We start from the raw sequence: 57,671 nt of genomic DNA on the forward strand, positions 1-57,671 counted from the left end.
GACCAGCCGGGCCTCGGCTTCATGGAGGGCGACACCCCGTCGGGCTTCGACGTCGACGTCGCCACCTACGTCGCCGAGAAGCTGGGCTACTCCGCGGACCAGATCGAGTGGAAGGAGGCGCCGTCCGCCCAGCGCGAGACGCTGCTCTCCACCAACCAGGTCGACATGATCTTCGCGACCTACTCGATCACCGACGAGCGCCGCGAGTCCGTCTCCTTCGCCGGACCGTACTTCGTCGCCGGCCAGGATCTGCTGGTCGCGGCCGACAACACCGACATCACCGGTCCGGAGGACCTCGAGGGCAAGAACCTCTGCTCCGTGACGGGCTCCACCTCGGCACAGCGCATCAAGGACGACTACGCCGCCGGCGTGAACCTCCTCGAGCAGCCCGGCTACGCCGAGTGCGTGACGGCCCTCGTCGCGGGCTCGGTCGACGCCGTGACCACCGACGACATCATCCTGGCCGCCCTCGGTGCCCAGCCCGCCAACCAGGGCAAGGTGAAGGTCGTCGGCAACCCGTTCTCCGAGGAGAAGTACGGCGTCGGGCTGCCCCCGGAGTCCGACCAGTGCGAGACCGTCAACGAGGCGCTGCAGGCGATGATCGACGACGGCTCCTGGGAGGCCTCCATCCAGAAGCACACGGAGGGCACGGGCTACACGCCGAGCGCCGACAACCCGCCGACGTTCGACCCCTGCCAGTGACCCGCTGAACCGCTGACCGGACCCGGGTCCGCGACCGTCGAGGTCGCGGGCCCGGCCCCGGTCCCCGGGCGCCGCGCATCGCGGACGCCCACCCGTGGAAGGAGGAGCCGATCCGTGGAGGACTACCTCACGATCGTGCGTGAGTACGACGTGCTCGGAGCGTTCTGGGTGAACATCCAGCTCGCGTTCTGGGCGGCGATCCTGTCGCTGGTGCTGGGCTCGGCCCTGGCCCTGTTCCGGATCTCGCCCGTCCCGACGCTGCGCTGGCTGGCGACGGCCTACGTCACCGTGTTCCGCAACACGCCACTGACGATCATCATGGTCTTCATCACCCTGGGCGTGTGGGGCCAGCTGGGCGTCACGCTCTCGACGGACTTCGCCACGAACTTCTTCCGGCTCGCGGTCGTGGCCCTGTCCGTCTACCACGCCGCGTTCGTGTGCGAGGCGATCCGCTCGGGCGTCAACACCGTCCCCCTGGGCCAGGCCGAGGCGGCGCGCGCGATCGGGCTGCCGTTCCTGGCCAGCGCGCGGCTCGTGATCCTCCCCCAGGCCTTCCGCGGCTCGATCGCCCCGCTCGGCAACGTGATGATCGCGCTGATCAAGAACACGACCGTCGCGGCCGCTGCCAGCGTGGCCACCGAGACCTCCTCGGTGATGAAGACGATGATCGAGTTCCACTCCAGCCACATCTTCGCGATCTTCTTCACCTTCGCGATCGGGTACGTCATCCTCGTGACACCCGTCGGCCTGCTGACCACCGCCCTCTCCCGACGACTGGCGGTGCGCCGATGACCCCGCAGCAGACCGTTCTCTTCGACGCCTCCGGGCCGCGCGCCCGCCGTCTGACCCTGATCGGCAGCCTGGTGGGTGCCGTCGTGGCGCTCGGCGTGGTCTTCCTGCTGCTGCGCGCCGTGCAGGCCAAGGGCCAGCTCGACCCCACGCTCTGGCTCCACGCCGTGGACGCGAACGCGTGGACCAACTACTACCTGATCGGTCTGCAGCGGACCCTCGAGGCGGCCGGGCTGTCGATCGTGGGAGCCCTCGCGTTCGGCCTGGTCTTCGGCCTGGGCCGGCTGGCGCAGAGCCGCCTGGTCCGGTGGTTGGCGGGTGCCGTCGTGGAGTTCTTCCGCGCCGTGCCCGTGCTGCTGATGATGATCTTCTTCTGGCTGCTGCTGGCCACCGCGGACGTCGACAACTCGTCGTTCTGGGGGGTCGTCCTCGGTCTGGTCCTCTACAACGGGTCGGTCGTGGCGGAGCTCGTCCGGTCGGGCGTGCACGGCCTGCCGCAGGGTCAGCGCGAGGGCGCGCTGTCCGTGGGGCTGACGCGCGGCCAGTCGCTGCGCTCGGTCGAGCTCCCGCAGGCACTGGTGGCCATGCTGCCCGCGCTGGTGTCCCAGCTCGTCGTGGTGCTCAAGGACTCGGCGCTGGGCGCGATCATCTCCTACCCCGAGCTGCTGCAGAGCGCGCGACGCCTGGGTGCGGGCCAGGGCAACATGCTCCAGACCCTCGCCGTGGCGGCGGTCATGTTCATCCTCATCAACTGGGCCCTGACCCGGCTCGCCGAGTACCTCAGCCACTCGCTGCGGCGAACCTCGGGTCGCGTGGGCATCGAGGGTGCCGGGCTGGAGACGGGCGCCGGGCTCGGCACCGGGGTCACCGTCGCCGCCGCGGACCTCCCCGTCCCCGGCGACGAGGGCCGGCAGCCCGGTCGGGGCCGCTGACGGCGAGCCGGCCGCGAACCTGACGCACGAGCGTCGGAGCGCTCGGACGCCGGGACGAGCCGAGGACGCGAGCGCGGACGAGGGTGCGGGCGCCGGGCGCCCGCACCCTCACTCGTCGCCGAGGGCGTACGGGAGGTCGCCGAGCTCGTCGTCCGGGCCATCGTCCTCGCCCGCCAGCGCCGAGCGCACAACGTCGAACGCGACGCCCGGGCCGTAGCCCTTGCGGCCGAGCGCGGCGACCGCACGCCGGACGCGCACGTCACGATCGAGACCGCGGGTCCGCCCGACCAGCTTGCGGGCCAACGCGTCGGCGGCTGCGCGCTCGTCGTCGGGCTCGACCTGTTCCAGCGCGTCGGCGGCCGTCTCGTCGTCGATGCCCCGTCGCCGCAGCTCGACGGCGATGGCCCGCCGTGCGAGACCCCGCTCCGCGTGCCGGGTGCGGACCACCATGTCGGCGTACGCGGCGTCGTCGACGAGCCCGACCTCGTCGAACCGGTCCAGCACGGGGGCGACCACGTCGTCGGGGTAGCCCTTGCGCGCGAGCGACCGGGACAGCTCGACCCGGCTCTTCGGCGCGGCCGTGAGGATCCGCAGCACCGCCTCGCGGGCGAGCTCGGTGGCCTCCTCGCGCGTCAGCTCGCCCGCCTCGAGCCGCTCGCCGACGCTCGGGCGGCGGCCGCGGCGCTTCCCCTCGCCGCGACCGCCCGGCTCGTCGGGACCGTCCGGCGTCACGAGGTGCCCGCCGCCATGACCGCGCCCGACGACCCACCCGTCAGAACGGGGCCTTCTTGCCCTTGGCGGCGCCGGCCTTGACCGCGGGAGCAGCGGCGGGCGCCGCGACCTCCGGGGTGGCGGCGGGATCCACGGCGGGAGCGTCCAGCTTGGCGCCGACGCCGAGCTTCTCCTTGATCCGCTTCTCGATCTCGTTCGCCAGGTCCGGGTTGTCGCGCAGGAACGCCCGGGCGTTCTCCTTGCCCTGCCCGAGCTGGTCGCCCTCGTAGGTGAACCACGACCCGGACTTGCGCACGAACCCGTGCTCCACGCCCATGTCGATGAGCCCACCCTCGCGAGAGATGCCCACGCCGTACAGGATGTCGAACTCCGCCTGCTTGAACGGCGGGGCCATCTTGTTCTTGACGACCTTGATCCGGGTCCGGTTGCCGACCGGCTCGGTGCCCTCCTTGAGGGTCTCGATACGGCGGATGTCCATGCGGACCGACGCGTAGAACTTCAGCGCCTTGCCACCGGTGGTCGTCTCCGGGGAGCCGAAGAACACGCCGATCTTCTCGCGCAGCTGGTTGATGAAGATCGCCGTGGTGCCCGAGGCGCTCAGGGCGCCGGTGATCTTGCGCAGCGCCTGCGACATGAGGCGCGCCTGCAGACCCACGTGACTGTCGCCCATCTCGCCCTCGATCTCGGCCTTGGGCACGAGCGCGGCGACGGAGTCGATGACGATGACGTCGAGCGCGCCGGAGCGGATCAGCATGTCCATGATCTCCAGCGCCTGCTCGCCGGTGTCCGGCTGAGAGACCAGGAGCGCGTCCGTGTCGACGCCCAGCTTCTTGGCGTACTCCGGGTCCAGGGCGTGCTCGGCGTCGACGAAGGCGGCGATGCCGCCGTTGCGCTGGGCATTGGCCACGGCGTGGAGCGCGACCGTCGTCTTGCCGGAGGACTCCGGCCCGTAGATCTCGACGACGCGGCCTCGCGGGAGCCCGCCGATGCCGAGCGCGACGTCGAGCGCGATCGACCCGGTCGGGATGACCTCCACGGGCGCGCGGCTCTCGTCTCCGAGGCGCATGATCGAACCCTTGCCGAAGCTGCGGTCGATCTGGGCGAGCGCGGCCTCGAGGGCCTTCTCGCGGTCTGCCGGTGCGGGCATCGTGGTCACCTTTGCGTTGGGGGCGCGGCGGCTGCGCGCCGGCGTTCGTGGCTGTGTGGTCATCTTGTCGCCGACCGTACGCGTCGCCACCGACAACCTCCGGGACAGCCCGGCGGATGGGGACGGCGCCGTGCGGGAACCTGTTGTGCTCCCACTCTAGCCGAACGTGTGTTCGATGCCGACGCCACCCGCCCGCGTGTCGCTCACCCGCCCCGTCACCAGCCCTGCGGCTCCCCTGCCCAGCTCTCCCCCGGCCGGAGCACGACGACGTCCGTGGCCGGCGCCACCCGGGCGGCCGCGGCCGCGAAGGCGTCGCCCGCCCGGTCCATCCACCCGCGCGGCAGGTGGCGGCCGCCCGGCGCGTGCAGCGTGCCCCAGTGCACGGGTATCGCCACCCCGACCCCCGCCTCCGCGCACACCTCGGCCGCCTGCCACGGTCCCAGGTGCCCGCCCGAGAGCCGCGGCCCCCACCCGGACACCGGCACCAGCGCCACGTCGAGACGTCCCCCGGCGAGGTCGCGCACCCTGCCCATGCTGCCGAAGCGCTCGGTGTCGCCCATCGCCCAGACCGTCGGCCCCGCGGCGCCGGCACCAGTTCCGGCACCGCGACCCCTGAGGCGGACCAGGTGCCCCGTCGCGGCGTTCGGGCGGTGCGGCATCGGCCGGTGCCCGTGCACCGCAGGGGCGAGACGCACCTGCACGCCGCCGACGTCGTGCCACGGACCGGAGCGCCACGTCTCCACGCGCCCGGCCACGACCCAGGCACCCTCCAGCGCGACGCCGCGCACGCCCCGGCCCCGCAACCACCGCGCGCTCGACGACGCGGCGAGCACCGGCACGTCCCCCAGGAGCCGCAGCGACCGCAGCTCGGCGTGGTCGTGGTGCAGGTGGGACAGCAGGACCGCGTCGGCGCCTTTCCAGGCAAGCTCGGCCGGCCGCTGCCCACGCCGGCGCAGCAGGCCGGCGTGGCGGTGCAGCAGCGGGTCGGTCACGAGCCGCGTCGTCGCCCCGCCCGGTCCGGCCAGGTCGAGCACCACGGTCGAGTGACCCAGCCACGTGACCCGGAGCCGCCCGCCGGCGTCGACCCGGGCGGGCCGGCCCGCCCGCGCGGCGCTCATCCGTCGGCCGCCCGCAGCCCGAGACCCGTCAGCCAGGCGACGAGCCGGCGGTGCACCGACTCCGCGCCGACCAGCATCCGCGCGCCGTCGACGTCCTCCCGCTCGCCGTCGGGCACCACCAGCCCGGCCGGTCGCAGCAGGACCGCCTCGTTCTGGGCGCCGCCCAGGCCGCCGTGCGAGCCGACGAGCGGTTCGAAGGCGTGCACCCGGCCGATCGTGTCGACCGCCGAGACCAGGACGAGGTCGCCGGCGTCGTCCAGGCCCGCGACACGGCACAGGTCCGCCCGCGCCCGCGAGCCGTAGCCCGCGAGCGGGTCCGTGCCCTCGACGCGGCCGGAGACGAGATGGTGCCGCCCCGCCCGGCCGTGGGCCACGACGTCCTCGCCCTCACGCACGACGACGACGCCCACCGCGGGCAGCTCCAGCAGGCCCGGCACCAGCGCGGGCCACCGGGCGGCCACCTCGGCCCCGTCCAGACGATGCGGCTCACGACAGAACCACACCATGCCGAGGTTCCCTGACCCGATCACCGCCACCTCAGGGGTCTTCGGGTCCCGCGGCTCCGCCCCGGCCCGGCGCCCGTCCGGCTCGCGGTCCGGCCCGACGAGCACCCGGGGCTCGCCGCGACGGTCGCTGCGCACGGCGTTGAGGGCCGCGTTCGCGGGCCACCAGGACTCCGCGTCGCCGACGCTCCCCGCCGTCCGACGGTCGAGGGCCTCTGCGCCGGGCCGAGATCCCGGCCTGCCGACCGGCGACCGGCCCGCCGCCATCAGGCGGCGCACCTCGTCGGGGAACGAGCTCCCCACGACCTGCTCGAACGTGGCGCCGAGCGACTGGCCGTGGTCGGAGACGACCACGAACTCGTAGCGGCGCGGCGCCCCGCGGGCGACCTCCTCCCACAGGCCGAGCACCCGGTCCAGGCCTTCGAGCGCGCGCAGCGACTCGGGACGCAGCGGCCCCGCGTGGTGCGCGATCTCGTCGTAGTCCACGAGGTCGACGCACACCACCGGCGCGCCCCGCACGAGCTGCTCCGCCACGAGTGCGGTGTTGAGGTCGCGCAGCAGCACGTTCGTGACCGCCCGCAGCAGCGGGTACCAGCCGCGCCGCGGGACACGGGGCTGCACGCCCCGCGCCGTCTGCTGCCAGCCCTGGTACAGCTCCTTGACGGCCTCGCCGGCCGTGCCCACCACGGCCCGCACGAGCACGAACGGACTGGCCGCGAACCGGACGAACAGCTGCCCCGGCCCGAGTCCCGACCCTGCGCGGCTCAGCACCAGCAGGCTCGTCGGCGCGTCGCCGGAGAACATCGTGGACACCGCCGCCCCGCCGTCGGCGAGCAGCCCGCGGCCGTCGCTCGCGCGACGCTCGACGGCGGCGCCGTCCGCGGGCCGGTTCGTCACGACCATCCGCCCCTGGGTGCGCGACCACCAGCGGAACGCCGGGACGTGCTCCGTGGTGCCGTGCAGCAGGCCCAGCGTGCTGGCCGGTGTGGTGCACGGCACCCGCGCCCACCACGACTCGAGCCGGTGCGAGCCGGTGGCGAGCCAGCGCTGGACGGTCGGCGCCAGCCCGGCCTCGATCGCGTGGTCGAGGGTCGGCCGGGACACGCCGTCCAGCAGCACCACGAGCAGGCCGGGCGGGTCGGCACCGTCAGCACCGTCAGCACCGTCAGCACCGTCAGCACCGTCAGCACCGTCAGCACCGTCAGCACGGCCTGCGGTCCCGGCCGCCCGCTCCCGGCGTGCCGGGCCCGCCCGGCGCCGCGAGCGCCGGACCAGGTCGCCCACGACGTACGCGTTGTCGTTCGCGCCCATGATCCAGTGACCGACCGCCATCACCACGGCGGCCAGGACGAGGACCAGCACGACGTCCGACCACGACTGGCTCGTGATCCCCGGCAGGAACCGCAGCGCCGCACCGAGCACGAGCACCTGTGCCGCGAGCCCGAGCACCAGGGCGCCCAGGGCGCCGGACGCACGGGCGAGCCGCCGCAGCGGGGCCCGGAGCAGCAGGTCTCCGGCGCCGACGGCGAGCGCCGCGAGCAGGACGACCGCCGGCGAGGTCACCGACACCGCGTCCACGACCCCGATCGCGATCCCCAGCCCTGCCGTCGTCGACAGGAGCGACCACAGCACGCTGCGCACGACGGCGGCCGTCGGCAACGGACGGGCACGGCTCATGGCGCCATGATGCCGCCGCAGCCCGCCCGCGTCCTGGGCAGCCCGCGCAGCGGCCCGGCAGCGGTCCAGGGCAGCCCGAGCGCCGCCGGGCCGAACGCGAGCGCAACCCTGGCGCGGACCGGTCAGCGTGGGGGCGGCGCCTGCCTGCGGTGGTCGCTGCCCCACCGGAGCGCGTCGGGCACGTCGAGCGCGTCGCACAGGGCGTGCCAGACGTCGCGGGGCTCGAGGCCCGCCTCGAGCGCCTCCGCCGGGGTGCGGTTGTCGAGCCGTGGCAGCACCTGCTCGCGGACCAGGGCACGGCCGTAGGCCGGCCCGAACACCTCGTCGACCAGCTCGTCGAACTCCCGGTAGCGCACGGGCCAAGCCTGCCACGAGCCGCCGCCCGGGCGGTTCTCACCACCGAACGTCGGAGCGGCCCCCGCCTGGACGGCGCCTCGCGCTGCGCCGTGTCGGACGCGGCTGCCACGATGGCCGGGTGACCGGGACCTCGCACGACGACCACGAGGCCGACGTGCGCCGTGCCCCCGCCCGACCGGCCGACGCGCTCCGGGCCGAGCCGCACGAGGCCGAGCCGCACGAGGCCGGGACGCACCCGGCCGACGCCCTGGCCCGGTTCGCCCCCGCGACGCGGGCCTGGTTCGCCGGGGCGTTCGAGGCGCCGACGCCCGCGCAGGTGGGCGCGTGGGAGGCGATCGCCTCCGACCGGCACGCCCTGGTGGTCGCCCCCACCGGGTCCGGCAAGACGCTCGCGGCGTTCCTCTGGGCGATCGACCGGCTCACCACCGCGCCCCCGCCCGAGCCCGCGCGCCGGTGCCGCGTGCTGTACGTGTCGCCGCTCAAGGCGCTCGCCGCCGACGTGCAGCGCAACCTGCGCTCGCCCCTCGCCGGGATCCGCCAGGTGGCGGGACGCACGGGGGCCGAGGTCACCGAGATCACGGTCGGCGCCCGCACGGGCGACACCCCGCCGTCGGAGCGCCGCGCCTTCGCCACCCGCCCGCCGGACGTGCTCGTCACGACGCCCGAGTCGCTGTTCCTCGTCCTGACGTCGCAGGCCCGTGCGGGCCTGGCCGGCGTCGAGACGGTGGTCCTCGACGAGATCCACGCGGTGGCGGGCACCAAGCGGGGCGCGCACCTGGCCCTGAGCCTGGAACGCCTGGACGACCTGCTGGAGCGCCCGGCCCAGCGCATCGGCCTGTCGGCCACCGTCCGGCCGGTCGAGGCCGTCGCCACCTTCCTCGGCGGTCACCGCGCGCCCGACGACGGCGGTCGCGAGGTCGTCGTCGTGGCGCCGCCGTCCACCAAGCGCTGGGCGATCGACGTCGTCGTCCCCGTGCCTGACCTCGCGGACCTCGACTCGGCGGGTGGCGTGCCCGACCCGGCAGCGCCTGCGCCGCCGGCGGCCCCGCAGCCGTCGACCGGGACGGGCGACGACGAGGTGGACCTGTCCGGGGCCGCCGCCGGGCCGCTGCGCCGGGCCTCGGTGTGGCCGCACGTCGAGGAGCGCGTGGTGGACCTCGTCGCGGACCACCGCTCGACGCTCGTGTTCACCAACTCCCGCCGCGGCGCCGAGCGGCTCACCGCCCGGATGAACGAGGTATGGGCGCTGCGGTCCGGGGTCGAGCTGCCGGCCGTGGGCACGCAGTGGCCCGCGCAGGCGCAGGGGCAGTCGGGCGCATCGGTCGGCCTCCCCGCGGCCGGCACCGCGGAGCGCGACGGGGACGGCGACGGAGTCCCCGTGCTGGCCCGCGCGCACCACGGGTCGATGAGCCGTGCCGAGCGCACCCGCACGGAGTCGGAGCTCAAGGCCGGGGTCCTGCCGGCGGTCGTCGCGACGTCCTCCCTGGAGCTGGGCATCGACATGGGCGCCGTCGACCTCGTGGTGCAGGTCGGGGCTCCGCCGTCCGTCGCGAGCGGGCTGCAGCGCATCGGGCGGGCCGGGCACCAGGTCGGTGCCGTGTCCCGCGGCGTCGTCTTCCCGACGTTCCGGGGTGACCTCGTGCCCGCGGCCGTCGTGGCGCAGCGGATGCGTGCGGGCGAGATCGAGCACCTGCGGGTGCTCGCCAACCCGCTCGACGTGCTCGCACAGCAGGTGGTGGCGGCGCTGGCCGTGGCGGACCGGGACGCCGACGAGCTCCTGGCCCTGGTGCGCCGTGCGGCCCCCTTCGCCACGCTCGGCGACGCCACCTGGCGCGCCGTGCTCGACATGCTCGCCGGGCGGTACCCCAGCGAGGACTTCGCCGAGCTGCGCGCCCGCATCGTCTGGGACCGGGCCACCGGCAGGCTGTCCGGGCGCCCCGGCGCGCTGCGACTCGCCGCCACCAGCGGCGGCACCATCCCCGACCGGGGCATGTACGGCGTCTTCCTCGCCACCGCCGCCGGCTCCGCGGGCTCGCCCGCCGACGACGACGGCGGCCGCGAGCGCCAGCGCGGCGGCAAGCGCGTGGGCGAGCTCGACGAGGAGATGGTCTACGAGTCGCGCGTCGGCGACACGTTCACCCTGGGTTCCTCCACCTGGCGCATCGAGGAGATCACCCCGGACCGGGTGCTGGTCACGCCCGCGCCCGGCCTGCCCGGCCGTCTGCCGTTCTGGAAGGGCGACTCGCCGGGCCGCCCCGTGGAGCTGGGACGGGCGGTCGGCGAGTTCGTGCGGGTCACCGACGCCCGGCTGGCGGACGACGAGGCGCGCGGTACGTCGTCAGGCCGGGACTCCCTGCGCGCGGCGGGCCTGGACGACTGGGCCGCGGACAACCTGGCGTCATACCTCACCGAGCAGCGTCGTGCGACGGGCCGGCTGCCCGACGACCGCACGGTCGTGGTGGAGCGGTTCCGGGACGAGCTGGGCGACTGGCGGGTCGTCGTGCACTCCCCGTTCGGCGCGCCGGTGCACGCGCCCTGGGCGCTCGTGGTGGCCGCTCGCCTGCGGGAGCGGTACGGCACCGACGTCGCGGCCATGCACTCGGACGACGGGATCGTGCTGCGGCTGCCGGACACGGGGGACTCCGGGTGGGACCTGACCGGGGACCCGGGCGACGGCTGGGGCACGGGCGGCACGGACGCCGCGGCCCACGGCCGGGGCGACGCGGCACCCGGCCTGACGGCCGAGGACCTCCTGATCGACCCGGACGAGGTGCTGGGCGCGGTGCGCGACGAGCTGGGCGGCTCGGTGATGTTCGCGGCGCGGTTCCGCGAGGCCGCGGCGCGCTCCCTGCTGCTCCCCCGCCGCCGCCCGGACCGCCGCCAACCGCTGTGGCAGCAGCGCCAGCGGGCGTCCCAGCTGCTCCAGGTGGCGTCCGCGTTCCCGGACTTCCCGGTGATGCTGGAGGCCGCCCGCGAGTGCCTGCAGGACGACTTCGATGTCGCGGCGCTCGCCGAGCTCATGCGGGACCTGGGCGCCGGGCGGGTCCGGCTCGTCGAGGTGACGACGTCGCAGCCGTCACCCTTCGCGCAGGCACTCCTGTTCGGCTACACGGCCCAGTTCCTGTACGACGGCGACGCGCCCCTGGCCGAGCGGCGGGCCGCGGCGCTCTCGCTCGACCCCGAGCTCCTGGCCGAGCTGCTGGGCGACCAGGGCGCCACGCCCCTGGCGGACCTGCTCGACCCGGGCGAGGTCGAACGCACGGAGGCCGAGCTCCAGGCCTTGGCGCCGGACCGTCAGGCCAAGGGCGCCGAAGGACTGTGGGACGTGCTGCGCCGCTCCGGGCCGCACCCCCGGGGTGGCCTGGTGGCCCGGACCCGCGTGGAGCATCGCGCGGAGGTCGCCGCATGGCTGCGCGACCTGGAGTCCGCCCGGCGCGTGATCCGCGTGCGGCTGGGCGGGCTCGGCGACCAGGAGGCCGAGCAGTGGGCCGTCGCGGAGGATGCCGGCAGGCTGCGGGACGCGCTCGGGGTGGCGCTGCCCGTGGGGGTACCCGAGGAGTTCACCGAGCCCGTCACCGACCCGTGGGGCGACCTGCTGCGCCGGCACGCGCGCACGCACGGCCCTTTCGGGGCGGCCGACGTCGCGCGCCGGTTCGGCGTGGGGGTCGCCGTCGCGGCCCACGCCCTGGCCAGGCTGGAGGCGGGCGGCGTGCTGGTGCGGGGGCGCCTGCGCCCCGAGTCCCTGGGTGGCACGGGCGACGAGTGGTGCGACCCCGGCGTGCTGCGCACGCTGCGGCGGCGCTCGCTCGCCGCGCTGCGCGCCGAGGTCGAGCCCGTCGACCCGCAGACGCTCGGGGTCTTCCTTCCCCGGTGGCACGGCATCACGCCGACCGGCGCCGGGCCCGGTGGTGGCGGGGCGCTGCGCGGCCACGACGGCGTCCTGCGGGTCGTCGAGCAGCTCGCCGGTGCCGCGGTGCCCGCGAGCGCCCTGGAGACGCTCGTGCTGCCGGCGCGCGTCGCCGACTACTCCCCCGCCCTGCTCGACGAGCTGTCGACCGCGGGCGAGGTGCTCTGGTGCGGGCACTCCCGCCTGCCGGGCTCCGGCGGCGGCGACGGCCTCGTCAGCCTGCACCTGGCCGACGACGCGCCGCTCACCCTGCCCGCCCTGGGCCCCCTGGAGGAGGACGGGCCGCTCGACACCGCGCTGCACCGCGTGCTGCTGGACCTGCTCACCGGGTCGGGCGGCTTCTTCCTCCCGCGCCTGGCAGACGTCGCGGAGGTGACGCAGTCCGTGGCGCTCGACGCCCTGTGGGACCTCGTCTGGGCGGGGCTGGTGACGAACGACGGTCTGGGCGTGCTCCGGGAGCGGCTCGGCGGAAGCGGGGGCGCCCACCGTGCGCCCCGCAGCCCGGCCCGCGCCCGGCCCGTGCGGCGCTCCCGGTTCGTCGTCGCCCGTCCGACGACGACGGGCACCGCGGCACCGCGCGGCGGCGGCGGCCGCTGGTCGGCCCTGCCGGCGCGCGAGCAGGACCCGACCGTGCGCATCCACGCCCGCACGCAGGTGCTGCTGGAGCGGCACGGGGTGCTCACCCGTGCCGTCGCGCCGTCGGAGGGGGCCGCCGGCGAGTTCCGCGGAATCTACCGGGTGCTGCGCGAGCAGGAGGAGCGGGGCGCGGTGCGCCGGGGCTACTTCGTGGAGCACCTGGGCGGTTCGCAGTTCGCCCTGCCGGGGGCGGTCGACCAGCTCCGCACCGACGCCCAGGACCGGGCGCGGGCGCTCGAGGCCGTGGCGGCGGACCCGGAGCCCGGCCCCGCGTCGTTCTCCTCGCGCCGCGCGCCGGGACGTCACCACGTCGTCCTGCTCGCGGCGGCCGACCCCGCGAACCCGTACGGGGCGGCGCTGGCCTGGCCCGACCCGCGGCCTCAGGACGACGGGTCCGGGAGCCGCGGCGTGCACCGGCCAGGCCGCAAGGCCGGGGCCGTGGTCGTCCTCGTCGACGGCGACCTCGCCCTCTACGTCGAGCGCGGCGGGCGCACCCTGCTGTCCTTCGCCGTGGACGCCGAGCGGCTCGCCGTCGCCGCGGGGGCGCTCGCCGACGCGGCGTCGGCGGGACGCCTCGGCCGCCTGCTGGTCCAGCGGGTGGACGGCGTGGCCGCGCTCACTGCCGCGCGCGACCGGACGCCTGCTGCTGCGGCGCTGCTGGACGTCGGCTTCGGCGTCACCCCACGCGGCCTGCGCCTCGCGGGGCGCTGACGAGGAGGTCCGGTGCCCGAGGGAGACGTGCTGCGCCTGACCGCCGAGCGGCTCGACGCCGCGCTGCGCGGCTCTCCCCTGCTCGTCGCCGAGCTGCGCTGGCCGAGCGCGGCCGGGGCGCACCTGGTGGGCGCCACCGTGACGTCGTGCGCCGCCTACGGCAAGCACCTGCTCACGCGGTTCGACGACGGTCGGACCCTGCACACCCACCTCCGCATGGAGGGCACCTGGCGGGTGTACCGGTCCGCGCCCGGCGGCTCGTCGTGGCGCGGCCACGACGTGCGCGCCGTGCTGGGCACCGCACGGTGGACCTGCGTCGGGCGCAGCCTCGGCATGCTGGACCTGCTGCCCACGGCCGCGGAGGGCGAGCTCCTGGCGCACCTCGGCCCGGACGTGCTCGACCCCGGGTTCCCGACGTCGGGCATCGGTACGGCCGTGCACCGTCTGCTCGCCCAGGGCGACCGGCCGGTGTGCGAGTCGCTGCTCGACCAACGCCCCGTCGCCGGTCTCGGCACCATCTGGACGGCGGAGTCGCTGTTCGCGGTCCGTCAGTGGCCCTGGACCCCGACGGCCGCGCTCGGCGAGGCCGGGCTGCACCGGCTCCTGGCCACGGCACACCGGCTCATGGACCGCAGCGTCCGGCTCGGGCGCGCCCGCGGCCTCCGGGCGTCCGAGCCCGCCGTCCACGGGCGGGCGCGGCGCCCGTGCCGCCGGTGCCGCACCCCCGTCGCCGTGGGCACCGCCAACGCGCCGCCGTACGACCGGCCGATCTTCTGGTGCCCCTCCTGCCAGCGCGCGCCTGGCTGACGCCCGCCCGGTGGCCGGCGCGGCCCGCGAGCCCCGGTACGACGACGGGGCGCCCCACCCGTGGTGGGACGCCCCGTCGTGAACCTCGTGGCTCGGTCAGCCGACCGGTGCCAGGTCCGGCTGCCGGTCGACGCCGCGGGCGTCCTCGCCCCGGCTCAGCATGCCGGCGAACACGTCCGCGGGGATCGTGTCGGGGATGTGCAGACCCTCGGCGACCGCGACACGGTCGCTCACCTCGCGGAGCACGAGCGACATCGGCACGTCGAGCGCCTCGCAGATCGAGGCCAGCAGCTCGGACGACGCCTCCTTCTGCCCTCGCTCCACCTCGCTGAGGTACCCGAGCGAGACGCGTGCCGCGGACGACACCTCACGCAGGGTGCGCCCCTGACGCTGCCGCGCGTCGCGCAGCACGTCGCCGATCTCTCGTCGCAGTACGATCATCTCGCGCCCCCTCTCCGTGTCCGGCCGCGGCGCGGTGGCGTCCGTGACCGGGATCCTCGCCCGTCCTGTCCTGCCCCTGCTCCCAGGGGTGGCACTACCGTATCGCGCCCGCGGCCTGTCCTGCCGGGCGGGGCGAGCATCGATACGGGTTCGTGCCCTGTCAGTGATCACACCTCCCGCAACGCGCGGCACCGGACCCTTGTTCCCGGTGTCACGAGGCGGTCACCCGTCCTCACGCATCCTTCACCCAGCGGGCCGGGGCACGGCGAGCAGCTCGACCGCGAGATCGAGCACGCCGCGCACGGCCCCCGCACGGACCTCCGCCCGGTCCCCGGCCAGGTCGAGCCGGCGGAACCGCTCCTGGTGCGGCGTGCAGACGGCGACGTACACCTCGCCGGGCGGGTGCCCGTCCTGACCGTCGGGGCCGGCGACGCCGGTGGTGGCGAGACCGACGTCGGCCCCCGTCGCGGCACACGCCCCGCGCGCCATCTGCACCGCGACCTCCGGGTCCACGGCGCCCCGGGACGCCAGGAGACCGGCGTCCACCCCGAGCAGCGTCCTCTTGAGGTCGGTGGCGTAGGCGACGACGCCGCCGCGCAGCACGGCGGAGGCACCGGGCACCTCGACCAGCGCTGCCACCACGAGGCCGCCCGTCAGCGACTCCGCCGCCGCGAGGGACCAGCCCGCCTCCCCCGTCGCCGCCAGCACGGCGCCGGCCAGCGCGGCCGTGCTCATGCCGGCACGCTCACGCGGCCGCGGTCGGGCCCGTGCCGCGCCGGGCCTCGGCGCGCAGCCGCCAGCCCTGCACGGCGTAGTCGACGCCCGTGACGACCGTCACGACCATCGCCACGACGAGCACGATCCACGCGAGGACCGCCACGAAGACCGGCAGGTGCGCGAGCGGCAGCAGGAACAGGGCGATCGCGATGATCTGCAGCACCGTCTTGAGCTTGCCGCCCCGTGACGCGGGCATCACCGCGTACCGGAGCACGACCATGCGCAGCACGGTCACGCCGAGCTCGCGGGCGAGGATGATCGTCGGCACCCACCACGGCAGCACCCCGAGCGGCCAGGCGAGCAGGATCAGCGCGGCACCGACGAGCGCCTTGTCGGCGATGGGGTCGAGCAGCTTGCCCACGTCGGTGACCAGCCCGCGGGACCGCGCCAGGTGCCCGTCGACCCGGTCGCTCAGCGCCGCGAGGAGGAAGATCCCCGTGGCGACCAGCCGCCACGTCACCGACTCCCCGCCGTCCATGAGCAACGCCCAGGCGAAGACCGGCACCAGGAGGATGCGCAGGACGGTCACCGCGTTGGCGATGTTCCAGGGCGAAGGCTCTTGCGTGACCACGGGACCACCCTAGCGGGGGCCAGGTTTCACCCGGTGCGGGCGCGATCTCGCCCCGGACGCGGTGCGCCGAGCGGCCGTTCGTCTCCTATCCTCCTCACGTGCCCCGCCATGCGTCCGACGACGGACCCCACTCGAGCCGACGGGGGCGGCGTCGGCTCCTCCTGGGCGTCGGAGCCTCCTCCGTCGTCGCCGCCGCGCTGGCGACGATCGCCCTGTCCACCGTCCTCGAGCCGGACGCGCCGGGCAGTGCCGGCGCCACGCCCGCCGCCGAGGTCCCGTCGTCGCCGGCGCCGAGCCCGTCCCCGTCGCCCACCCCGTCGCCGGCGGTATTCTCCCTGGTCGCAGCGGGCGACCTTCTCCCGCACAACCCCGTGGTGCGCTCGGCGACCGACGGCGACGGGGCGATCGACTTCGGCCCGCTCCTCGCCGCGCTCGACCCGTGGGTGCAGGGCGCCGACCTCGCCCTGTGCCACATGGAGGTCCCCGTCGCCCCCAAGGGGAGCGCGCCCAGCGGCTATCCGCTCTTCGCCGCACCGTCCGAGCTGGTGGGCGACCTGGCGGAGCAGGGCTGGGACGGGTGCTCCACCGCGTCGAACCACTCCGTCGACCGGGGGTACGACGGGGTGCGCGCCACGATCCGTGCCCTCGCCGACGCGGGGATGGGATACGTCGGGACGGCAGAGAGCGCCGAGGAGCGGGACGAGCCGCAGCTCTACGTCCTCGAGCGGGCGGAGCGTGAGCTCACCGTCGCGCACCTGTCCGCCACGTACGGGCTCAACGGCCTCCCGATGCCGGCCGACGCGCCCTGGGCCGTCGACCTCATCGACGCCGATCGGCTCGTCGAGCAGGCGCGCGCCGCCCGCGACGACGGGGCCGACGTCGTGCTCGTCAGCCTGCATGCCGGGGTCGAGTACACCGAGACCCTCACCGAGCAGCAGACCGACGTCGTCGAGAAGCTCGCGGCCTCGACGCAGGTGGACCTCGTCATCGGGCACCACGCGCACGTCCCGCAGTCGATCGACAGGGTCGGGGACGGGCCTCAGGGCGACGGCATGTGGGTGGCGTACGGGCTCGGCAACCTCCTGTCGAACCAGAGCTCCGCCTGCTGCGACGTCCGGACGAGCAACGGGGTGATGCTGTCCGCCACGTTCACCCAGGAGCCCGAGGAGGAGACGGTGCTCACGGACCTGCGCTGGACCGGCACGACCGTGGACATCCCCGCGGGGCACCGCGTGCACGCGCTGCCGGACGTCCTCGACGACACCGGCAGCACCACCCTGTCCGCGGACGACCTCGAGGCCCGCCAGCAGCGCGTGGCCGACGCCGTCGGCCACGCGGCGAAGCAGCGCAAGTCACCGGCCGAGCCGACCGGCCCCGCGCCCGAGGTCCTGCCCCGCCAGGACTCCGCCGGTGGTTCCGGCAGCACCGAGAGAGACACCGACAGCACCGGCGACACCGACAGCACCGGCTGAGCGCACGAAGGTCAGCGCCGGCCGTTCTCCGGGTCGGTGTCCGCGCCGTCGTGGTAGTCGTCCGCCACCGGCGGGGCGTGCCCGTCGGTGCCGTCGGAGTACCGGTCGTCCGGGGCGGCCGTGGCCTCGGCGCCGTCCGCCTCCTGGTCGTACGCCTGCGACGTCTCGCCACGGATCAGAGCGAGCGCGGACGCCAGGTCGTCCGGGCCCACGAGCACCTCGCGCGCCTTCGAGCCCTCGGACGGTCCCACGATCTCGCGCGACTCCAGCAGGTCCATGAGCCGGCCCGCCTTCGCGAAGCCGACCCGCAGCTTGCGCTGCAGCATGGAGGTGGACCCGAACTGCGTGGTCACGACGAGCTCGGCGGCCTGCAGCAGCAGGTCGAGGTCGTCGCCGATGTCCTCGTCCACCTGCTTCTTGGCGGCGGCGGGCGCGGTGACGTCCTCGCGGTACACCGGCTTGAGCTGCTGCTTGACGTGCTCGACGACGGAGTGCACCTCGGACTCGGTCACCCAGGCGCCCTGCACGCGCATGGGCTTCGCGGCGCCCATCGGCAGGAAGAGCGCGTCGCCCTGCCCGATGAGCTTCTCCGCACCGGGCTGGTCGAGCACGACCCGCGAGTCCGCGAGCGACGACGTCGCGAACGCGAGCCGCGACGGGACGTTGGCCTTGATGAGACCGGTGACGACGTCGACGGACGGGCGCTGCGTGGCGAGCACGAGGTGGATGCCGGCGGCGCGCGCGAGCTGCGTGATGCGCTGGATCGAGGCCTCGACGTCACGCGGGGCGACCATCATGAGGTCGGCGAGCTCGTCGACCACGACCAGCAGGTACGGGTAGGGCGCGATCTTGCGCTCGGACCCGGGCAGCGGCGTGACCTTGCCCGAGCGGACGGCCGCGTTGAAGTCGTCGATGTGCTTGTACCCGAAGGCCGCGAGGTCGTCGTAGCGCGCGTCCATCTCGCGCACGACCCAGTCGAGCGCCTCCGCGGCCTTCTTCGGGCTCGTGATGATCGGCGTGATGAGGTGCGGGATGCCCTCGTAGATGGTGAGCTCGACGCGCTTCGGGTCCACCAGGACGAGCCGCACCTGCTCCGGCGTCGCCCGCATGAGGATCGAGGTGATCAGCGAGTTGATGAAGCTCGACTTGCCCGCGCCCGTGGCACCGGCGACGAGGATGTGCGGCATCTTCGCGAGGTTGGCGACGACGTAGCCGCCCTCCACGTCCTTGCCGACGCCCATGACCATCGGGTGCTCGGTGCGGCGGGCGGCCGACGAGCGCAGGACGTCGCCGAGCACCACGGTCTCGCGGTCCGAGTTGGGGATCTCGATGCCGATCGCGGACTTGCCGGGGATCGGCGACAGGATCCGGACGTCCGCGCTCGCGACCGCGTACGCGATGTTGTTGGACAGCGAGGTGATGCGCTCGACCTTCGTCTTCGCCCCCACCTCGACCTCGTAGCGGGTGACCGTGGGACCGCGGGTGAAGCCCGTGACCTGGGCGTCCACCCCGAAGTCCTCGAAGACCTTGGTCAGGGACTCCACGACCCGGTCGTTGGCCGCCGAGCGCGTCTTGTGGGGCGCGCCCTTGCCGAGCGACTCCTCGTTCGGCAGCAGGTAGACCGTGTCGCCGTCGAGCATGGGCTGCTCGGCCCGTCCCATGGGCGGCAGGTCGCCGGCGGGGGCCGGCCTGGCCTTGGCCTCGTCGGGCGGCGGGGGCACCGCGCCGGCCGCGACCACCTGGGTGGGTGCCGACCGGTCGGCCTTGGCCGCGGCACCCTTGCGGGCGGCGGCGGCCTCCTTCTCCAGGACGGCGGCCTTCTCGAAGGCCTCGTCCCCCGCGTACTCGTCGAGGCCTGCCGCCTCGGCGGCCTCGGCTGCCCGCTGGGCCTTGGTCTTGCGTACGCGCTTGGTGCGCGGCGCGGGCTCGCTGCCGTCGTGGCGCGAGACCCCCTCGGCGAGCGGGAGCCCGTCCTCGTCCACCTCGGCGGCCTCCCCGTGGTTGCCGGTGAGCCGGTCGTAGAGGCCCTGCAGCCGCTCCGGGATGCGGTGGACGGGGGTCGCCGTGACGACGAGCAGCCCGAAGAACCCGAGCAGCAGGAACAGCGGCACGGCGACCCACTCGGTGACGCCGGTGGTCACGGGTGTCGCGGTGAGGTAGCCGATGATGCCGCCGGCGTCCTGGATACCGGCGAAGCCGTCGCTGGGCGAGGGGTTGTCCTCGGAGATCGCGACCAGGGCGCACACGGCGACCACCAGGAACGTCAGCCCGATGGCCACGCGGGAGTTCGCCTGGGCGCGCTCGGGGTGACGCATGACGCGCACGCCGAGCCAGATCAGCAGCACGGGCACGGCGACCCCCGCCAGCCCGACCGTCCCGGCGACGACGGCGTGCACGGCCGTGCCGAAGGCTCCGGGCAGGCCCCACCACTCACGCGCGGCCACGACCATCGCGAGCGCGATGAGGAAGAAGGCGACGCCGTCTCGACGGTGCTCGGGTTCCAGGTCTCTTGCTCCCTTGGTGATGCTGCGGATCACGGCGCCCAGTCCGTGGGCGACGCCGAGGTAGACGCCGCGGACGGCGCGCACCGGCCAGGACGGTTCCTGCCTCGCCGGTCGACGCGCGGGCGCCCCGCGGCGGTTCCGACCCTGCGTCCGCGCCGACGACGCGCCCTTGGTGCGCGACGACGTGGCGCGGGAGGTCGAGCTGCGCGCGGGCGCACGTCTGGTCGGGGCGGCCACGGACGCACTGCGTCCCGTCCGTGCCGCTCCACGCGGGGTCCCGGTGATCTTCCGGGCTGGTGTCCGGGTGGCCATGATGATCTCACGGTACCCGGACCCCGGTCCATGACGCCGCAGGTCGCGGGCGCGTGTTGACCGCTCAGCCACCAGCGAGCAGCCCCACGGCCAGGGTGACGACACCCGCGGCCAGCACCACTGCCCCGGCGGGGAGCAGCACGACGGCGCGGTTCGGGGACGTGCGCCCGGCCCCCACGGCGGAGAGGAAGAACCCGGCGGGCAGGAGGATCGCGCCGACGAGGACGCCGGTGGCGGCGAGCCAGCGGAACAGGCCCGACAGCTGGGTGGCCTCGGTGAGGAGGAGGCAGACCAGCCCCAGGATGACGAGCACTCCCGCGTGGGCGTGACCGGCGCGGAAGAACGACGTCTGGAAGGCCGTGGCGGGCGCGCTGCCGGTGACCACCTTCACCAGGAACCACCCGCCGGACTCGATGCCCACGATGGTCAGGAGGACGATGCCCGCGGTCACGCGGGCGGCATCGGTGAGCTCGAGCATGACAGCCTCCGCACGGGTCGGCCCGACGACGGGCACCATGATGGAACACTGTTATAGAACACCGTTCGCATTGTTCCGTCAAGACGAATAGGCTCCCCGGCATGGCACGACCGCGGACCCACGACGACGCCCTGCGCACCCGCCTGCTCGAGGTGACCTCCGAGGCGGTCACCGCGGGCGGGGAGCAGACCACGACCGTGCGCTCGGTGGCCGCGGCCGCCGGCACCAGCGCCTCGGCGGTGTACGCGCTCTTCGGCTCGCGCGACGCCCTGCTGGCCGAGGTCGGCGCCGAGGGCTTCCGGCGGTTCGCCGCGCACCTCGCCGCGGCACCCCGCACCCCGGACCCGCTCGCGGACCTGCGTGCCCTCGGCGCCGCCTACCGCGCGTTCGCCCTGGAGGACCCGCACTTCTACCGCGTCATGTTCCACCGGGCGGTCGCCCCGGACACGGGTGCGCCGCCCGTCGTCGAGCAGCCCACGTTCGAGGTGCTCCGCGCCGCCGTCGCGCGCGTGCTGGCCGGCGACGACGGCGAGGCCGAGGCCGACAGGACCACCAGGACTGACGACCGCTCCGAGCACGTCGCCGTGGGCCTGTGGGGCCTCGTGCACGGGCTCGTGTCGCTGGAGCTGGGCGGGATGCTGCCTGGCGACGAGGCGGAGCGGGCCGCCCGCTACGCCGCCGCCACGGGCGCCGTCGGCCCCGGTCTGCTCGGCGTCTGAGGCCGCGCCCGGGTCAGAGGCGTCGCCAGGCGGGGTGCCCGGCCGGCCCGCGGTCGCCTCGCGCACGATGCGGACCACAGGACGAGCCCGCCGAGCGAGACCGGCTCCCCCAGCGCCTCCAGGCTGCGGGTGCCCCACCCCTGGCCTGGCCTGGCCCGGCCGGGCCGGGCCGGGCCGGGCCGGGCCAGGACTACGCGGCTGCCCGTGCAGACAGCACGGCGAGCAGCTCGCGCTGGGACCGCGTGACCGCGCGGACGATGACGATCCAGAGCCACGCGGCGAGACCCGTGAGCAGCGTCAGGGCGGTCTCGTGGCCGAGCATCACCGCCTGCTCGTGGCGCGGCAGGCCGGCCATCGCGAGCAGCGACCGGTTGCCGGCGACGGCCATCAGGACGACGCAGCACCACCACCAGCCGACGAGCTCGGCCTGCGCGCGGCTGCGGGCCCGGCCGCGCACCCGGTGGAGCAGGTCGCGGACGATCTGGAACGGGAACCAGAAGCTGATCCCGGGCAGCACCCACGCGAACCACGCCCACGGTCCGCCCCGGTCGGCGAGCCTGCCGAGCCCGCACACGCCCGCGAACCGCTGGCAGTGCTGGATCCAGATCCCGGTCACCACCCACGCGGCCACCTGCACCGCCGTGAGCGCCAGCGTGGCCACGCCGTACGCGGACGTCGCGACCGACGCCGTCACGAGACCCTGACGGTCCGCGGGGACGAGTCCCGCACAGACCGCGAGGAGCACCTGCACGAGCGTCCACACGGCCGCCAGAACCACGACCGCGGCGGCGAGGCGCCCGGGCACCACCGGGGGCGACCGGCGCTCCGGCGGGCGCGGGGACGGCCGCGCGGACCGCGCGGACCGCGCGGGAACGGACGACGACGGGGACGAGGACGGAGCGAACGACACGAGGGGCCTCCCAGCGGTGGTGGACGGTGATCGACACCGTAGCCACGCGCGGCGAGGCCCCTCAGGAGTTGTCCACAGGCCTTTCGGCTCAGGCCTCCACGACGACGGGGACGATCATCGGCCGACGGCGCAGGCGACGGTTCACCCACTGGCCGATCACGCGCCGCATGATCTGCTGGAGCTGGTAGGTGTCCGTCGCCCCGCCGGCGATGGCCTCCTCGAGGGCGGCGACGACGTCCGGCTGGATCTCCTCGAACACGGCGGCGTCCTCCGCCATGCCGCGTGCGAGGATCTGCGGACCGGCGAGCACCTTCCCCGTCGCGGTGTCCACCACGGCGAAGACGGAGACGAAGCCCTCCTCGGCCAGCGTGCGGCGGTCCTTGAGCTCGTTCTCCGTGACGGCCCCGACCGACGACCCGTCGACGAAGACGTAGCCGCAGGGGACGGCACCCACGACGGACGCCTTGCCGTCCACGAGGTCGATGACCACGCCGTCCTCGGCCAGCACGACCCGGTCGGCGGGCACGCCGGTGCGCACGGCGAGCGCCGCGTTGGCCACGAGGTGACGCACCTCGCCGTGCACGGGCATGACGTTCTTGGGCTTGAGCACGTTGTAGCAGTACAGGAGCTCGCCGGCGCTGGCGTGCCCGGACACGTGCACCTTGGCGTTGCCCGAGTGCACGACACGCGCGCCGAGGCGCGTGAGCCCGTTGATGACGCGGAACACCGAGTTCTCGTTGCCCGGGATGAGCGACGACGCGAGGATCACGGTGTCACCGTGCCCGACGGCGACCCGGTGGTCGCCGTTGGCCATGCGGCTCAGCGCCGCCATCGGCTCGCCCTGAGAACCGGTGGACATGTAGACGACGCGGTCGTCGGGCAGGCTGCCCGCGGCCTTGAGCTCGATGAGCACGCCCGGCGGGACGTCGAGGTAGCCGAGCTCGGCGGCGATGCCCATGTTGCGCACCATCGAGCGGCCCACCAGCGCCACCTTGCGGCCGTGCGCGTGGGCGGCGTTGAGCACCTGCTGCACGCGGTGCACGTGCGAGGAGAACGACGCGACGATGATCCGCTTCTCCGCCTGGGCGAAGACGGTGTCCAGGACGGGGCCGATCTCGACCTCGTTGGTGACGAACCCGGGGACCTCCGCGTTCGTGGAGTCGACCATGAACAGGTCGACGCCCTTCTCCCCCAGCCGCGCGAAGGCGCGCAGGTCGGTGACGCGGCCGTCGAGCGGCAGCTGGTCCATCTTGAAGTCACCCGTGTGCAGGACGGTGCCGGCCCCCGTGGTGACGGCCACGGCCAGCGCGTCCGGGATCGAGTGGTTCACCGCGACGAACTCGCAGTCGAAGACGCCGAACCTCTGGGTCTGGCCCTCGGCCACGACGCGGAGCACCGGCTTGATGCGGTGCTCCTTGAGCTTGGCCTCGACGAACGCGAGCGTCAGGCGCGAGCCGACCAGCGGGATGTCCCGGCGCAGCCGCAGCAGGTACGGCACGGCGCCGATGTGGTCCTCGTGACCGTGGGTCAGCACGATCGCCTCGACGTCGTCGAGGCGGTCGGCGATGTACTCGAAGTCCGGCAGGATCAGGTCCACGCCGGGCTGGTGGTCCTCGGGGAAGAGGACGCCGCAGTCGATGATGAGCAGACGGCCCTCGTACTCGAGGACGGCCATGTTGCGGCCGACCTCGCCGAGGCCGCCGAGGGCGACGATGCGCAGCCCCTTCGACGGCAGGGCGGGGGGCAGGGGAAGTTCGGGGTGAGGGTGGCTCACGGGGCCTCCTGGCCTGTGGTGTCTTACAGAAGTGTGGTGGCGTCCTCCAGGACGCCCGGAAGAATGTCGGCCGCGTCGAGCGCGGCGCGGACCTCGGCGACGTCGGCGTCCGTCGCCGCGACGTTCGGCAGGCGCAGCTCGCGGTTGTCGAGGACTCCGACCAGCTCGAGCGCCGCCTTGACCATGACCGCCTGGGCGCCGCCGCCGTTCATCGCCTCGATGACGGGCAACGTCGTGCGGAAGACGTCGAGCGCGCCGGCGTGGTCGCCCGCGTCGAAGCGGCGGACCACCTCGGCGAACCGGGCACCCACGAGGTGGGCGGACACCGAGACGATACCCGCAGCGCCGTGCGACAGGAACGGCAGCAGCAGGCTGTCGTCGCCCGAGTACCAGGCGAGACCCGTCGCCTGGCGCAGCCCCGCGGCGGCGGCGACGTCCCCGGTCGCGTCCTTGGTGGCCACGACCCGCGGGTGCGCGGCGATCCGCTCGTACGTCGCCGGGGAGATGCGCACGCCGGCACGGCCGGGGATGTCGTAGAGCATGACGGGCAGGTCCGTCGAGTCGGCCACCGTCGCGAAGTGCCGGTACAGGCCCTCCGGTGTCGGCCGCGAGTAGTACGGGGAGACGACGAGCAGCCCGTGCGCGCCCGCCTCGGCCGCCTGCTCCGCCATCCGGACGGCGTGCGCGGTGTCGTTCGAGCATGCCCCGGCGACCACGAAGGCGCGGTCGCCGACGGCGTCGACGACGGCCGCCACGAGCTCCGCCTTCTCCGGCGCGTGGGTGACCGGCGACTCGCCCGTCGTCCCCGACAGCACGAGGCCGTCGTTGCCGTCGTCGACCAGGCGCTTCGCGAGGCGGGCCGCGGAGTCGAGGTCCACCTCCCCCGTCGTCCGCATGGGGGTGACCATGGCGGTCAGGACGGCGCCGAACGGGCGCGCGGGGGTCGGGGCGAGCGTCATGGGTCAACCGTACCGGCCACCGGCATCCACGGGCGCTCCCCTCTCGGCTGGCGGTCTCACCCGCCGGGTCGCCCGCCACCGCGTGTCGAGCAGGCGGGTTGCTGTGCATACTCGGTGCCATGGCCGCTGCCTCGTTGTCGCCCGCGCTGGTCGCCCACCTCCCCACGGGGATGCTGGTGGACGGGCAGTGGGGCCCGGCCACGGGCGGACGCACGTTCGAGGTCCGCGACCCGGCCACCGACGAGGTCCTGTTCGACATCGCCGACGCCTCCCCGCAGGACGGCCGCCGGGCGCTCGCCGCCGCGGACGATGCCGCCGCGGCCTGGCGCGCCGTCGCCCCGCGCGAGCGCTCCGAGCTGCTGCGCGCGGTGTACGCGCGGGTCGTCGCCCGCGCGGACGCCTTCGCCTCCCTCATCACCGCCGAGTGCGGCAAGCCGCTGGCCGAGGCGCGCGCCGAGGTCGCCTACGGCGCGGACTTCCTGCGCTGGTACGCCGAGCAGGCCGTGCGCGCCGACGGCCTGGTGCGCCGGTCGCCCTCCGGCGCCAACCGCCAGCTCGTGCACCGTCGCCCGGTCGGCCCGGCCCTGCTCGTCACCCCCTGGAACTTCCCCATCGCGATGGCGACGCGCAAGATCGCCCCGGCCCTGGCCGCGGGCTGCCCCGTGGTGATCAAGCCGGCGCACGCCACCCCGCTGACGACGATGCTGGTGGCGGAGGTGATCCGCTCCGAGCTGGCCGAGCGCGGCCTGCCGGCCGGCGTCGTGAACGTGGTGCCGACGGCGAGCTCGAGCGACCTCGTGTCCCCGCTCCTCGACGACGACCGGCTGCGCAAGCTGTCGTTCACGGGGTCCACCGCCGTGGGCCGCACCCTGCTGGGGCAGGCGGCCGGGCAGGTGCTGAACTGCTCGATGGAGCTGGGCGGCAACGCGCCGTTCGTCGTGTTCTCCGACGCCGACCTCGACGCCGCCGTCGACGGCGCCACCGTCGCCAAGCTGCGCAACGGCGGCCAGTCGTGCGTGGCGGCCAACCGCTTCCTGGTGCACGACTCGCTGGCCCGCGAGTTCGCCCAGCGTCTCGCCGCCCGCTTCGAGTCGCTCCGCGTGGGCCCCGGTACGGCCGAGGGGGTCGACGTCGGCCCGCTCATCGACGCCGACGCGGTGCGCAAGGTCGCCGAGCTCGTGGACGACGCGAGCGACCACGGCGCCCAGGTGCTCACCGGGGGCGAGCGGCCCGAGGGGGCGGGGTCGTTCTTCCTGCCGACCGTGCTGTCCGGCGTGGGCGCGGACGCCCGGGTCGTGCGCGAGGAGATCTTCGGCCCCGTCGCCCCCGTGGTCGCCTTCGCCGACGACGACGAGGCGATCGCCCTGGCGAACGACACCGAGTACGGCCTGGCCGCCTACGCCTACACGCGCTCGCTCGACCGCGCCATGCGGGTGACCGACGACCTCGAGGCCGGCATGATCGGGATCAACCGGGGCATGGTCTCCGACGCGAGCGCGCCGTTCGGCGGGCTCAAGCAGTCGGGGCTGGGCCGCGAGGGCGGCGAGGCGGGGCTCGAGGAGTACCTCGAGACGGTGTACGTGGCGCTCTGAGGGTCGGGACGCCGGCCCCTGAGGGCGGGGTGCTGTGGTTTCCTGGCGCACGTGACAGCGGAACGACGACAGGACCCGGCGGTGCGGTCCGCCGTGCGCCAGGGGGTCTCCGTCGCCGTGGCGACCGGGCTGTACGGGATCTCGTTCGGTGCGCTGTCGGTCGTCGCCGGCGTGAGCGTGGCCCAGACCATGGCGCTCAGCCTCCTGCTCTTCTCCGGCGGCTCGCAGTTCGCGCTCATCGGCGTGGTCGCGGCCGGGGGGTCTCCCCTGGCCGCGGTGGCGACCTCGACGCTGCTCGGGGTGCGCAACATGCTCTACGGCGCCGTCGTCGCACCTCTCCTCGACCTGGGCGGCTGGCGCCGGCTCGCCGCGGCGCAGGTCACCATCGACGAGTCGACGGCGGTGGCCGTGGGTCAGCGGGAGCCGGCCGCCGTCCGCGCCGGTTTCTGGGCGACGGGCATCGGGGTCTTCGTGCTGTGGAACGCCTTCACCCTCGCGGGGGCGCTCGCGGGCGACGCCCTGGGCGACCCGCGCGCGTGGGGGCTCGACGCCGCGGCAGGCGCGGCGTTCCTCGCGCTCGTGTGGCCCCGGCTCGCCGCCCGCCGGGCGCAGGTCGTCGCCGGGATCGCGGTCGTCGTCTCGCTCGCGCTCGTCCCCGTGACCCCGGCAGGCATCCCCGTCCTGGGTGCCGCCGCCGCCGCGATCGTCGTCGGCCTCGTCGCGCGACCGCGGCTGCCGGAGGGGGCGGCGTGAGCACGGCCCTGCTCTGGGTGACCGTGCTGGTCGCGTCCCTGGCGAGCTTCGGCCTCAAGCTCGCCGGCCACCTCGTGCCGCAGCACTGGCTGGCCACCGACCGGGTCCAGCGCACGTCGACCCTCGTCACCGTCGCGCTGCTGGTCTCCCTGGTCGTGGTGCAGACCGTCGCGGAGGGTCAGGCCGTCGTCGTCGACGCGCGCGTGCCCGCCCTGGCCGTCGCCGCCGTCGCCCTGGCACTCAGGGCGCCGTTCATCCTCGTGGTGGTCCTCGCGGCAGCCACGGCCGCGGGCCTGCGCGCCCTCGGGTGGGGCTGACGACGCAGGCCGGGCGCCCCGCCCGACGGCACTAGGGTGACCGGATGGCACTGTTCCGCGAGTCGGCCGACGTCTCCGTCCGCCCCGCCGTCCCCGGCGACGAGACCCCGATGACCGCCGTCCAGGTCGCGGCGTGGCGCGCGACGCACGAGACCGCGCTCGGCGACGGCGTCGTCGACGCCCTCGACGTCGACGCGATGCGCGACCGCTGGGCCAGCGCGATCACCGCTCCCCCCGCGCAGGGGTTCGCCGTGCTTGTCGCGCTCGCCGGACCGGTCGTGGTCGGCTTCGCGGCCGTCGGGCCGGGCCAGATCCTCGCGCTCGAGGTCGACCCCGACCACCAGCGCGGCGGGCACGGGTCGCGCCTCCTCGCCGCCGCCGTCGACCGGCTCCGCACCGACGGCGCCGACCGCGTCGTCACCTGGGTGCTCGACGACGACACCGCCCGCGAGCGGTTCCTCGACGCCGCGGGCCTCGGCCCGGACGGCATGGAGCGCGTCCTCGCCACGGGGGTGCGCGACGTCGTCGAGCGACGCTGGTCCGCCGAGATCTGAGGCGCCCGCGACCGCGCACCGCCCTGCTCCGCCCGGGCCCGCTCGGCCTCGCCCGGCCTCGCCCGGCCCATGGCCGCCCCTGCGCGGACCGTCAAGCGAGCTCCCTCGCTAGGCTGCGGCCCACGCACGACGCCGTGCCCGCCGACCTGCGAGGGAGCAGACCGTGACCCTGGACCAGAACGCTTCCCGGACCCTCGACGTCGAGCACCTGCTCGCCCGGCTCACCCTCGCCGAGAAGGCCTCGCTGCTGTCCGGGGCGGGCGTCTGGACGACCCAGCCCGTCGAGCGCGACGGCGAGACGTGGGTGCCCGGCGTGGCGGTCGCCGACGGTCCCCACGGCGTGCGCAAGCACGTCATCGAGGGCGACCACCTCGGGCTCGCGGGGGCCGTCCCGGCCACCTGCTTCCCCACCGCGGCGGCGCTCGCGTCCTCCTGGGACCGCGATCTCGTCGGCCGGGTCGGCGAGGCGCTCGGGCGCGAGGCCCGGGCGAACGAGGTCGCCGTCCTGCTGGGGCCGGGCGTGAACATCAAGCGGTCACCGCTGTGCGGCCGCAACTTCGAGTATTTCTCGGAGGACCCCGTGCTCAGCGGCGAGCTCGCCGTCGCGCTCGTCGAGGGGATCCAGTCCCAGGGCGTGGGCGCCGCGCTGAAGCACCTCGCCGCGAACAACCAGGAGTCGGACCGCATGCGCGTGTCCGCCGAGGTGGACGAGCGCACGCTGCGCGAGATCTACCTGCCGGCGTTCGAGCGTGTCGTCACCCGGGCGCGGCCGTGGACCGTCATGTGCTCGTACAACAGGATCAACGGCACCTACACCGGCCAGGACCCGTGGCTGCTCACCGAGGTGCTGCGGGACGAGTGGGGCTTCGACGGCCTGGTGGTCTCCGACTGGGGTGCGGTGCGCGACCGGGTCGCCGCGCTCGCGGCGGGCCTGGACCTGGAGATGCCAGCGACGGGCGGCCGCACCGCCGCCGAGGTCGTCGCGGCGGTCACCGGCGGCGCGCTCGACGAGGCCGTCGTCGACAGGGCCGCGCGCCGGGTGCTTCGCCTGGTGGAGCGGTCGGTGCCGGCGCTCGGCGCCCCCGGGACGTTCGACGTGGGCGCCCACCACGCCCTCGCACGGGTGGCGGCCGCGGCCGGCGTGGTCCTGCTGAAGAACGACCCGGTGCTCGCCGCCGACGACCAGGCCGTCGCCGCGCCGCTGCTGCCCCTGGCCGCCGGCGACCGCCTGGCCGTCGTCGGGGAGCTCGCCCGCACGCCGCGCTACCAGGGCGCCGGCTCCTCGCAGGTCACCCCGACCCGCCTCGACGACGCGCTCACGGCCCTGCGGGACGCGGCGGGTGCCGACCTCCCGTTCGCGCCGGGCTACACCGTCGCCGAGGGGCCCGCGGACGAGCGCACACCGGACGCGCTCGTCGCCGAGGCCGTCGACGTCGCGAGCGCCGCACGCACCGTCGTCGTCTTCCTCGGCCTGCCCGCCGCCGACGAGGCGGAGGGCTACGACCGCGAGCACCTGGACCTGCCCGCCGACCAGGTCGCGCTGCTGCGTGCCGTCGCCGCCGCGAACCCTCGCGTGGTCGTCGTGCTGGCGGGCGGGTCCGTGATCTCCGTCTCCGGGTGGCAGGACGAGATCCCCGCCCTCGTCCTGGGCTGGCTCGGCGGCCAGGCCGGCGGGTCCGGCGTCGCCGACGTGCTCACGGGCGCCGTCGAGCCGTCCGGCCGGCTCCCCGAGACCATCCCCCTGCGGCTGGAGGACAACCCTTCGTACGGGAACTTCCCGGGCGAGCTCGGCCGGGTCCGCTACGGCGAGGGCGTGCTGGTCGGCTACCGCTGGTACGACGCGCGACGGACGGACGTCGCCTACCCGTTCGGGCACGGCCTGTCGTACACCTCGTTCGCCTACGACGACGTCCGGGCTCGGGTCCTGTCCCGCGTCACGGGCTCCGGGGCGGACGCGACCGTCCGGGCTCGGGTCCTGTCCCGCGTCACGGGCTCCGGGGCGGAGGCGACCGTCCGGGTGCAGGCCCGCGTCACCAACACCGGCGCCCGCGCGGGCGCGGAGGTCGTGCAGGTCTACGTCGGCGACCCCGACTCCCAGGTGCAGCGTCCCGTCCGCGAGCTCAAGGCGTTCACGCGGGTCGAGCTCGCGCCGGGAGCCTCGCAGGTCGTCACGCTCGACCTCGACGCCCGCGACCTGTCCTACTGGCACCCCGTGCTGCGCCGCTGGGTCGTCGAGGGCGGCGAGTTCGTCGTCGAGGTGGGCTCCTCCTCGCGGGACGTGCGGGCCGCCGTGGTCGTCGACGTCGCCGGCGAGGACGTCACGCTGCCGCTGCACGAGCTGTCCACCCTCGCGGAAGCGCTGGCCCATCCGGTGGCCGGCCCTCTGCTGCAGCCCGCGGTGGACGGCGTGTCGGCCGACCCCGTCGCGCTCGCCATGGCGGCGGACATGCCGCTGGTGGTCATCGCCGACCTCGGCCTGGCCGGGTTCGACCGCCGGACGCTGGCGCAGCTCGTCCAGGCCGCCAACGCCGCCGGCTGAGCCCCGGGTGCGAGGATGAGGCAGTGCCCCGCTCCCCCCGCCCCGCCCCTGACGCTGCTCGCACCGTGCGGGACGCCGCCGCCGGGATCGTCGTCCTGGGCGTCGCGAACTTCGTCGCGATCACGACGGAGGTGCTGCCGGTCGGGCTCCTTCCGCAGGTCGCGCGGGGCGTCGGCGTCACCGAGTCCACGGCCGGGCTCCTGGTCACCGTCTACGCGTTCGTCGTCGCCGCCTGCGCGGTGCCGCTGACGATCGCCACGCGCACGCTGCCGCGCAAGCCCCTGCTGCTGGCCACGCTGGTCACCTACGTGCTGAGCAACCTCGCGGTGGCCCTCGCGCCGTCGTTCGCGCTCGTGGCGGCCGCACGGGTGCTCGGCGGGCTCGGCCACGCGATCTTCTTCTCGGTGTCGATCGCCTACGCGGCGCGCCTGGTCAGCCCGCTGTACACCGGTCGCGCGCTCACCCTCGTCACCGCCGGCGGCACGCTCGGGTTCGTCCTCGGGGTGCCGCTGTCCACCTCGCTCGGCGCCGCCGTGGGCTGGCGCTGGTCGTTCGCGGCCGTGGCCGCGGTGTGCGCGCTCACCGCCGTCCTGGTGGCCAGGCTGCTGCCCGCCGTCCGGGTGGAGGCCGCCCCGGCCCGGGACCGGGCGTCCGCCCGCGACGGCCGGGCACGGCTCGCCGTCGTGGTGGGGACCAACACCGTGATGTTCTGCGGCCAGTACACCGTGTACACGTACATCTCCGTGCTGCTCCTGGCCACCGGGCTGTCCGAGGGAGCCGTCGGTCCGGCGCTGCTCGTGTTCGGCGCGCTCGGGCTGGTCGGGCTGTGGGCCGCCGGGCGCTACCTCGACCGCTCGCCCCGCGGGCTGACCCTCGCCACCATGGCCGTGATCGTCGCGGGACTCGTGGGTGTCGCGCTGGCGCTGCCGTCGATCGCCGGGGTGGTGGTCGCAGCCGGCGTCTGGCTCGCCGCCTTCGGCGCCGTCCCCGCCACGTTCCAGGCCGCGGCGCTGCGCACCCAGGGGGCCACGTCCGACGTCGCGGGCGCCTTCGTCAACGCCACGTCCAACTTCGGGATCGGCGTCGGCGCCGCGGTCGGTTCGCTCGTGGTCGCAGACCTCGGGCCCGCACCGCTCGCCCTCACGGGCGCCGGGATCGTGGCCGTCGCCCTGCTGGCCGTGCTGCTGGCGCGCGGCGCCTTCCCGCGCGGCGCCGGCCACTGACCGGCACCGCGCAGGCGGCTCAGTTCGCGACCGGCGGGGTGAACAGCGCCGACGCCTTGCGCAGGGCCGCACGGGCGCGCTTGCGGTCCCCCGCGGCGTCGTAGGCGAACGCCAGGTGGTACCACGCCTGCCAGCTCTGCGGCGACCCGTCCAGCTCGGCGCGCCGGGCTTCGAACGCCGCGTCGGCCGCGGCGCGGTCGATACGACCGCCCGGCGAGCGCGGCAGGTCGTCGACCGGCAGCTCGCCCGCCGCGGCGAGCGCGTCCGCCATCCGCTGGACACGGGCGGCCAGCCGGAACTCGACCGCGACGAGACCGATCACCAGCAGCGGGATGACCAGCACCCCCAGGCCGATCCCGACCAGCAGCGGGCTGCCCTCGCGCAGCATCGCGACCCCGCGGCCAGCGATCTGGTAGACGTACAGCGCGAGCAGCGCCGTCACGGCGACGGCCCCGGCAAGACCACGCGGCAGGCGCCGGCGCGGCGGGCCGCTCACGACAGGTCCAGCACGTTCTCGAGGCCGACCGTCAGGCCCGGCCGGGAGCCCACCTCGCGCACGGCGAGCAGCACCCCCGGCATGAACGACACGCGGTCGAACGAGTCCTGCCGGATCACGAGCTGCTCCCCGACGTTGCCGAAGAGGATCTCCTCGTGGGCCACCAGCCCGCGCAGCCGGACGGCGTGCACGCGCACCCCGTCGACGTCGGCGCCGCGCGCCTCGATCCCCGCCTCGGTGGCGTCCGGCATCGGGCCCAGACCCGCCTCGGCCCGTGCACGGGCGATCGCCGCTGCCGTGTGCCGCGCCGTCCCCGAGGGCGCGTCCACCTTGTCAGGGTGGTGCAGCTCCACGACCTCCGCGGACTCGAAATAGCGCGCGGCCCTGGCCGCGAACGTCATCGCCAGCACCGCCGACAGGCCGAAGTTGGGCGCGATGAGGACGCCGAGATCCGGCTCGGCCACCCCGCGCGCCGCGTTCAGGCGGCCCAGGTGCTCCGCGACGCGACGTCGCGAGTCGTCGTCCCAGCCGGTGGTGCCGACCACGGCGTGCGCGCCGGCGTCCAGCACGGCGTGCACGTTGGCCTCGGTCGCCGCCGGGACGGTGAAGTCCACGGCGACGTCGGCACGGGCCGCCCGCACGGCGGCGCCCACGTCCTCGCCGCGGCCGACACGGGCGACGAGCTCGAGCCCGTCCGCCGCCTCGAGCGCGGCACAGGTCTGCGCGCCCATACGGCCGGTGGCCCCCAGGACCGCGACGCGAAGGGGATGGGTCATGGTTCTCCTCAGTCTCCGAACGGTCCCACGCGCACGACCGACCGGGGCCGGGACGCGAGGTCGGCGGCGAGGTCACGCACGTCGGCGACGGTCACCGCGCGGACCCGCTCCAACGACTCCTCGAGGCTCAGCAGCTCACCGTAGACGAGCTCGGCCTTGCCGAGCCGGCTCATGCGCGAGCCGGAGTCCTCCATGCCGAGCACCAGGCCGCCCGAGAGCTGGCCGATGCTGCGGGTCAGCTCGGCGGCGGTCATGCCGTCCTGGGCGAGCCGCTCGAGCTCCGCGACCATGAGGTCGGTGACCTCGTCGACGTTCGCGGGCGAGCAGCCGGCGTACAGGCCGAACGTGCCCAGCCCGCCGTGGCCGGAGGCGAACGAGTAGGTGGCGTACGCCAGTCCCCGGCGCTCGCGGATCTCCTGGAAGAGGCGCGACGACATGCCGCCCCCGAGCACCGCGTTGAGGACCGACAGGGCGAACCGGCGCTCGTCCGTGGCCGCGAGGCCGGTGGACCCCACGACGACGTTCGCCTGCTCGACCTGGCGCCGCACCGTCAGGGCGACCCCCTCGGTCGGGACGCCGGAGGTCTCGGGCGCGACCGCGCGCCGGTCCCGTGGTGCCCGGGCCGGGTCGAGGTCCCAGCCGCCGGCGGACAGCGCGTCGGTGACCTGGGCGACGAGCGTGTCGTGGTCGACGCCGCCCGCCGCGGAGACCACGAGGGTCTCGGGCCGGTAGTGCCAGCGGTAGTGCTCGGCCACCGCGTCCCGCGGCACGGCACGGATGGTGTCGGGGGTGCCGCCGATGGGGCGGCCGAGGGGGTGGGCGCCCAGGACGGCCGCCGCGAACTCCTCGTGCACGACGTCGCCGGGGTCGTCGTCGTTCATGGCGAGCTCTTCGAGGATCACGCCGCGCTCGGTCTCGAGCTCGTCGGCGTCCAGCCGCGCCGAGGTGACCATGTCCGCGATGACGTCGACCGCCATCGGCAGGTCGGCGTCCAGCACGCGAGCGTAGTAGCAGGTGTGCTCTTTGCCCGTGGCCGCGTTGGCCTCACCGCCGACGGCGTCGAACGCCTCGGCGATGTCCATCGCCGAGCGGCGGGCGGTCCCCTTGAACAGCAGGTGCTCGAGGAAGTGCGTGGAGCCGAAGTGGCCGTCGGACTCGTCCCGGGAGCCGACCCCGACCCACGCACCCACCGTCGCCGAGCGCAGGCCCGGCATCTGTTCGGTGAGCACACGGACGCCGCCGGGCAGGACGGAGCGACGGATCGTCGCACCGTCCTGCCCGGCGGTGAGGTCGGCACCGGGCTCGCCCGCGGGGACGAGCGGAAGGTGCCAGGTCATCAGAGCGTCAGGCCTCCGGCTGGTCCGACGAGGCGGCCTCGGGAGCGGCGGACTCGGACTCGCCCGCCTTGTCCTCCTCGGTGACCGCGACCAGCGACAGCTTGCCGCGCGGGTCGATCTCACCGATCTCGACCTGGACCTTCTGGCCCACGGAGAGCACGTCGTCGACGTTCTCGACGCGCTTGCCACCCACGAGCTTGCGGATCTGGCTGATGTGCAGCAGACCGTCCTTGCCCGGGGAGAGCGAGATGAACGCACCGAACGACGTCGTCTTGACGACGGTGCCGACGAACCGCTCGCCCACCTCGGGGACGTGCGGGTTGGCGATCGCGTTGATCGCCGCGCGGGCGGCCTCGGCCGACGGGCCGTCGGTGGCGCCGATGTACACGGTGCCGTCGTCCTCGATGGAGATGTCCGCGCCCGTCTCCTCCTGGATCTGGTTGATCATCTTGCCCTTGGGCCCGATGACCTCGCCGATCTTGTCGACCGGCACCTTCACCGCGATGACGCGCGGGGCGTTCGGGGACATCTCGTCCGGCACGTCGATGGCCTCGGCGAGGACGTCGAGGATCGTCAGGCGCGCGTCGCGGGCCTGGCCGAGGGCCGCCGCGAGCACGGAAGCCGGGATGCCGTCGAGCTTGGTGTCGAGCTGGATGGCCGTGACGAACTCGCGCGTACCGGCGACCTTGAAGTCCATGTCGCCGAACGCGTCCTCGGCGCCCAGGATGTCGGTCATCGCGGCGTAGCGGGTCTCGCCCTCGACCGTGTCGGAGACGAGGCCCATCGCGATGCCCGCGACCGGGGCCTTCAGGGGCACACCGGCGTTGAGCAGTGACAGCGTCGAGGCGCAGACCGAGCCCATCGACGTCGAACCGTTGGAGCCGAGGGCCTCGGACACCTGGCGGATCGCGTACGGGAACTCCTCGCGGCTCGGCAGCACCGGGACGAGCGCGCGCTCGGCCAGGGCACCGTGCCCGATCTCGCGGCGCTTCGGGCTGCCGACGCGGCCCGTCTCGCCCGTCGAAAACGGCGGGAAGTTGTAGTTGTGCATGTAGCGCTTGCGCGTGACCGGCCCGAGCGAGTCGATCTGCTGCTCCATGCGCAGCATGTTCAGCGTCGTGACGCCGAGGATCTGCGTCTCGCCGCGCTCGAACAGCGCGGAGCCGTGCACGCGCGGGAGGACCTCGACCTCGGCCGACAGGGTGCGGATGTCCGCGAGCCCACGACCGTCGATGCGGACGCCGTCCGTGAGCACGCGCTGGCGCACGAGCTGCTTCTGCAGCGAGCGGTACGCCGCCGACAGCTCCTTCTCACGACCGTCGAAGCCGTCCTGCAGCTCGCCGAGCATCTGCGACTTGAGCTCGTCGAGGCGGTTCTCGCGGTCCTGCTTGTCGGCGATCGCCAGGGCGTCGCGCAGGGGCGCGGCCACGGCGGACTCGACGGCGGCGTACGCGTCGTCGGCGTACTCCGGGAAGACCGGGAACTCCCGGACCTCCTTGGAGGCCTGCGCGGCCAGCGACGCCTGCGCGTCGCACAGCGCCTTGAGGAACGGCTTCGACGCCTCGATGCCCTCGGCGACGACCTCCTCGGTCGGCGCGGAGACGCCCTGCTCCTTGATGAGCTTCCAGGCGTCGTCGGTGGCCTCGGCCTCGATCATCGCGATCGCGACGTCGTCACCGACGACACGGCCGGCGACGACCATGTTGAAGACGGCGCGCTCGAGGTCCGAGTACTTCGGGAACGCGACCCACTGGCCGTCGATGAGCGCGATGCGCACACCCGCGACCGGGCCGGAGAACGGCAGGCCGGAGATCTGCGTCGACGCCGACGCGGCGTTGATCGCCAGGACGTCGTACGCGTCGTCCGGGTGGATCGCCATCACGGAGATGACGACCTGGACCTCGTTGCGCAGGCCCTTGACGAACAGGGGGCGCAGCGGGCGGTCGATGAGGCGGCAGGCGAGGATCGCCTCAGTCGAGGGGCGGCCCTCGCGGCGGAAGAACGAGCCGGGGATGCGGCCCGCGGCGTACATACGCTCCTCGACGTCCACCGTCAGGGGGAAGAAGTCGAACTGCTCCTTGGGGTGCTTGCCGGCCGTCGTGGCCGACAGCAGCATCGTCTCGCCGTCCAGGTACGCGGCGACGGAGCCGGCGGCCTGGCGGGCGAGGCGGCCCGTCTCGAAACGGACGGTGCGGGTGCCGAAGCGACCGTTGTCGATCACGGCCTCGGCGAACTGGATCTCGGGACCCTCCATGGGTGCCCTCCTTGATCTCGAAGGCGCGGCCGTCTCCCGGCGGTCTTCGATCGAGGCCCACGGAGCCCTGCGTCGTTCGCGACGAACTGCGGCGGGTTCGGGGGGCCACTACCGAGGACCGGACGAAAGTCCCGGCGGCGCGGTGGTGTCGTGGCAGGCAGGTCCCGCCACGGTGGCGTCACGTGGAAGTCACACCGACATCACACCAGACCAGCCCGGCCCCTGCGAGAGGGACCGGGCTGGTCGGCGTGATCAGCGGCGCAGGCCGAGCCGCGCGATGAGGCTGCGGTAGCGCTCGATGTCGGTCTTCTGCAGGTAGCCCTGCAGGCGACGGCGCTGGCCCACGAGGAGCAGCAGACCACGACGCGAGTGGTGGTCGTGCTTGTGCTCCTTGAGGTGCTCGTTCAGGTCGTTGATGCGCTGCGTCAGGAGCGCGATCTGCACCTCCGGCGAGCCGGTGTCGCCCTCGTGGGTCGCGTACTCGGTGATGATGGACTGCTTGGTGGCAGCGTCGAGCGGCATATGGCTCTCCTTCGGTGTCGTTGCGCGGTGCCCCGGGACTTCTTCACCGAGGCGCTCTGGATCCGCGGCCGATCAAACGGCAGCACCATCCTAGCAGCGCACCGCCCGCCGGGTCCCCGGCGGGCGGTGCGAGTGGTGCACGGCACACGGCCGGCACGAAGGACGGGGCGTCAGTCCCCATCGTGGCCCGCACGGCGCACCCCGGCACCGTCGGGAACCTGTCGGAACGTCCCGTCGTCGAGAGCCATGACGCCCGCGAACCGCAGCAGGTCCGAGATCGTGGTGATCATCTTCCCGTCGTCGAGCCGCACGCCGCGCGACGGGTCCCAGTCCTGGCGCTCGCACGACGTCTCGTCCTGGCGCAGCAGGTACACGAACGTCTCGCACAGGATGTGGCTGCCGACGTCGCCGAGGAAGTTGCCGTTCCCCTGGACCTCCGCCTCCTTGAGCACGTAGTACCACAGCGGCGTGCCGCCGAGCTCGTCCAGCGCCTGGGCCACCTCCTCGCTCGCGCCCCGCGTGAGCTGCTCGCTCGTCAACGGCGTGACGTGAAGGGCCCGCGCGACCTCCTCGCCCGTGGGCAGCGAGAGCCAGTAGCCGCGCAGCAGGTTGCGCTGCGCAAGCTGCTTGAGGATCCCGCTCATCCGGGCGGTGATCGGGCTCTCGTCCGGCGCCCGCGGGATGGACTGGACGGGCACCGGGGCACCGTCCCCGTCGACGACGGTAACGCCGTCGTCCGCGAGCCGCCAGTCCCGCTTCCAGCCCTCGGTGAGGATGTCCGAGAGGCCGTTCGCCAGGAACGGGTCGATCTTCGCGGCGCCGCGGGCGCGGTCGGGGTCGCCCTTGTCGACGAACCGGCTCCAGTCGATCGGCCAGTTCGACGGCAGCACCTCCCCCGGCGGGAAACCGATCGGCACGAGCCCGCCCCCGCCGGTGAAGGCGAACAGCTGGTCCAGGCTCGCGAACGCGTTCTTGGACGTCGGGTCGTTCGAGAAGGGGTTGCCCGCGCCGAAGTTGACGTTGTAGTCATAGCCGTTGCGGACCATCGAGTGCCCGAACCGGAACGCCGCGACCGCGAACTCTAGCGGCATCGCCACCGGCCGTCGCGGCCGGAACAGCAGCGTCGGCTCGTGCAGGACCTCGTCCAGCACGCCGGGCTTGGTCAGGGTGCGCAGGTAGTCGTGCACGACGAGCCACTGGTAGTGGTGCCTCACCAGCTCCTGCGCGCGCTCGAAGACGGCCCGGTGGTCCACCGTGAGCCAGGGCTCGACCCGGCGCACCCAGTCCACCACGGCGTTGTGGAACCGGACCACGCCCAGGTGGAGCTGCGCGAGGACGAGGTTCTCGTCGTTGCGGCCGTCCGGGATCTTGGGCGAGCCCGGTGCCGGCCGGTCCTCGGCAGGCACCGTCATCGCCGCGACCTCCTCGCTCGAGAACCGCGGCAGGTCCCGCTGGGCGTCGTCGCCCGGCGCCACCAGGTCGAACCCGCCGAACGCCGTGGTCGAGATCCGCCCCACGGAGAGCTTCGCCGGGTCGGCGACGGCGTACGCGGCCTCGCTCCGGGTGGTCCCGTGCCCCGGCTCCCCGGGGAAGCGGGGGCCGCTGCCGTAGACGCTGTCCAGGTTGAGGAACGGGTGGCGCCCGTTGTGCAGGCTGCGGACCACCGTCTCAGGGTCGAAGACGTCGAACGGCTCGGTCGTGATGTCGCCGAGCACGAGGTCGCCGGGGCGGACGGGCTCCCCCGCCTCCGGCGGCTTGTCCTCGCCGTTGGTGTGCAGGGTGATGTCGTGGTCGATGAACTGGCCCCAGTACGTGTAGATCGCCGGGACCGTCGAGTCGTGCGCGGGGTCTGGCGGGCCGGCGGGCTCGATCATCGCCGCGCCGAGCTTGCCCAGCGCGGCGACGACCTTCGCGACGGTGTCCGCGTCGTCGGCGGGCAGGTGCGCCGCGGGGAAGCGCCCCCGCAGGTCACGGAAGAGATAGTCGAACGACGTCGTCGCGTCGAACCGGTCGGCGACGAGGTCGCGCAGCACCGCGAGCTCCGTGTCGTGCAGCAGGGGGCGTCGCGACGAGCGGGGGTCGGCGTCAGGTCCGGGGCGCGGGCGCGGGGCGACGGCGCCGCCGTGCCGGGTGCTGCGGACCGTGCGACCCACGGGTGTCTGGTTGAGGTCCGGACCGGGCTGCGGCGCTGCGTTCTGGACGGTGTCCTGAGCCGTCATGGCTCTGCCTCTCTGAAGAGCGCATCCACGCCCCGCCTCCGGCCGGGCGCGCTGGCGGTGCCGCCCGGGCCGGTCCCGACGACGTCGTCGTGGGACGGCCCGGGCAGGCGGTGCGGCTACCGGCACGCTCCGGGACAAGGCAGGGGAGGGAGCGGGCCCCGTCGCGAACGAGATCGAACGATCTCGCGCCAGGCTTCACCTGGCCTCACCAGGACGGAGGGCTCGGGCGCATCCGTGTGACGCGCCGTTCGGCGGTTTCACCCGCTCGGCGGCGTCGCGGCCTCTGCCGACGACTCAGCCCGCCGACCACTCAGCCGCCGACCACTCAGCGCAGGATCTCGCGGGCGCGCGCGACGTCGTCGTGCATCTGCGCCACCAGCGGCTCGATCCCGTCGAAGCGCAGCGTCGGGCGCAGCCGGGCGGTGAGCTCGAGGACGACCGGCTCGTCGTAGAGGTCGAGGTCGGTGCGGTCGAGCACGTACGCCTCGACCCGGCGCTCGACCCCGTCGAAGGTGGGGTTGGTGCCGATGGAGATGGCCGCGGGCAGGTCCGTGTCCGGGTGGCCGGGGTCCGTCGCCGCGAGCCGCGGCCGGCGCAGCCGCCCCGCGTAGACGCCGTCGGCCGGCACCATCCCCTCGATGCCGCCGAGGTTCGCCGTCGGGAACCCGAGCTCGCGGCCGCGGGCGTCGCCGTGCACGACGGTGCCCCGCACGCGGTGCGGGCGACCGAGGATCTCCGCGGCCTGGGCCACGTCCCCCTCGGCGAGGAGCGCCCGGGCGGCCGACGACGACCAGCGCTGGCCGGCACCGTCGGCGGCGGGCAGGCAGTCGCCCACGTCGTCCACGGCCACGACCTCGAAGCCGTGCCGCCCGCCGAGCTCCACCATGGTGTCCAGGGTGCCGACGTTGCCCTTGCCGAACCGCACGTCGTGACCCACCACGACGGCCCGCGCGCCGAGCCCGTCGACCAGGTAGCGGGTGACGAACTCCTCGGGCGTGAGCGCCGCCAGCTCGAGGGTGTAGGGCACCACCAGCACGGCGTCGAGCCCTGTCCGCGCGAGCAGGTCAAGCCGGTCGGTCAGGCCCGTGAGCAGGTCGGGCGCGCTGTCCGGCCGGTGCACGACGGCCGGGTGCGGGTCGAACGTCAGGCCGACGGCGGCGCGGCCGCCCGCGCGCGCGATCCCCACCAGCCGCTCCAGGACGGCCTGGTGCCCGCGATGGACGCCGTCGAAGTTGCCGATCGTCACGACCGACGGCCCGAAGCCGTCCGGGACCTGCTCCAGGCCCGTGAACACCTGCACGCGTCGCGCTCCGTCTCGTCGGTCGTCGGTCGAGCGGCGCCCGTCGGGAGCGCCAGCGGTCAAGGATAGTCGCCGTTCAGTGGGCCGGGGCGAGCACGAGCACGGGCTTGGCCAGCGCCTCGCCCCGCCTGCGGGTGTCCTCCAGCAGCGCGACCAGCACGCCGTCCGGCCCGATCCCCGCGACCGTGCCCCGCTCTCCGCTGGCGGGCACCCACCGGCCGTGGCCGAGAGCGCCCGCCTCGTCGGCGGTGAGGTCCCGCACGGGGAAGATCGCGCGGGCCGCGTCGGCGAGCGGCAGGGTGGCGAGCACGCCGTCGGCGTCGGCCTGCGCCTCCAGCGCCTCGAGGGTGCGGGCCGCGGTCAGGTCGTAGCCGCCCACCCGGGTGCGGCGCAGCGCCGTGAGGTGCCCGCCCGTCCCGAGCGCCCCACCCAGGTCGCGCGCCAGGGCCCGCACGTACGTTCCGGACGACACCACGACGTGGACGTCGACGTCGAGCACGGGGACGCCCGCGTCGGTGACGGCCGGACGCGAGCCCAGGACGTCGAAGCGGCTCACCCTGACCGGCCGGGCCGCGAGGGTGACCTCCTCGCCCGCCCGCGCCCGCGCGTACGCCCGCTTGCCGTCCACCTTGATCGCGCTCACCGTCGTCGGCACCTGGGAGATGTCGCCGGTGAGCGCCGCGACCTCGCGCGCCAGCGCGTCGGCGTCCACGCCGCCGCCGACGCCCGGAGAGGAGACCACCTCGCCCTCGGCGTCGTCGGTGGTCGTGGCGACGCCGAGGCGCAGGGTCGCGTCGTAGGCCTTGTCGGCGCCCACGACGTAGGTCAGGAGCTTGGTGGCCCGCCCCACGCCGACCACGAGCACGCCCGTGGCCATCGGGTCGAGGGTGCCGGCGTGCCCGACCTTGCGCGTCCCGGCCAGACGCCGGCAGCGGCCGACCACGTCGTGGCTGGTCCAGCCCGCGGGCTTGTCGACGACGAGGAGGCCGTCGGGCGCCGTGGGGCGCCGCGGCGGCCGCTCGCGGTCAGAGGTGCTCACAGCTCGCTCACGAGGTGATCACAGGGGCTCGAGGTCGTCGTCGGCGTCCTCGCCCGGCTTCTTGTACGGGTCGGCGTCGCCGGCGTACCCCTTGCCCTCGCGCAGGGCCGCCAGCTCCTCGTCACGACGCCGCGCCTCGATGAGGGCGGCGTCCAGGTGCGCGGCGGACTCGGGCATCGAGTCCAGGTGGAACTCGATCGTGGGCGTGAGACGGATGCCGGTCTGTTTGCCCACCTCCGAGCGGATGACGCCCTTCGCGCTCGCCAGCGCCGCCGCGGTCCCGGCCCGCTCCTCGTCGGTGCCGTACACCGTGTAGAACACGGAAGCGTTCTGCAGGTCGCCCGTCACACGCACGTCGGTGACGGTGACGAAGCCCAGTCGCGGGTCCTTGATCCGCGTGTCGAGCATCTGCGCGACGATCTCCTTGATGCGGTCCGCGAGCTTGCGCGCGCGGGGGTTCTCGGGCCGGTCGGCCATGTCCTCTTCCTTCCTCGACGACGACGGCGCCCCACCGCCCGCTCAGGGGCGGGCAGCGGGGCGCCGTCGTGGGTGAGCCGTCAGCTGCGCGGCTTCTCGCGCATCTCGAAGGTCTCGATGATGTCACCCTCGGTGACGTCGTTGAACGAGCCCAGGCCGATACCGCACTCGAAGCCCTCGCGGACCTCGGTCACGTCGTCCTTCTCGCGGCGCAGCGACTCGATCGTCAGGTCGTCCCCGATGACCTTGCCGTTGCGCAGCACGCGGGCCTTCGTGTTCCGGCGGATCGTGCCCGACCGGATGATGGAGCCCGCGATGTTGCCGAACTTCGAGGAACGGAAGACCTGGCGGATCTCCGCGGTGCCCAGCTGGGCCTCCTCGTACTCCGGCTTGAGCATGCCCTTGAGGGCGGCCTCGACGTCCTCGATCGCGGAGTAGATGACCGAGTAGAACTTGACCTCGACGCCCTCGCGGTCCGCCATCTCCTCGACGCGCTCGCCGTACTTGACGTTGAAGCCGATGATCACGGCGTTGTCGACCGTGGCCAGGTTGACGTCGTTCTGCGTGATGGCACCCACCCCACGGTGGATGACGCGCAGCTCGACCTCCTCGCCGACGTCGATCTTGAGCAGCGCGTCCTCCAGCGCCTCGACGGCACCGGACACGTCACCCTTGAGGACGAGGTTGAGGGTCTCGACCTTGCCCTGCTGGAGGGCCTGCGTGAAGTCCTCGAGGCTGATGCGCTTACGACGCTTGGCCAGGAGGGCGGCACGCTCGGCCGCCTCGCGCTTCTCGGCGATCTGACGGGCCGTGCGCTCGTCCGGCGCCACCAGGAAGGTGTCACCGGCGCTCGGCACCGACGCGAGACCGAGCACGAGGACCGGACGAGCGGGGCCCGCCTCGGTCACGGCGTTGCCGTGCTCGTCGAACATGGCGCGCACGCGGCCGTGGGCCGTGCCCGCGACGATCGCGTCGCCGACGTGCAGGGTGCCCGACTGGACCAGGACGGTCGCGACGGCGCCGCGGCCCTTGTCGAGGTTGGCCTCGATGGCCACGCCACGGGCGTCCTTGTTCGGGTTCGCCCGCAGGTCCAGCGCCGCGTCCGCGGTGAGCAGGACGGCCTCGAGGAGCTGGTCGATGCCCTGGTTCTGCTTGGCGGAGACGTCGACGAACATGGTCTCGCCGCCGTACTCCTCGGCCACCAGGTTGTACTCGGTGAGCTGCTGGCGGATCTTGTCGGGGTTGGCCCCCTCCTTGTCCACCTTGTTCACCGCGACCACGATCGGCACGTTCGCGGCCTGGGCGTGGTTGAGCGCCTCGACCGTCTGCGGCATGACGCCGTCGTCGGCGGCCACCACGAGGATCGCGATGTCCGTCACCTGGGCACCACGGGCACGCATGGCGGTGAACGCCTCGTGACCCGGGGTGTCGATGAAGGTGAGGGGACGGTCGATGTCCTCGTGCACGTGACGCACCTGGTAGGCACCGATGTGCTGGGTGATGCCACCGGCCTCGCCCGAGACGACGTCGGTCTGGCGGATCGCGTCGAGCAGACGCGTCTTGCCGTGGTCGACGTGGCCCATGACGGTGACGACCGGGGGCCGCGGCAGCAGCTCCTCGTCGCCCTCGGCCTCGAGCTCGGCGTCCAGGTCGATGTCGAAGGCCCCGAGCAGCTCGCGGTCCTCCTCCTCGGCCGAGACCATCTCGATCTGGTAGCCCAGCTCGGCGCCCAGCGTCGCGAACGTGTCCTCGTCGAGGGACTGCGTGGCGGTCGCCATCTCACCGAGGTGGAACAGGACGGTCACGAGCGACGCGGGGTTCGCGTCGATCTTGTCCGCGAAGTCGTTCAGCGACGAGCCGTGACGCAGGCGGACGACGGTCGAGCCGTTGCCGCGCGGGACCTGCACGCCGCCGAGCGACGGCGCCTGCATCTGCTCGAACTCCTGGCGCTTCGCCCGCTTCGACTTGCGCCCCCGGACGGGACGCCCGCCGGCGCGACCGAACGCACCCTGCGTGGCACCACGGCCGGCGCCGCCACGGCCGCCCGGACGGCCGGCGAAGCCGCCACCGGGACGGAAGCCGCCGCCACCACCGGGGCCGCCACCGGGGCCGCCACCGCGACCGCCACCGCGACCACCGGCACCACCGGGAGCAGGACGCTCACCGGGACGAGGCATCGAGGTGCGGCCCGGCATCATGCCGGGGTTGGGACGCGCGCCGCCGCCGGGGCGGGGCGCCGCGGGACGGGGACCTGCCGGACGAGGGCCGCCGGGACGGGGACCGCCGGAGCGCTCCGCCGCCGGCTCGCCACGGTCCGTGCGCTCGGGGCGCTGCCCCGGACGCGGCATGCCCTGGCTGGGCGCGAACGGGTTGTTGCCGGGGCGGGGCGCACCGGGGCGCTGCCCCGGACGCGGCATGCCCTGGCTCGAGGCGAACGGGTTGTTGCCCGGACGCGGGTTGCGGCCACCGCGGCCCTCGCCACGCTCGCCACGACCGTCGCCCTTGGGCTCACGGGCGGCGGGGGCGGGCTTCGGGGCCGCGGGGCGCGGGCCGGGGGTCGGGGCACCCGCACGGGGCGCCTCGGTGGCCGGCTTCGGTGCTGCCTCGGCCTGGAGGGCGGGGGTCGGAGCGGCCTCGGCGCGCGGCGCGGGGGCCTCGGCCGGGGCCTCGGCGGCGGGCTGCGCCGCAGCCTTCGGCGCCGGCTTCGGCGCGGACTTCGCGGGCGCGGCGGGCTTCTGCTCCGCCTTCGGCGCGGACGGCGCGGGCGCGGCGTTGGCGAACTTGTCGCGCATCATGCGCTCCACCGGCGCCTCGAGCGTCGACGACGCCGATCGGACGAACTCGCCGGCGGACTTCAGCTCCGCCAGCAGGGCCTTGCTCTCCACCCCGAGCTGCTTGGCCAGCTCGTGTACGCGGATCTTCGCCACATCTCTCCTGTCTCGGCCCTCCTGCGAGACAGGCAGGACCGTCGTTAGTACTGAGTACTCATCGCTCGGGACTCATCGGGTGCCCATCGGCTTCTGACCCGCTTCCTTGTCGACTTCGCGTGGGTGCGGCCGGGCAGCTGCCCGGTCGGGTCGGTCCGGCCCGTCGGACGACGGCCCGGACCCGGAGGGTCTCTCAGCGATCCTGCTGCTCCAGGTGGTCCCGGACTCCCGCCAGGTCGACGGGGCCGGTGACGCGCAGAGCGCGCGGCACGGCCCGACGACGGTCGGCGAGCTCCAGGCAGGCGGACACCGGATGGATCCAGGCGCCACGCCCCGGCTTCGACCCGCGCACGTCGGCGACGACACGAGGCTGACCTCGTGGGACGTCGCCCGACTGCTCGAGCACCAGCCGCAGGAGAGCGGACCGCAGGTCACGCTTCCGGCACCCGACACACGTACGCACCGGCCCGGTCGCTTCCGGGATGGCACGGGGGGAGGTCAGATCCTGGGCGCGTGGCCCGGTCCCCGACAGTCTAGCGCGACCAGCCACCTGCCGTTACCGACCGCCCTCGGACGCGCCGTCGACGCCGTCGGCGTCGCCGGCCGGGGCGGCGGCTCCGGCCGGGGCACCCTCGTCCGAGCGGATGTCGATCCGCCATCCGGTGAGCTTCGCGGCAAGCCGGGCGTTCTGCCCCTCCTTGCCGATGGCGAGGGAGAGCTGGTAGTCCGGTACGACCGCGCGGGCGGCCTTGGCCTCGGCGTCCACGACGGTGACGGAGCTCACACGGGCGGGCGAGAGGGCGTTGGCCACGAACCGCGCGGGGTCGTCGCTGTGGTCGACGATGTCGATCTTCTCGCCGTGCAGCTCGGCCATCACGGCCCGCACCCGCGAGCCCATCGGGCCGATGCACGCGCCCTTGGCGTTGAGGCCGGCGACCTTGGAGCGCACCGCCACTTTCGAGCGGTGGCCCGCCTCGCGGGCGATGGCCGTGATCTCGACCGACCCGTCGGCGACCTCGGGCACCTCGAGCTCGAAGAGCTTGCGGACCAGGCCCGGGTGGGTGCGGCTCAGGGTGACCTGGGCGCCCTTCATGCCCCGGGAGACCTCGACGACGAAGGCGCGCAGCCGCTCGCCGTGCACGTACTCCTCGGTCGGCACCTGCTCGTGCGGCGGCAGGACGGCCTCGGTGCCGCCGACGTCGACGAGCACGACGCGCGGGTCGCGCCCCTGCTGGATGACGCCCGCGAGGACCTCGCCCTCCTTGCCCCGGAACATGCCGAGCACCTGGTCGTCCTCCGCGTCGCGCAGGCGCTGGACGATGACCTGGCGGGCGGTCGCGGTCGCGATGCGGCCGAAGTCGGCGGGCGTGTCGTCGAACTCGGGACCGAGCTCCACGGTCGGCCGCGCCTCGGGGTCCTCCGGGTCGGGCGTGCGGATCTCCTCGCGCGCCCACACCGTGACGTGCCCGGACCGGCGGTCCAGGTCGATCCGGGCGTGCGAGTAGGCGTCGGGGGTGCGGTGGTAGGCCGACTCCAGCGCCTGCTCGATCGCGGCGACCAGGACGTCGAGGCTGATGTCCCGCTCGCGCTCCAGCAACCGCAGCGCGGTCATGTCGATGTCCATCGTCAGCCCTCCTCGTGACGGGCGGAGCCCGTGGTCTCTTGCGTGATGTCCTGCACGGCGTCCTCGTCGAGCCGCTTGAGCTCGACCTCCACCCTGCCCTTGCGCACGTCGGCGAGCCGGACCCGCGTCCCGTCCGACAGCACCAGGACCGGCTCCGCGCCCTCGGCGCCCGGCTCGGTCTCCTCGACGACGTCGACGAGACGGCCCGAGACGGTGCCGCCGTCGTGCAGGCGGAGGCTCACGACACGGCTACGGGCACGTCGGAAGTGGCGCAGGTCGGTCAACGGGCGCGTGGTCCCGGGCGTCGAGACCTCCAGGACGTAGGCGCCCGAGACGACGTCGTCGGCGTCGAGCGCCGCGGACACGGCGCGGGAGACGTCCCCCAGCGTGTCGGAGTCGAGGCTGCCGACCTGGTCCTCGGGGAGGTCCACGGTCACGCGCACGACGGAGCGGCTGCCCGCCCGGGAGACGGCCACGTCCTCGAGGAAGAGCCCGGCGCCGGTGACCGCCGGTTCGACGACGCCGCGCACCGCGTCCGTCGTCGAACGACCGTGCTGCGCTGCCATCGCTGCCTCCCGTGGGTCACGTCCTGCTGAACTGCCGTGTGCTCCCCGCGCCGGGACGTCCCGCGGCCGGTGTGTCGTTGTGTGTGCAGCGACCAGCCTAACCAACCGGCCGGGACGCACGAACCGAAGTCGGACGATCCGGGCCTCGTCGCCACGTACCGGGGCGAACGTCACACCCGCGGGGCCGATGCGTGGCATCATCGGCGTCGATGGAACCGCCCCGCTCCCCCGCCCCCGCCGACCGGCCCGACGCCCGGCGGCGACTGTCCGTGCTCGCGGCCGCGGTGCTCGTGGGAGGTCTCGTGGCCGGCTGCGGGGTCCGCCTCGAGACGCCGCCCGCCGCGGAGCCGGTGCCCGACGCCCTGGAGATCGTGCGCCGCACCGCCGTCTCGGACGCGCTGCTCGTCGCCGAGCGTGCCGACGCCGCGCTGGAGAACGTCCCGGCCCGGCGCGAACGGCTCGTCTCCGAGCTGACGCGCATCGCCGCCGACTCCCGCACCCAGGCGGCCGGGCTCGGCGGGGAGTACGACTCCGGCCTCGGCTCGGACGACCCGTCGGTGAGCCCCGAGGGGTCGGCGGCGGGTGGCGCGGAGGACGGGTCGGGCGACGTGCCCGACGTCGTCTCGGCGCTCGTCGACGCCGCTGCCCGCAGCCGCACCGCGGCGGGCTCGACGGCCGACGGCCCGCTGGCCCGGCTCCTGGCCTCGGTGGGAGCGGCGCAGACGGTGTCCGCGACGCGGCTCGCCGACCTGGCGGACACGACCGGGCCCGCGACGCCCGACGTCGAGATCCCGGCGGCCGACCGCGGCGCGCCGGACGACGACGCGGAGCCGTCCGACGCGCCCTCTGCCGAGCAGACCTCGGCGTCGGACGGCGAGGCCTCGCCCGCGGTGCCCGAGGGACTCACCGCCCGCGACCTGAGCACCCTGGTGGAGTCGGAGGACGCGACCGGGTACGCGATGCGCCTGCGCGCGGCGATCGCCGACGGCAGGCGGCGTGACCGGCTGCTGGAGCGGGTCGCCTCCCACGCCGACCGCGCCGACGGCTGGGCCGCCGTGGCCGGGACGGCCGGCACGGACCAGGACCCCCGCCGCGCCGCGTACCAGGTGCCGCGGGTGGCGGAGCAGGACGACAAGTCGCTGGTCCTCATGCTCGAGGACGACCTGACGGTGGACTACGCGACCCTCGTCGCCACGACCGCGCCCGGCACCCGGACCGTCCTCGTCGACCTGCTCGTCGACGGCGCGCTCGCCCTCGACGACTGGGGAGCGGAGCCGGCGCCCTTCCCCGGTCTCCCGGAGCAGGACGCCGACGGCGCCTGACGTCAGGCCAGCAGGTCCTCGACCCGCTGCACCACGTGGGCCACGACGCCCCCGACCGGGAGCTGCTCCGGCTCCCCGGCCCTGGGTCGCACCTCCACCATGCCGTCGGCGAGCCCGCGGCCCACGACGACCACCAGCGGCACGCCGAGCAGCTCCGCGTCGGCGAACTTGACCCCCGGCGAGACCTTGGGCCGGTCGTCGTAGATCACCTCGACGCCCTCGGCGACGAGCCCGGCCGCGACCTTCTCGGCGGCCTCGAAGACCTCGGTGCCCTTGCCGGTGGCGACCAGGTGCACGTGCGCCGGGGCGACGTGCGCGGGCCACGCCAGGCCCTTCGCGTCGTGGTTGCCCTCCGCGACGGCGGCGACGGCTCGCGTGACGCCCACACCGTAGGACCCCATGGTGACCGTGACGGCCTTGCCGTTCACGTCGAGGACCTTGAGGTCGAGCGCCTCGGCGAACTTGCGGCCGAGCTGGAACACGTGGCCCATCTCGATGCCGCGCGCGGTGGTGAGGACCCCGTCGCCGTTCGGGCACGGGTCGCCGGGCCGCACCTCGGCGACCTCGATCGTGCCGTCGGCGGTGAAGTCCCGGCCCGCGACCAGGCCGATGACGTGCTTGCCGGCCTCGTCCGCGCCGGTGACCCAGGAGGTCCCGTCGACGACGCGCGGGTCGATGAGGTAGCGGACCTTCGAGGCGCTCTCCTCCCCCAGCGCGCCGGGGCCGATGTAGCCCTTGGCCAGCGTCGGGTGCGCGGCGAAGTCCTCCTCGCCGAACGGCGCGAACTCGGCCGGGTAGAACGCCGCCTCCATGCGCTTGACGTCGACCTCCCGGTCGCCGGGCACGCCGATGGCGATCCCCTCGGTGCTGCCGTCCGGGAAGGTCAGCCGGAAGAGCACGTTCTTCAGCGTGTCGGCGGCCTGCCACGGACGGTCGGCGCGGCCGAAGCGCTCGTTGAGGACGTCCACGAGCGAGTCGATGGTGGGCGTGCCGGGCGTGTCCTCCACGTGGGCCGCGGGGGCGTCGTCGAACGGGACCGCCTCGGGGACGGGGGTGCGTGCCGCCTCGACGTTCGCCGCGTACCCGCAGGCGAGGCACTCCACGTACGTGTCCTCGCCGATCTCGGACTTCGCGAGGAACTCCTCGGAGCGCGACCCGCCCATCGCCCCCGCGTGCGCGGAGACGATGACGTACTCGAAGCCGAGACGGTCGAAGATCCGCTGGTACGCGGCGCGGTGCTTGGCGTAGCTCGCGTCCAGACCGGCGTCGTCGACGTCGAACGAGTACGAGTCCTTCATGATGAACTCGCGGCCGCGGATGAGCCCGGCACGCGGACGCGCCTCGTCGCGGTACTTGGTCTGGATCTGGTAGAGCGACAGCGGCAGGTCCTTGTAGGAGGAGTACAGGTCCTTGACCAGCAGGGTGAACATCTCCTCGTGCGTGGGCGCCAGGAGGTAGTCGGCCTGCTTGCGGTCCTGCAGCCGGAACAGGTTCGGCCCGTACTCCGTCCACCGCCCGGTGGCCTCGTACGGCTCCCGCGGCAGCAGCGCCGGGAAGTGCACCTCTTGCGCGCCGATCGCGTCCATCTCCTCGCGCACGATCGCCTCGACCTTGGCGAGCACCCGCAGGCCGAGCGGCAGCCAGGTGTAGATCCCGGGGGCGGCGCGGCGGATGTACCCGGCACGCACCAGCAGGCGGTGGCTCGCGACCTCGGCGTCGGCCGGGTCCTCGCGGAGCGTGCGGACGAAGAGCGTGGACAGGCGCAGCAGGTCGCCCTGGCGGGCGGACACGATCGACATGTGGGCCAGCCTAACGGTGCGCCCGGGCGTGCCCTGCCGCCGCTTCCACGGCACGATGGCGTCATGCCCGAGCTCCCCGAGGTCGAGGCCCTCGCCCAGTTCCTCGACGACCGTGCCGCAGGCCGGACCGTGGTCGCCGCCGACGTCGCGCAGATCGCCGCGCTCAAGACGTTCGACCCGCCGGTGACGGCGCTCGTGGGGCGCCGCGTCGAGACCGTCACCAGGCACGGCAAGTGGTTGGACGTGCGCACCCTGCCCGGCGACACCGGTGATGGTGAGGGTGACGGCCCGGGGCCCGGTGACGGCGACGACGGCGCGATCCACCTGGTGGCCCACCTCTCCCGGGGCGGCTGGGTGCGCTGGTCCGAGAAGGCGCCGACGACGCCCGTGCGCCCGCGCCTCGGCGGCAGCGCCGGCGGCCGGATCGCGGCCCTCGCCCTGCGGGTCCGCCTCGACGACGGCTCGGGCTTCGACCTCACCGAGGCGGGCACCCGCAAGCGCCTCGCGGTCCACGTGGTGCGCGAGGCGCGCGACGTCGAGCAGATCCGCACCCTGGGCGTCGACCCGCTCACCGAGGCGTTCACGCCCGACGCGCTCGCGGCCCTGCTCGGTGCCCGCAACCAGCAGGTCAAGGGCCTGCTGCGCGACCAGCACGCCGTCGCCGGGATCGGCAACGCCTACTCCGACGAGATCCTGCACGTGGCGCGCACCTCCCCGTTCCGGCTCACGCGTACCTACGGGCCCGACGACGTCGCCGCCCTGCACGAGGCCACGGTGACCACGTTGCGCGACGCCGTGGCGGCGTCCACGGGCAAGCCGGCGGCCGAGCTCAAGGACGCCAAGCGCTCCGGCATGCGGGTGCACGGCCGCACCGGGCAGGAGTGCCCGGTGTGCGGCGACGTCGTGCGGGAGGTGAGCTTCGCCGACCGGTCGTTGCAGTACTGCGCCACCTGCCAGACGGGCGGACAGGTGCTCGCCGACCGCAGGCTGTCCCGCCTGCTCAAGTAGCCGACCCAGCCGCGCGCCTCAGGCCCCGGCCACCGCCGCCCGCGACGCGACGAACGCGTCCACGCACGCGCGCACCTGCTCGGGCGTGTGCGCCGCGGACAGCTGCACGCGGATGCGGGCCTGGCCCCGCGGCACGACGGGGAAGCTGAACGCGGTGACGTACACGCCGTGCTCCCCCATCGCCTCGGCGACGCGCGCCGCCACCACGGCGTCCCCGAACATCACGGGCACGATCGGGTGCTCGCCGGGGAGCAGGCCGAAGCCCGCCTCCGTCATCAGGGACCGGAAGAGAGCGGCGTTCGCGGTGAGCCGCTCGCGCAGGTCGCCCGAGCGCTCCACCAGGTCGAGCGCGGTGAGGGTGCCGGCCACGATCATCGGGGCGAGCGTGTTCGAGAACAGGTACGGACGGGCCCGCTGACGCAGCAGGTCGACGATCTCCGAGTGCGCCGCGACGTAACCGCCCGACGCCCCACCGAGGGCCTTGCCGAACGTGCCGGTGAGGATGTCCACCCGGTCGGCGACGCCGCACAGCTCGGGCGTGCCCCGCCCGCGCTCCCCCATGAACCCCACCGCGTGCGAGTCGTCCACGAGCACCAGCGCGGAGTAGCGGTCGGCGAGGTCGCAGATCTCCCGCAGGGGCGCGAGGTAGCCATCCATGGAGAACACACCGTCGGTGACGATCACGACGTGGCGCGCCCCGCCGTCGCGCGCGGCGACGAGCTGAGCCTCGAGGTCGGCCATGTCCCGGTTGCGGTAGCGGAACCGCGACGCCTTCGACAGGCGGATGCCGTCGATGAGCGAGGCATGGTTCAGCTCGTCGGAGACGATCGCGTCCTGCGCCCCGAACAGCGTCTCGAAGACCCCCCCGTTCGCGTCGTAGCAGGAGGAGAACAGGATCGCGTCGTCCGTGGCGAGGAAGTCGGCCAGCCGTCGCTCCAGCGCGCGGTGCTGGTCCTGGGTGCCGCAGATGAAGCGCACGCTCGCCAGGCCGTAGCCCCACGTGTCGAGCGCGTCGCGCGCGGCGGCGAGGATGCGCGGGTCGTCGGCCAGGCCGAGGTAGTTGTTGGCGCAGAAGTTGAGCAGCTCGGCACCGTCGGCGCGGATCAGCGCTCCCTGCGGGCCGCCGATGCCACGCTCGTGCTTGGTGAGGCCCGCCTCCTCGATCCCGCGCAGCTCGCCCGCCAGGTGCTCCCGCAGCGTCCCGTACATCAGCGCGCCTCCTCGTTCTCGGTGGTCGGGTCGTCCGACCAGCAGGTCCAGTCGAGGACCACCTTGCCACCGTCCGCCGAGGCGGCGGCCTCGAAGCCGTCGGCCCAGCGGCTCGCCGGGAGCCGGTCGGTCACCACCGACGCGATGGCCGAGCGCAGGGTGGCGCTCGTGCGCAGCATCGCGTCCATGGCCTGCCAGGTCTCGAACATCTCGCGTCCGTAGATGCCCTTGAGCGTGAGCATGTGGGTCACCACCGTGCCCCAGTCGACGGCGATCGGCCCGGCCGGCAGTCCCAGCATCGCGATGCGGCCGCCGTGGTTCATGTTGGCGATCATCTCCGGCAGCGCGCTCGGCGCCCCGGACATCTCGAAGCCGACGTCGAAGCCCTCCCGCAGGCCCAGCTCGCGCTGCACCTCGCTCACCCGGGTGGCCCTCACGTCCACGGCGGCGTCCGCACCCATGGCGGTCGCCATCTCCAGGCGGGCCGGGCTCACGTCGGTGCCCACCACCAGGTGCGCGCCCGCGTGCCGGGCGACGGCGATCGCCATCAGCCCGATCGGGCCGCAGCCCGACACCAGGACGTCCTCGCCGATGACGGGGAACGCCAGGGCCGTGTGCACGGCGTTGCCGAGGGGGTCGAAGATCGCCGCGACGTCGAGGTCGATCTGGGCGTGGTGCACCCAGACGTTCGTCGCGGGCAGCACCACGAACTGCGCGAACGCCCCGTCGCGCTGCACGCCGAGCCCCTGCGTGCGGATGCACATCTGACGGCGCCCGGCGCGGCAGTTGCGGCAGGTGCCGCACACGACGTGGCCCTCGCCGGAGACGATGTCGCCGACCGCCACGTCGTGCACCAGGTCGCCCACCTCGACGACCTCGCCGACGAACTCGTGGCCCGGGACCAGGGGCGCCGTGACCGCGGAGGCGGCCCAGTCGTCCCACCGCTCGATGTGCAGGTCGGTGCCGCAGATGCCGGTGCGCAGCACCCGGATCTTCACGTCCCCGATGCCGGCCTCCGGCTCGGGCCGGTCGACGAGCTCCAGGCCCGGACCCGGACCCGGCTTGAACAGCGCCTTCACGTGGTCTCCCCCGTCGCACGAGTCGTCGTTCGCGTCATCACGCTGCGCACCATCTCACGATCCGGACGGTTCGGAAAAGCGGAGCCGGCCGCGCGGGGCGCCCGGGTGCCGATCGGGCCGAGAGCCGGCCCAGCGGATCGGACCAGCGGATCAGACCAGCGGATCAGACCAGCGGATCAGACCAGCGGATCAGAACAGGACGGTGGCGAACGTCCCGACCTGCTCGAAGCCCACACGGCGGTACGTCGCGAGCGCAGGGGCGTTGAAGGAGTTCACGTACAGCGACACCACGGGCGCGACGTCGCGCCGGGTCGCCACGACGAGGGCGGCCATGCCCGGCGCGGCGAGCCCCCGGCCACGGAGCGTCGGGTCGACCCAGACGCCCTGCACCTGGGCGACGCCTCCGGCGACGGCGCCCAGCTCCGCCTTGAACGCCACCACCGGCGCTCCGCCGGGCCCCGGGTCGATCCGCACGAACGACCGGCCCTCGGCCACCAGCGAGCGCACGCGCAGCGCATAGGCGCTGCCGGGGGTCGCCACCGGGGCGTACCCCACCTCCTCGGCGAACATCCGCACGCAGGCGGGCAGCATCACGTCGATCTCGCCGATCCCGGCGCGTCGCACGGCCGGGTCGGGGTCGACGTCGGGCGCCCGGTCGATCGCCAGCGACGGCTGGCTGGCCCGCACCTCGCGCGCCGCCGGCCACGTGCGGGAGAGCTCGTCCCACAGCGCCAGAGCCCACGCCTGGTCCCCCACGATCGACGACGACCGGCGGCCCTGCACGCGCGCCAGCCGGGCGAACGCGGCGACCGCGTCCTCGGCGTCGGCGCCCGTCAGCGTCGGCGGGACGACGGGCACCAGGTTCGCCCCCGACCAGCAGATCGCGGCCAGCGGGCCCTCCTCGGGAAAGCCCCAGGCCTGACCGCCGGCGGCGCCGAACCCTGCGGCGGCGGCGACGTCGAGGCGGGCGGCGGCCAGCGCGGAGCCGACGGGGTCGAGCGCGCAGAGGCGCTGCGCCTCGGCCACGTCGTCGGAGGTGAGCACGCGGGCACGGGGCGCCCCACGCCGGGGCAGGTCCCCGGTCCGCGCCCGTGGGCGGACGGCCGACCGCCAGCTGCTCATCGCGCCTCCCTCCCCGTCGTGGGCGCAGCGCCGCCCCTGACGGGCTCCCTTATCCGACCGACACCACGGGGGCGCCGGCCTGAGCGTCGTTCTCCGGCGCCGGCATCGACTCGGCGATCCGCATGGCCTCCTCGATCAGGGTCTCGACGATCATCGACTCCGGCACCGTCTTGATGACCTCGCCCTTGACGAAGATCTGGCCCTTGCCGTTGCCCGACGCGACGCCGAGGTCCGCCTCGCGCGCCTCGCCCGGGCCGTTGACGACACAGCCCATGACGGCGACCCGCAGGGGCACGGTCATGCCCTCCAGGCCGGCGGTGACCTTCTCCGCGAGGGTGTACACGTCCACCTGGGCGCGGCCGCACGACGGGCAGGAGACGATCTCGAGCTTGCGCGGGCGCAGGTTGAGGGCCTGCAGGATCTGCGTGCCGACCTTGACCTCCTCGACCGGGGGCGCCGACAGCGACACGCGGATGGTGTCGCCGATGCCCTGGCTCAGCAGCGCGCCGAACGCCGTCGCGGACTTGATGGTGCCCTGGAAGGCGGGGCCCGCCTCGGTCACGCCCAGGTGCAGCGGCCAGTCGCCCCGCTGGGACAGCAGCTCGTAGGCGCGCACCATGACGACAGGGTCGTTGTGCTTGACGGAGATCTTGAAGTCGTGGAAGCCGTGCTCCTCGAACAGGGACGCCTCCCACACGGCGGACTCGACGAGGGCCTCCGCGGTGGGCTTGCCGTACTTCTCCAGCAGGCGCTTGTCGAGCGACCCGGCGTTGACGCCGATCCGCAGGGACACGCCGGCGTCCGAGGCCGCCTTGGCGATCTCCTTGACCTGGTCGTCGAACTTGCGGATGTTGCCCGGGTTCACGCGGACGGCGGCGCAGCCGGCGTCGATCGCGGCGAACACGTACTTGGGCTGGAAGTGGATGTCCGCGATGACGGGGATCTGCGACTTCGTCGCGATGGCGGGCAGCGCGTCCGCGTCGTCGATCGTCGGCACCGCGACCCGGACGATGTCGCAGCCGGACGCCGTGAGCTCGGCGATCTGCTGCAGCGTGGCGTTGATGTCCGTGGTCGGGGTGGTCGTCATCGACTGGATGCTGATGGGCGCGTCGCCGCCGACCGCGACCTTGCCCACCTGGATCTGGCGCGTCTTGCGTCGCGGGGCCAGGGTGGGGGCGGGCGGTGTGGGCATCCCGAGGTTCAGTGCGGTCACCGTGCCAGTATCGCGCGTCCGGGCCGATGGTTCCCACACGGGGGCCGGCCGCGGGCCACGATCACCACGGTGTTCACATGAGCTGCACAGGATCGATCACGTCCGCGAGCATGAGCAGCACACCGGTGCCGAGCAGCACGACGAACATCACGTACGCCACGGGCATCATCTTCGCGACGTCGGCGGGTCCCGGCCGGGGCCGGCCGGCCACGCGCGCGACCGTGCGCCGCGCGCCCTCGTACAGCGCGTTAACCACGTGACCGCCGTCGAGCGGCAGCAGCGGGATGAGGTTGAACACGAAGAGCGCCACGTTGAGCGACGCGAGCAGGGTCAGCAGGAACTGGAGCGTCGCCACCACCGGCGCGTCGGCCGCGACGGCGTCGACGGCGAGGCGGCCGACGCCGACGATGCTCAGCACGCCGTCGGCCGAGCGCTCCTCGGCGGTGAAGGCCTGCGTCATCGTGTCGGCGACCTTGACGGGCAGCGTCACGATGATCGCCGCCGTGCCGGAGACCATCGCCCAGGTCTGAGTGGGCACGCTCGTCGCGGGCAGGGGCTCGTACTCCTGGGTGGGGACCATGCCGAGGAAGCCGACGGTCCGCACGACGGGCTCGCCGTCGGCGCCCACCTCCGGGTTCCCCTGCGCGTCGGCGACGGCGGCCTCGCGCTCGGCGGTGGTCACGGTCAGCGCCGTCTCCTGCCCGTCCCGCAGGACGACGACGGGCACCTGCTCGCCCGGGGTGTCCGCGATCAAGCCCGAGAGCTGGTCCCACGACGTGACCGCGGTGCCGTCCCACCGCACGACCTCGTCCCCCGGCTCGAGCCCGGCGGCGGCCGCAGGCGACGGGGCCGCGTCGGCGGCGCACACGGGCTCGCCGGACGCCGTCGTCGACGTCGGGGTGCACGCGCTCACCTCGCCGACGGTCGTCGTGATCGCGGGCAGGCCGATGCCCACCAGCACGACGAACATCAGCACGACGGCGATGACCAGGTTCATCACCGGGCCGCCGAGCATGACCACGAGCTTCTTCGGCGTCGACAGCCGGTAGAACGCCCGGTGCTCCTCACCGGGGCGGATCTCGCTGGTCGACGCGTCACGCGCGTCGGCGATCACCTGCCCGAAGAACCCGCGCGCCGGCGGCGTGCCGTCCGGCGCGGGCGGCATCATGCCGACGAGCCGCACGTACCCGCCGAGCGGGACGGCCTTGAGCCCGTACTCCGTCTCGCCCTTGCGGCGCGAGAACAGCGTGGGCCCGAAGCCCACCATGTACTCGCTGACGCGCACGCCGAACTTCTTGGCGGGCACCATGTGCCCCAGCTCGTGCAGCCCGATCGAGACGACGATGCCGACGAGCACCACGGCGATGCCGACCACCCAGGAGAGAACGTCCACGGAACGAGCCTAGGTCACCGCGCGGGCCCCTCGGCACGCCAGGAGCCGCGGGCGTGTGCAGGTCCGGTCAGGAGCG

General features: G+C 74.4%; 48 protein-coding genes (2 of these 48 only partly in view). 15 read left to right on the top strand and 33 right to left on the bottom strand.

Going from position 1 to position 57,671, the window contains the following annotated elements:
• The 3 genes from LEP48_RS07420 to LEP48_RS07430 form a co-directional block, all read left to right on the top strand.
• Positions 1-702: the 3' portion of a glutamate ABC transporter substrate-binding protein gene (locus LEP48_RS07420; RefSeq protein ID WP_225564955.1), read on the top strand. Its footprint begins 138 nt before the window's first position; the window shows 702 of its 840 coding nt (coding positions 139-840); its start codon lies beyond the left edge, outside the window; its stop codon occupies positions 700-702.
• Positions 703-816: 114 nt separating this feature from the next.
• Positions 817-1,494: an amino acid ABC transporter permease gene (locus tag LEP48_RS07425; protein ID WP_225564956.1), complete on the top strand. Its 678-nt coding sequence runs from the start codon at positions 817-819 to the stop codon at positions 1,492-1,494.
• Entirely contained in the window at positions 1,491-2,423 is a 933-nt protein-coding gene (locus LEP48_RS07430) for an amino acid ABC transporter permease (protein WP_225564957.1), read from the top strand. Before LEP48_RS07425 ends, LEP48_RS07430 begins: the two co-directional genes overlap by 4 nt.
• A gap of 108 nt (positions 2,424-2,531) precedes the next feature.
• Here LEP48_RS07430 and LEP48_RS07435 read toward each other — a convergent pair whose 3' ends face one another.
• The 5 genes from LEP48_RS07435 to LEP48_RS07455 all read right to left on the bottom strand — a co-directional run bounded on the left by LEP48_RS07435 (position 2,532) and on the right by LEP48_RS07455 (position 7,956).
• Positions 2,532-3,155, bottom strand: a complete 624-nt coding sequence (locus tag LEP48_RS07435) for a regulatory protein RecX (RefSeq protein ID WP_225564958.1) — start codon at positions 3,153-3,155, stop codon at positions 2,532-2,534.
• Positions 3,156-3,195: 40 nt separating this feature from the next.
• Positions 3,196-4,302, bottom strand: coding sequence for a recombinase RecA (gene recA / locus LEP48_RS07440; protein ID WP_225564959.1), 1,107 nt, complete (start codon positions 4,300-4,302; stop codon positions 3,196-3,198).
• Between the two features lie 215 nt (positions 4,303-4,517).
• On the bottom strand, positions 4,518-5,420 hold the full coding sequence (locus tag LEP48_RS07445; RefSeq protein WP_225564960.1) for an MBL fold metallo-hydrolase: 903 nt from the start codon (positions 5,418-5,420) through the stop codon (positions 4,518-4,520).
• Positions 5,417-7,600 (bottom strand): alkaline phosphatase family protein, encoded by a 2,184-nt coding sequence (locus tag LEP48_RS07450; protein WP_225564961.1) that lies wholly within the window; start codon positions 7,598-7,600, stop codon positions 5,417-5,419. The genes LEP48_RS07445 and LEP48_RS07450 overlap by 4 nt, the downstream gene beginning before the upstream one ends.
• A 122-nt stretch (positions 7,601-7,722) precedes the next feature.
• Positions 7,723-7,956: a DUF3046 domain-containing protein gene (locus LEP48_RS07455; RefSeq protein ID WP_225564962.1), complete on the bottom strand. Its 234-nt coding sequence runs from the start codon at positions 7,954-7,956 to the stop codon at positions 7,723-7,725.
• 248 nt (positions 7,957-8,204) lie between these two features.
• Here LEP48_RS07455 and LEP48_RS07460 point away from each other — a divergent pair, with 248 nt between their 5' ends.
• The gene (locus tag LEP48_RS07460) at positions 8,205-13,211 is read left to right on the top strand and encodes a DEAD/DEAH box helicase (RefSeq protein ID WP_225565181.1); all 5,007 of its coding nucleotides are present in this window, start codon (positions 8,205-8,207) and stop codon (positions 13,209-13,211) included.
• Between the two features lie 12 nt (positions 13,212-13,223).
• Positions 13,224-14,018 (top strand): DNA-formamidopyrimidine glycosylase family protein, encoded by a 795-nt coding sequence (locus tag LEP48_RS07465; protein ID WP_225564963.1) that lies wholly within the window; start codon positions 13,224-13,226, stop codon positions 14,016-14,018.
• A gap of 96 nt (positions 14,019-14,114) precedes the next feature.
• On the opposite strand, the gene LEP48_RS07470 is transcribed toward LEP48_RS07465, so the two are convergent.
• The 3 genes from LEP48_RS07470 to pgsA form a co-directional block, all read right to left on the bottom strand.
• Complete coding sequence (locus LEP48_RS07470) at positions 14,115-14,459, bottom strand: helix-turn-helix domain-containing protein (RefSeq protein WP_225564964.1); 345 nt, start codon at positions 14,457-14,459, stop codon at positions 14,115-14,117.
• A 243-nt stretch (positions 14,460-14,702) separates the two neighbouring features.
• Positions 14,703-15,194, bottom strand: a complete 492-nt coding sequence (locus LEP48_RS07475; RefSeq protein ID WP_225564965.1) for a CinA family protein — start codon at positions 15,192-15,194, stop codon at positions 14,703-14,705.
• A 10-nt stretch (positions 15,195-15,204) separates the two neighbouring features.
• Positions 15,205-15,807, bottom strand: coding sequence for a CDP-diacylglycerol--glycerol-3-phosphate 3-phosphatidyltransferase (pgsA, locus tag LEP48_RS07480; RefSeq protein ID WP_225564966.1), 603 nt, complete (start codon positions 15,805-15,807; stop codon positions 15,205-15,207).
• Between the two features lie 98 nt (positions 15,808-15,905).
• On the opposite strand from pgsA, the gene LEP48_RS07485 reads away from it, so the two are divergent.
• Positions 15,906-17,279, top strand: coding sequence for a CapA family protein (locus tag LEP48_RS07485; RefSeq protein WP_225564967.1), 1,374 nt, complete (start codon positions 15,906-15,908; stop codon positions 17,277-17,279).
• Between the two features lie 11 nt (positions 17,280-17,290).
• Here LEP48_RS07485 and LEP48_RS07490 read toward each other — a convergent pair whose 3' ends face one another.
• Positions 17,291-19,867, bottom strand: coding sequence for an FtsK/SpoIIIE family DNA translocase (locus tag LEP48_RS07490; RefSeq protein WP_225564968.1), 2,577 nt, complete (start codon positions 19,865-19,867; stop codon positions 17,291-17,293).
• Between the two features lie 292 nt (positions 19,868-20,159).
• Complete coding sequence (locus tag LEP48_RS07495; protein WP_308009989.1) at positions 20,160-20,612, bottom strand: hypothetical protein; 453 nt, start codon at positions 20,610-20,612, stop codon at positions 20,160-20,162.
• Between the two features lie 62 nt (positions 20,613-20,674).
• Between LEP48_RS07495 and LEP48_RS07500 the strand changes: the two genes are divergently transcribed.
• Positions 20,675-21,292 (top strand): TetR-like C-terminal domain-containing protein, encoded by a 618-nt coding sequence (locus LEP48_RS07500; protein ID WP_225564969.1) that lies wholly within the window; start codon positions 20,675-20,677, stop codon positions 21,290-21,292.
• Between the two features lie 190 nt (positions 21,293-21,482).
• Here the strand turns inward: LEP48_RS07500 and LEP48_RS07505 are convergent, their stop codons facing one another.
• The 3 genes from LEP48_RS07505 to dapA form a co-directional block, all read right to left on the bottom strand.
• On the bottom strand, positions 21,483-22,097 hold the full coding sequence (locus tag LEP48_RS07505; protein WP_225564970.1) for a DUF4328 domain-containing protein: 615 nt from the start codon (positions 22,095-22,097) through the stop codon (positions 21,483-21,485).
• A gap of 193 nt (positions 22,098-22,290) precedes the next feature.
• Positions 22,291-23,976, bottom strand: a complete 1,686-nt coding sequence (locus LEP48_RS07510; RefSeq protein ID WP_225564971.1) for a ribonuclease J — start codon at positions 23,974-23,976, stop codon at positions 22,291-22,293.
• A 23-nt stretch (positions 23,977-23,999) separates the two neighbouring features.
• Positions 24,000-24,935, bottom strand: a complete 936-nt coding sequence (gene dapA / locus LEP48_RS07515; RefSeq protein ID WP_225564972.1) for a 4-hydroxy-tetrahydrodipicolinate synthase — start codon at positions 24,933-24,935, stop codon at positions 24,000-24,002.
• A 119-nt stretch (positions 24,936-25,054) separates the two neighbouring features.
• On the opposite strand from dapA, the gene LEP48_RS07520 reads away from it, so the two are divergent.
• The 6 genes from LEP48_RS07520 to LEP48_RS07545 all read left to right on the top strand — a co-directional run bounded on the left by LEP48_RS07520 (position 25,055) and on the right by LEP48_RS07545 (position 31,913).
• Positions 25,055-26,527, top strand: a complete 1,473-nt coding sequence (locus tag LEP48_RS07520; protein ID WP_225564973.1) for an NAD-dependent succinate-semialdehyde dehydrogenase — start codon at positions 25,055-25,057, stop codon at positions 26,525-26,527.
• Positions 26,528-26,578: 51 nt separating this feature from the next.
• Positions 26,579-27,280: an AzlC family ABC transporter permease gene (locus LEP48_RS07525; RefSeq protein ID WP_225564974.1), complete on the top strand. Its 702-nt coding sequence runs from the start codon at positions 26,579-26,581 to the stop codon at positions 27,278-27,280.
• Positions 27,277-27,597, top strand: coding sequence for an AzlD domain-containing protein (locus LEP48_RS07530; RefSeq protein WP_225564975.1), 321 nt, complete (start codon positions 27,277-27,279; stop codon positions 27,595-27,597). The genes LEP48_RS07525 and LEP48_RS07530 overlap by 4 nt, the downstream gene beginning before the upstream one ends.
• Before the next feature lie 44 nt (positions 27,598-27,641).
• Positions 27,642-28,151, top strand: a complete 510-nt coding sequence (locus LEP48_RS07535; protein WP_225564976.1) for a GNAT family N-acetyltransferase — start codon at positions 27,642-27,644, stop codon at positions 28,149-28,151.
• 163 nt (positions 28,152-28,314) lie between these two features.
• Complete coding sequence (locus tag LEP48_RS07540) at positions 28,315-30,690, top strand: glycoside hydrolase family 3 C-terminal domain-containing protein (protein ID WP_225564977.1); 2,376 nt, start codon at positions 28,315-28,317, stop codon at positions 30,688-30,690.
• A gap of 23 nt (positions 30,691-30,713) precedes the next feature.
• Complete coding sequence (locus LEP48_RS07545; RefSeq protein ID WP_225564978.1) at positions 30,714-31,913, top strand: MFS transporter; 1,200 nt, start codon at positions 30,714-30,716, stop codon at positions 31,911-31,913.
• Between the two features lie 19 nt (positions 31,914-31,932).
• On the opposite strand, the gene LEP48_RS07550 is transcribed toward LEP48_RS07545, so the two are convergent.
• The 13 genes from LEP48_RS07550 to LEP48_RS07610 all read right to left on the bottom strand — a co-directional run bounded on the left by LEP48_RS07550 (position 31,933) and on the right by LEP48_RS07610 (position 47,450).
• On the bottom strand, positions 31,933-32,409 hold the full coding sequence (locus LEP48_RS07550) for a hypothetical protein (protein WP_225564979.1): 477 nt from the start codon (positions 32,407-32,409) through the stop codon (positions 31,933-31,935).
• Positions 32,406-33,185, bottom strand: a complete 780-nt coding sequence (dapB, locus tag LEP48_RS07555) for a 4-hydroxy-tetrahydrodipicolinate reductase (protein ID WP_225564980.1) — start codon at positions 33,183-33,185, stop codon at positions 32,406-32,408. Before dapB ends, LEP48_RS07550 begins: the two co-directional genes overlap by 4 nt.
• Before the next feature lie 8 nt (positions 33,186-33,193).
• Positions 33,194-34,522 (bottom strand): M16 family metallopeptidase, encoded by a 1,329-nt coding sequence (locus tag LEP48_RS07560; protein WP_225564981.1) that lies wholly within the window; start codon positions 34,520-34,522, stop codon positions 33,194-33,196.
• A gap of 7 nt (positions 34,523-34,529) precedes the next feature.
• On the bottom strand, positions 34,530-36,776 hold the full coding sequence (locus LEP48_RS07565) for a polyribonucleotide nucleotidyltransferase (protein WP_225564982.1): 2,247 nt from the start codon (positions 36,774-36,776) through the stop codon (positions 34,530-34,532).
• Between the two features lie 252 nt (positions 36,777-37,028).
• Complete coding sequence (gene rpsO / locus LEP48_RS07570) at positions 37,029-37,298, bottom strand: 30S ribosomal protein S15 (protein ID WP_225564983.1); 270 nt, start codon at positions 37,296-37,298, stop codon at positions 37,029-37,031.
• A gap of 170 nt (positions 37,299-37,468) precedes the next feature.
• On the bottom strand, positions 37,469-39,517 hold the full coding sequence (locus tag LEP48_RS07575; RefSeq protein ID WP_225564984.1) for a peroxidase family protein: 2,049 nt from the start codon (positions 39,515-39,517) through the stop codon (positions 37,469-37,471).
• Between the two features lie 325 nt (positions 39,518-39,842).
• The gene (locus LEP48_RS07580; protein ID WP_225564985.1) at positions 39,843-40,817 is read right to left on the bottom strand and encodes a bifunctional riboflavin kinase/FAD synthetase; all 975 of its coding nucleotides are present in this window, start codon (positions 40,815-40,817) and stop codon (positions 39,843-39,845) included.
• Positions 40,818-40,893: 76 nt separating this feature from the next.
• On the bottom strand, positions 40,894-41,856 hold the full coding sequence (truB, locus tag LEP48_RS07585) for a tRNA pseudouridine(55) synthase TruB (RefSeq protein ID WP_225564986.1): 963 nt from the start codon (positions 41,854-41,856) through the stop codon (positions 40,894-40,896).
• An 18-nt stretch (positions 41,857-41,874) separates the two neighbouring features.
• Entirely contained in the window at positions 41,875-42,333 is a 459-nt protein-coding gene (rbfA, locus tag LEP48_RS07590) for a 30S ribosome-binding factor RbfA (protein WP_225564987.1), read from the bottom strand.
• 80 nt (positions 42,334-42,413) lie between these two features.
• On the bottom strand, positions 42,414-45,260 hold the full coding sequence (gene infB, locus LEP48_RS07595; protein ID WP_225564988.1) for a translation initiation factor IF-2: 2,847 nt from the start codon (positions 45,258-45,260) through the stop codon (positions 42,414-42,416).
• Positions 45,261-45,453: 193 nt separating this feature from the next.
• Positions 45,454-45,666: a YlxR family protein gene (locus LEP48_RS18925; protein ID WP_422723810.1), complete on the bottom strand. Its 213-nt coding sequence runs from the start codon at positions 45,664-45,666 to the stop codon at positions 45,454-45,456.
• 150 nt (positions 45,667-45,816) lie between these two features.
• A complete protein-coding gene (gene nusA / locus LEP48_RS07605; RefSeq protein ID WP_225564990.1) occupies positions 45,817-46,884 on the bottom strand; it encodes a transcription termination factor NusA in 1,068 nt (355 codons plus the stop codon).
• 2 nt (positions 46,885-46,886) lie between these two features.
• Positions 46,887-47,450, bottom strand: a complete 564-nt coding sequence (locus LEP48_RS07610) for a ribosome maturation factor RimP (RefSeq protein ID WP_225564991.1) — start codon at positions 47,448-47,450, stop codon at positions 46,887-46,889.
• 209 nt (positions 47,451-47,659) lie between these two features.
• Here LEP48_RS07610 and LEP48_RS07615 point away from each other — a divergent pair, with 209 nt between their 5' ends.
• Entirely contained in the window at positions 47,660-48,772 is a 1,113-nt protein-coding gene (locus tag LEP48_RS07615; protein ID WP_225564992.1) for a DUF4439 domain-containing protein, read from the top strand.
• Between the two features lie 2 nt (positions 48,773-48,774).
• On the opposite strand, the gene LEP48_RS07620 is transcribed toward LEP48_RS07615, so the two are convergent.
• A complete protein-coding gene (locus LEP48_RS07620; protein ID WP_225564993.1) occupies positions 48,775-50,571 on the bottom strand; it encodes a proline--tRNA ligase in 1,797 nt (598 codons plus the stop codon).
• A gap of 63 nt (positions 50,572-50,634) precedes the next feature.
• Between LEP48_RS07620 and LEP48_RS07625 the strand changes: the two genes are divergently transcribed.
• Positions 50,635-51,579: an Fpg/Nei family DNA glycosylase gene (locus LEP48_RS07625; RefSeq protein ID WP_225564994.1), complete on the top strand. Its 945-nt coding sequence runs from the start codon at positions 50,635-50,637 to the stop codon at positions 51,577-51,579.
• An 18-nt stretch (positions 51,580-51,597) separates the two neighbouring features.
• Here LEP48_RS07625 and LEP48_RS07630 read toward each other — a convergent pair whose 3' ends face one another.
• From LEP48_RS07630 to dxr, 6 genes are all read right to left on the bottom strand, one after another.
• A complete protein-coding gene (locus LEP48_RS07630) occupies positions 51,598-52,788 on the bottom strand; it encodes a glycine C-acetyltransferase (RefSeq protein ID WP_225564995.1) in 1,191 nt (396 codons plus the stop codon).
• The gene (gene tdh, locus LEP48_RS07635; RefSeq protein ID WP_225564996.1) at positions 52,788-53,867 is read right to left on the bottom strand and encodes an L-threonine 3-dehydrogenase; all 1,080 of its coding nucleotides are present in this window, start codon (positions 53,865-53,867) and stop codon (positions 52,788-52,790) included. The genes LEP48_RS07630 and tdh overlap by 1 nt, the downstream gene beginning before the upstream one ends.
• A gap of 189 nt (positions 53,868-54,056) precedes the next feature.
• Positions 54,057-54,989 carry a GNAT family N-acetyltransferase gene (locus LEP48_RS07640; RefSeq protein ID WP_225564997.1) on the bottom strand — a complete coding sequence of 311 codons (933 nt, stop codon included), beginning with the start codon at positions 54,987-54,989 and terminating at the stop codon, positions 54,057-54,059.
• Positions 54,990-55,038: 49 nt separating this feature from the next.
• Positions 55,039-56,181 (bottom strand): flavodoxin-dependent (E)-4-hydroxy-3-methylbut-2-enyl-diphosphate synthase, encoded by a 1,143-nt coding sequence (gene ispG, locus LEP48_RS07645; protein ID WP_225565183.1) that lies wholly within the window; start codon positions 56,179-56,181, stop codon positions 55,039-55,041.
• Positions 56,182-56,275: 94 nt separating this feature from the next.
• A complete protein-coding gene (locus LEP48_RS07650) occupies positions 56,276-57,595 on the bottom strand; it encodes a M50 family metallopeptidase (RefSeq protein WP_225564998.1) in 1,320 nt (439 codons plus the stop codon).
• A 67-nt stretch (positions 57,596-57,662) separates the two neighbouring features.
• Positions 57,663-57,671 carry the 3' portion of a 1-deoxy-D-xylulose-5-phosphate reductoisomerase gene (gene dxr, locus LEP48_RS07655; RefSeq protein ID WP_225564999.1) on the bottom strand. The gene runs 1,176 nt beyond the window's last position, so 9 of the gene's 1,185 nt are visible here — the last part of the coding sequence; its start codon lies beyond the right edge, outside the window; the stop codon is at positions 57,663-57,665.

The sequence above is a fragment of the Isoptericola luteus genome, assembly GCF_020297055.1.
GTDB classification, from domain to species: domain Bacteria; phylum Actinomycetota; class Actinomycetes; order Actinomycetales; family Cellulomonadaceae; genus Isoptericola; species Isoptericola luteus.

Excerpts from the sequence above, each read along its gene's own strand:
- LEP48_RS07470 (WP_225564964.1), bottom strand. The coding sequence starts at position 14,459 with ATGATCGTACTGCGACGAGAGATCGGCGACGTGCTGCGCGACGCGCGG.
- LEP48_RS07575 (WP_225564984.1), bottom strand. The coding sequence starts at position 39,517 with ATGACGGCTCAGGACACCGTCCAGAACGCAGCGCCGCAGCCCGGTCCG.
- LEP48_RS07620 (WP_225564993.1), bottom strand. The coding sequence starts at position 50,571 with ATGTCGATCGTGTCCGCCCGCCAGGGCGACCTGCTGCGCCTGTCCACG.
- LEP48_RS07610 (WP_225564991.1), bottom strand. The coding sequence starts at position 47,450 with ATGGCAGCGCAGCACGGTCGTTCGACGACGGACGCGGTGCGCGGCGTC.
- dapB (WP_225564980.1), bottom strand. The coding sequence starts at position 33,185 with ATGACCCATCCCCTTCGCGTCGCGGTCCTGGGGGCCACCGGCCGTATG.
- LEP48_RS07445 (WP_225564960.1), bottom strand. The coding sequence starts at position 5,420 with ATGAGCGCCGCGCGGGCGGGCCGGCCCGCCCGGGTCGACGCCGGCGGG.
- recA (WP_225564959.1), bottom strand. The coding sequence starts at position 4,302 with ATGCCCGCACCGGCAGACCGCGAGAAGGCCCTCGAGGCCGCGCTCGCC.
- LEP48_RS07565 (WP_225564982.1), bottom strand. The coding sequence starts at position 36,776 with ATGGAGGGTCCCGAGATCCAGTTCGCCGAGGCCGTGATCGACAACGGT.
- ispG (WP_225565183.1), bottom strand. The coding sequence starts at position 56,181 with ATGCCCACACCGCCCGCCCCCACCCTGGCCCCGCGACGCAAGACGCGC.
- nusA (WP_225564990.1), bottom strand. The coding sequence starts at position 46,884 with ATGGACATCGACATGACCGCGCTGCGGTTGCTGGAGCGCGAGCGGGAC.
- LEP48_RS07640 (WP_225564997.1), bottom strand. The coding sequence starts at position 54,989 with ATGAGCAGCTGGCGGTCGGCCGTCCGCCCACGGGCGCGGACCGGGGAC.
- rpsO (WP_225564983.1), bottom strand. The coding sequence starts at position 37,298 with ATGCCGCTCGACGCTGCCACCAAGCAGTCCATCATCACCGAGTACGCG.
- LEP48_RS07450 (WP_225564961.1), bottom strand. The coding sequence starts at position 7,600 with ATGAGCCGTGCCCGTCCGTTGCCGACGGCCGCCGTCGTGCGCAGCGTG.
- dapA (WP_225564972.1), bottom strand. The coding sequence starts at position 24,935 with ATGACGCTCGCCCCGACCCCCGCGCGCCCGTTCGGCGCCGTCCTGACC.
- LEP48_RS07495 (WP_308009989.1), bottom strand. The coding sequence starts at position 20,612 with ATGGTGCCCGTCGTCGGGCCGACCCGTGCGGAGGCTGTCATGCTCGAG.
- rbfA (WP_225564987.1), bottom strand. The coding sequence starts at position 42,333 with ATGGCCGACCGGCCCGAGAACCCCCGCGCGCGCAAGCTCGCGGACCGC.
- LEP48_RS07560 (WP_225564981.1), bottom strand. The coding sequence starts at position 34,522 with ATGACCTGGCACCTTCCGCTCGTCCCCGCGGGCGAGCCCGGTGCCGAC.
- LEP48_RS07520 (WP_225564973.1), top strand. The coding sequence starts at position 25,055 with ATGGCCGCTGCCTCGTTGTCGCCCGCGCTGGTCGCCCACCTCCCCACG.
- LEP48_RS07475 (WP_225564965.1), bottom strand. The coding sequence starts at position 15,194 with ATGAGCACGGCCGCGCTGGCCGGCGCCGTGCTGGCGGCGACGGGGGAG.
- LEP48_RS07535 (WP_225564976.1), top strand. The coding sequence starts at position 27,642 with ATGGCACTGTTCCGCGAGTCGGCCGACGTCTCCGTCCGCCCCGCCGTC.
- LEP48_RS07625 (WP_225564994.1), top strand. The coding sequence starts at position 50,635 with ATGCCCGAGCTCCCCGAGGTCGAGGCCCTCGCCCAGTTCCTCGACGAC.
- LEP48_RS07630 (WP_225564995.1), bottom strand. The coding sequence starts at position 52,788 with ATGTACGGGACGCTGCGGGAGCACCTGGCGGGCGAGCTGCGCGGGATC.
- LEP48_RS07500 (WP_225564969.1), top strand. The coding sequence starts at position 20,675 with ATGGCACGACCGCGGACCCACGACGACGCCCTGCGCACCCGCCTGCTC.
- LEP48_RS07615 (WP_225564992.1), top strand. The coding sequence starts at position 47,660 with ATGGAACCGCCCCGCTCCCCCGCCCCCGCCGACCGGCCCGACGCCCGG.
- LEP48_RS07430 (WP_225564957.1), top strand. The coding sequence starts at position 1,491 with ATGACCCCGCAGCAGACCGTTCTCTTCGACGCCTCCGGGCCGCGCGCC.